Below are 57,671 nucleotides of genomic sequence, written 5' to 3'. Positions count from 1 at the left end.
ACCTTCAGGATGAGGATTTGATAAGACGTGGATCGAAAGCGGTCTGGGCTCAATTCGGTAGTAACGTTGCCATCTGTACTGGCGACCTCATGTTATCCGCCGCTTATGCCGCAATTGCCCAAACGCAATGCTATGCCCTCATTCCTGAATTACTGAAACAAATGCATGCAAAAGTGTCTTATGCCATCAAAGGCCAATGCTCTGATCTCCTGTTGGACTCTAAAACACTCAATTTAAAGACATACGAAGATATTGCCTTCAGTAAATCAGGGGCATTGCTGAGCTTGCCGATCGAGCTAGCCCTGATTGCTGGTGGTAAAAAAGAATGGATAACTCAGGCAAGACAGGCTGCCGATGACTTTGCTGTGGCCTATCAGATTTATGATGACATCGAAGATTTTGAAAAAGATTCTAGTGGTGACTGCATCCACCACGCTAATATTTTGTTGGTATTACAGTCAGACCCAAGCGGTATGAATAGCTATCAAGCAGCATTAGATTTAGGGTTACTTAAGCTAGAGCAGGCTACCAATGCTTGCAATCATTTGCCGATGAATTCAGGTTACTTACTTGCTGAGCTTGCCCAGAAGCTATCCCACCAACTGAAAGCTACCACACCAATTTCCTCAGATATCGCACGGCAATGAAGGCAATCGTAGTGGGTGCTGGATTTGGAGGTATTGCTGCTGCATTGAGACTACGCGCCAAGGGTTATGAGGTAACCCTGATTGATCGGTGTGCTGATATAGGTGGTCGTGCACAGGTTTTTAACCGCAATGGCTTTCGCCATGATGCAGGTCCAACAGTAATCACCGCCCCCTTCCTATTCGAAGAACTTTTTTCTCTGTTTGATGAGAAGCTTGAAGATCATGTCAAGTTAGTCCCACTTACGCCATGGTATCGGTTTGTATTCGCAGATCAAACTACATTTGATTATGGCGGAACCTTAGAGCAGACCTTGGCCGAAATTCGCCGTATTGAGCCTGCAGACTGTGTGGGCTATAAAAAATTATTAGCGCAATCTAAACGAATTTTTGAGGTCGGTTTTGTTGAGCTTTCAGCGCAACCATTTCATCAATTTAAGACAATGCTGGCTCAGATTCCCAGGCTGATTGGTTTAGGTAGCTACAAAACAGTTTGGGGTTTGGTGTGCAGTTATCTTCAAAATCCAAAGCTGAGGCAAGCTTTTTCCATTCAGCCTTTGTTAGTGGGTGGTAATCCTTTTGATACCACTAGCATTTATGGCTTGATTCATTATTTAGAGCGTTCATACGGCGTCTACTTTGCTATGGGTGGTACGGGCGCTATTACTAAGGCATTGTCAGATTTAATGCAACGCCATGGTATCGCTATTAAGCTTGGTACTACGGTTGAGCAGATCCTAATTGAGAATGGGGTTGCTCAAGGGGTATTGCTAGAAGGTGGCCAGGTAATCGATGCCGATGTGATTGTCTCTAACGCAGATCCTGCTTTTTTATACAGCAAGATGATTGAGCCGAAAAAACAAGCAATCATGACCCGCTCAAAATTGAAAGCCGCATCGTATTCAATGGGTCTTTTTGTCTTGTATTTTGGCACGACCCGACAGTATCCTGAAGTAGCTCATCATACAATTTGGATGGGCGAGCGCTATCGCGAACTACTCGAGGATATCTTTGATAAGAAAATACTTACAGAAGATTTTTCACTTTACTTGCATCGTCCCACAGCAACAGATCCCAGTTTTGCTCCAGAAGGATGCGACAGTTTTTACGTACTTTGCCCCGTCCCTAATTTACAGGCAGAGATTGACTGGTCTGTCGAAGGTCCTAAACTTCAATCTCGGATTGTTGCCGCTTTGGATCGAACGATCCTGCCAGGGCTTACAGAAACAATTACGAGTGATTTTTTCATGACGCCCCAAGATTTTAAGACTGACTACTTGAGTCAGTTTGGTGCGGGTTTCTCAATTGCGCCCCTTTTTAGACAATCGGCTTGGTTTCGTTTTCACAATAAAGCTGAAGGTATCAAAAACTTATATCTAGTTGGAGCGGGAACGCATCCTGGAGCTGGTATGCCTGGAGTGCTTTGCTCAGCAAAAGTCATTGATAATTTGATCCCATCAGTAAATCCTATTAAAAGAGCTGGCTCTAAAGAGCCCTCAATACTGAGGCCTCATGTGGTTCAGTCGCCCTCAGAAGCCATATTAGCTGAGGCTGAAAATACTTTGGCTACAAAGGGTAGAAGTTTTTATTGGGCCCGTTTTTTTATGAGCGCACAGCAGGCATCGAACGCTACCCGTTTGTATAGCTTTTGTCGCTATCTAGACGATCTCGTAGATGAGGAGCATTCGGCTGAAAAGGCAGCGCAGGCTATTGAGCTGGCTGAAGCAGAAATTACAGCGGGGCACTCAACGCAGCCAGTAATTCAGGATGGGATTAATTTAATGCGGGAGTGTCATATTGATTTAGTGGTGGTTTTAGATTTGATTAAGGGTATTCAATCTGACATTCGATTAAAGCAAATTGAAAATGATGCAGCACTATTAAAGTATTGCTATCAAGTTGCGGGTACGGTTGGACTGATGATGTGCAAAGTGCTTAATGTAAATGATCCAGCAGCGTTACGACATGCGGTTGACTTAGGCATTGCAATGCAACTTACGAATATCTGTCGTGATGTTGCCGATGATGCGAAAGTAGGGCGCTGCTACTTGCCTATCTCGATGGTGGGTGAAATGAGTATGGCCCAGTTGATGAATCCGGATTTGGAAACACAGGTGCTTGTTATTAACGGCATTGCAAGAATGTTGAAAAAGGCAGATCAGTACTATGCTAGCGGGCACAATGGTTTGTCTTATTTGCCTTTAGGAGCTCGTAGTAGTATTTTGGTGGCAGCGCGTGTCTATCAAACGATTGGTACTCAATTAAAGAAAAATAAATTTAACTATTGGCAGCAAAGGGCAGTGGTCTCTGGTCCTCAAAAAATATTGGTGACCACTACTGCATTTATTCAAGCCATATTCACTCGAAGTTTTTGGCGTCCTCTGGGTTATCTAAATAGCGCTAAACAACGTCCTTTCTCAGATTTTTTTATTTAGCGATATAGTAGTTATGATTAATGGCTGAAAAATATGATCTGATTATTTTGGGAGGAGGCTGTGCAGGCCTTAGCCTAGCCAGAGAGCTTGCGCTATCTAAAGGCAAGAAGTTGAAAGTATTGCTTTTAGAATCCCGCAAAGAATATAAAAATGATCGTACTTGGTGCTTTTGGGAGCCTCCCGAAAAGGCTAAAAAGGGTAAGCAAATTCAGGCTCATGCAGGTGCAACCCATCAATGGAGCATGCTGAGAATCAGCTCCAATTTGGAAAGCATTTTTTTCCCTTGCAAGAATCGCCCCTATCAAATGCTTGCTTCTGATCAATTCTATCAAGCAGCATTAAAAACGATCTATTCCTCCCCTCAAATTGAAGTTGAGTTAGGAGCTGTTGTTGAGGATGCCGTTCATCATTTTCAAGATCATTGGGAGGTCAAGACTAGTGAGGGTGTGTTCCAGAGTTCATTTTTGGTCGATACCCGTCCAGACAGCGTCAACCCCAATACCACCAGCATTCTTTGGCAATCGTTTTATGGCTTTGAAATTGAATGTAGCGATGCGATCTTTGATTCGAGCATAGCCGATCTAATGGATTTCTTGCCGGGCTCTGATCGCATTGCATTTATCTACTTTTTACCCATGTCAGCTACTCGGGCTTTAGTTGAATTTACTGTATTTGCTCCTAGCCCTCTAACAGCAACAGACCTAGCTTCTTACCTTGAGAGTGCTGTTAAAGAGCGTGTAGGGGATACAGCATTCACTATTTTGAGATCCGAAAGTGCATGCTTACCTATGGGATTAGATGTGCCACCAAGAGTTGCTGATGCTAGTTACGCCAAAGTAGGTGTAATGGCAGGGTCTGCTAGAGCTAGCACGGGTTATGCCTTTCAGAGAATTCAGCAATGGGCTCGACTATGTGCGGCTTCATTGGTTCAGTCAGGGGAATTAATTAATCAGCCATCTGATCCTTGGATTGTTCGCAAGATGGATATTTTATTTTTGAAGGTATTACGCTCCGACCCTGCCAAAGCGCCAAGCTTATTTTTATCGCTTTTTAAAAATGTTTCCCCATTGATAGTGATTCGTTTTCTGAGTGGTGAGGCGAGAGCCTTGGATTACCTATCGGTTATGCGCTCTTTACCAGCAACACCATTTATTCGAGAGCTTTTTCGCCCCCTATTGCCCAGAGAAAAAGAAGTTCATCAGAAGGTGAGTCTATGAACCTGAGGCTCCAGGGACAATTATTTTGTACCTTTTCTTTTTTTGTGATTCTGGTCTATTTGTTGGGATTTAGCCTGGATAAAAAGGTGGAGTGGCTAGTACTCATTGCCCTGATTACTTTACTAGGTATTCCGCATGGAGCTCTGGATGCCATTCTTGCTAAGCCCCTCTACAAAATAAACTCTCCAATGCAGTGGCTGATCTTTTTAACGGCCTATCTAGCCTTAGCTGCAGCAGTAGTGCTAATTTGGTGGGCGGCCCCTACTTTTTTCTTGATTGGGTTTTTAATTATTTCTGCCATTCATTTTTCAACGGATATTGAAGGTCATTTTTCTCGTATATATCGCTTCACTTACGGCTCATGTATTTTGGTATTACCGGCACTTTTATATGCTCCTGAGATGCATATTTTATTTGCCTTCGTGGCCGGGGAAGAGGCTGCAAACATGGTCATGGCAGGCTTACGGCCAATAGCAATACCTTGGCTGATTGCATCTATTTTTTTGGCTGTAGCCCATATTCGAAAAGATCGCTTTAGTAGTGTTGAATTTCTGGCGGTAATTGCAGTAGCCAGCTTTTTACCTCCGCTATTAGCGTTCACCATTTTCTTCTGCGGCATGCACGGGCCTCGTCACATCATGCGTGCTTATCGGTTCGCCAATCTAGACTCTGGCACTGCATTGCTCAAAGCAATGATTCTGCCGATGATTTTTGTATTAGGGGCTTTTATCTCGGCCTGGGTACTATTTCCGAGTACTCAGTTGGATGGGCAACTCATCCAGATCCTATTTGTGATCCTGGCGGCTTTGACCGTTCCACATATGTTAGTGATTGACAGACTTTCGCATGCCTCATCTAGCGGATATTGATTCTTAGGGTTTTCCTGATAGTTGTATGAGCGAATATGAACATGAATACGCATAAGATAGTGTATTCATTTTTTTAGGGAATAAGCAATGTCAAACTTTAATAGTGATGCCCTTAGTCGACGCAGTGCAATTAAGCTAGGTGTTGTGTCGCTTTCTACTGTAGGCGTGATGTCTTCAGCTCAGGCGCATAAAGAGAGTGATTCAGTTAAAACGCCGTTTGCTGTTGCGCAAACGTTGATTCCTATTGCAGGTAGTAGCGCTGAATTTCCAGTACGCCGTATTTACTGTATTGGTCGAAATTATGCGGCTCATGCACGCGAGATGGGTTCAGACCCCACGCGTGAGCCACCATTCTTTTTTCAAAAGCCAACGGATGCCATTCAGTTTGTTGCGCCTAATAAAATAGTCGACCATGCATACCCTTCTCTGACCAAAAATTATCACTATGAAGTCGAGCTAGTGGCTGCCTTAAACAAGGGCGGTAAGAATATTCCTATTGATAAAGCCCTTGAGCATGTCTTTGGGTACGCTTTGGGCCTAGATATGACCCGCCGGGATTTGCAGCGTTTTATGGGGGATCAGAAGAAGCCTTGGGAAATAGGTAAATCGTTTGATCACTCTGCACCGATAGGGCCTATTTATCCTTTAGCGCAAGTGGGGCACTTTACTAAAGGGACTATTGCCCTTTCAGTAAATGGGGTAGTAAAGCAAAAGGCGACTTTGGACCAGATGATTTGGTCTGTGGCAGAGCAAATTTCTAAATTATCAGAAGCGAATGAGCTCTTTCCTGGGGATATTATTTACTCTGGAACACCAGAGAATGTAGGGCCGGTAGTTAGGGGAGATATTGTGCGCTGTAGCATCGATAACTTACCGGACTTAGTGATCAAGATTGTTTAACTTGAAGAGATTATATATTTTTTGCTAATGCCCAATTCAAAAGATTCGATTAAGGAGCTTGTTCAGCGCTTAAATTTGCTGCCACATCCCGAGGGTGGGTTTTATAAAGAGATGTATCGCGCACCGCTAGAGTTTGAAGTGCCGATTCTTAATGGTGTACGCCCAGCTTACACGAGCATTTATTTTTTACTGCCAGGAGATTCCTTTTCAGCTTGGCACAAGGTCGCCTCTGATGAAAGCTGGTTTTTTCATACCGGCTGCTCGTTATCAATTTATTTGATGAATGCTCTGGGGAAGCTAGAGGAGCATCGTGTTGGTGTGGATGACCAACTGCAGATGACTGTGCCTGCCAATACTTGGTTTGCCGCTAAAGCACATGAAGCGTCTTCCTTTAGTTTGGTTAGCTGTACCGTCGCACCAGGTTTCGATTTTGCAGACTTTGAATTAGGTCGGCGACAGCAATTATTGGACCAATTTGGCGATAGTGAGGAGAATAAAGTCATCTTTACCCGGTTTACCAGGCAATGAGGCGCTTACCCTAAAGATAGGTCGGTGCAGATCTCACCCCTAATCTGACCAATTTGTTACAATCATTGCTTCGGCGAATTAGCTCAGCTGGTTAGAGCGACGGAATCATAATCCGCAGGTCCGGGGTTCAAATCCCTGATTCGCCACCATGTTTAGAAGGCCATTACCCAGCGGTGATGGCCTTTTTCTTAGGCAGGGTTGCTTGGAGGTGTGCTGATGGCTAAATTTTGGAATTTTGTGATTTTTCAGCTAGGCTGGTTTGCTTGCATCATTGGTGCAGCTAAACAGGAAGTGCTTTGGCCTGCTTTAGGTACTTTGGCCTACATTGCCTGGCATATTTGGCGCTCACCCCAGCCTATTCTTGAGCTGAGGCTGATTATTAAGGCGGTCTTGTTTGGAGTGAGTGCAGACTCACTTATCGCTTATTTTGGTTTTCTTAGGTTCGAGGATGCTTGGCCAAGCGCGAATCTCTCGCCACTATGGATGTGGGCGCTTTGGGCCTTAGTGGCCAGCACCATTAATAGTTCCTTATCTTGGTTAAGAGAGAGGCCTATTTTGGGGGCTATTCTCGGAGGGATCGCAGGCCCACTGTCCTATGAAGCCGGCATCAGGATGGGAGCTGGAGCCTGGGGTATTCATGGACAAATAGGGGGTTTAGTCCTTTTAAGCCTGGTTTGGGCGGTGGCAATTCCCTTATTCTTTTACTGGGATCGAATCGCTGCAGGACCAAGCCTAGCCAAGAATCAGTAATAAGTACGCAAAAGACGCTTGCAAATAGTACTGTTTTTATATACAGTAACTTGCATGACCTTTAAAAACAAAAAATCAGCAGGAAAAAGCCCTCTAAATAGCGAAAAGGAATTTAATATGGCCTTGGATGATAAGAAAAAATCAGCCTCATCAGAGTTTGACGGAATGAGTGGAGATAAGCAAAAAGCATTAAGTGCAGCTTTGGCGCAAATCGAGAAGCAGTTTGGCAAAGGCTCAATCATGAGATTGGGCGATGCAGAAATCAATCAAGATATTCAGGTGGTTTCTAGCGGTTCCTTGGGCCTAGATATCGCTTTAGGAGTTGGTGGCTTAGCGCGCGGTCGTGTCATCGAGATTTATGGTCCTGAGTCTTCAGGCAAAACTACACTAACCCTACATGCAATTGCAGAAATGCAAAAGATAGGTGGTACATGTGCATTTATTGACGCTGAGCATGCCTTGGATGTTCAGTACGCTTCACGCCTCGGTGTAGATGTAAATAATTTATTAATTTCTCAGCCAGATACAGGTGAGCAAGCATTAGAGATTGCAGATGCGCTAGTGCGCTCCGGTTCAATTGACCTCATTGTGATCGACTCAGTTGCTGCTTTGGTTCCAAGAGCTGAGATCGAGGGTGACATGGGCGATTCCTTGCCAGGATTGCAAGCGCGTTTGATGAGTCAGGCCTTACGTAAACTGACTGGTGCAATCAAGCGGACGAATACGACGGTAATCTTTATTAACCAAATTCGGATGAAAATTGGCGTGATGTTTGGCTCCCCAGAGACTACTACAGGCGGTAATGCGCTGAAGTTCTACGCTTCTATGCGTTTAGATATTCGCCGCATTGGTAGCATCAAAAAAGGCGACGAAATTGTTGGCAACGAGACTCGCGTCAAAGTGGTGAAGAATAAGGTATCCCCTCCATTTCGTGAGGCAATTTTTGACATCATGTATGGTGCTGGTATCTCAAGAGAAGGTGAGATTATCGATATGGGCGTTGAGGCTGATATCGTTGAGAAATCTGGTTCTTGGTATAGCTATAACGGAGATCGTATCGGTCAAGGTAAAGATAACGTGCGTGAGTTCTTAAAAGAGAACCCAGCAATCGCGATTGATATTGAAACAAAAATTCGTGCAAAGTTGGGTGTAAAGGCAGGAACGGCAATTATTAGTGACGTTGTGAGCGAAGAAGAGGAAGCGTAGTCGTTCCATGTCAGAGCTAGGTGGTAAAGATAAACAAAGCCCGAGTCTCAAAGCTCGGGCTTTGCGCTTTTTATCAATGCGCGAATATAGCCGCAAGAGCTTAGGGGCAAAGTTAGAAGATTCAGTTGCTAGATCGCTAAAGTTACAGCGTGCTCGAGAAAAATCGGAGGAGTCTAGCTTAGGGAGCCAAGATTCAGGGAATTCTGATTTAGCGAATTCCATTCCAGTTAAACCTTTAAGTATTCAGATAGAAGAAGTATTAAATGACTTCGAGGCAAGAGGGTGGTTGTCAGATCAGCGATTCGCGGAGGCCCTAGTTAGACGACGTAGTGAACGCTTTGGCACTAGAAAAATACAAGATGAGTTACAGCAAGCTGGTGTTGATAGCAGTAAGACGACCGAGCTCTTAAAATCCCTAAAAGAAACAGAGTTTGAACGCGCACATGCACTGTGGCTGCGCAAGTTTGGTGTCATCGCTCAAGAGCAAAAAGAGAAAGCCCGGCAGTACCGTTTTCTGGCTTCAAAAGGATTTAGCTCGGATGTTGTGTCTAGGGTAGTCACCGGACGTTCCAGTTAGGGGAAATACGGGGTTCAAACAGCATATTGCGGCATTGCAGCATGCTAGACTCTTAATCTTGGGTGTTCAGTCGAATTTACTAAATTTTTGTTCAATTAAAAATACTTCGAGCAAAAGTGAAATGAAGGTGAATCTGGCTTTGAAAATCCTTATCGCCCTCTAAAAAGACACTGATTCAGGAGTAATAATGAAAATTCATGAGTACCAAGGTAAAGAGTTGCTGCGCCAATTTAATGTGCCCGTTCCTAATGGCATCCCTGTATTTAGTGTCGATGAGGCAGTCAAAGCTGCTGAAACATTGGGCGGACCAGTATGGGTAGTCAAAGCCCAGATTCATGCGGGTGGTCGAGGTAAAGGCGGCGGTGTAAAGCTAGCCAGAAGTATGGATGAAGTGAAGAAATACGCTTCTGAAATTATGGGCATGCAGTTAAAAACCCATCAAACAGGACCAGAAGGCCAAAAGGTCAATCGCCTCTTAATTGAAGATGGCGCAGATATTAAAAAAGAGTACTACTTCAGTATTGTTACTGATCGCGGCACCCAAAAGAATGTAATCATGGCGTCTAGCGAAGGCGGCATGGATATTGAAGAGGTTGCAGAGTCTCATCCAGAAAAAATTATCAAAGTGTTTGTTGATCCACTGATTGGATTAACCGATGCTGATTGCCAAATCATTGCAAAAGGAATTGGTGTTCCTGATGCCTCAATTCCAATGGCGAGCGAAGTATTTAAAAATCTTTACAAAACGTATTGGGATACCGATGCTTCACTAGTGGAAATCAACCCATTAATCTTAGAAGGCAATGGCAAGATCAAAGCGTTGGATGCTAAATTTAATTTTGATCCAAATGCCCTATACCGTCATCCAGAAATCGTAGCCTATCGCGATATTGATGAAGAAGATGCTGCAGAGATTGAGGCTTCTAAGTTCGATTTGGCTTATATCTCCCTAGACGGCAATATTGGCTGTTTAGTAAATGGCGCGGGCTTAGCAATGGCAACGATGGATACTATTAAATTGTTCGGTGGTGAGCCAGCTAACTTTTTAGATGTGGGCGGTGGCGCTACAGCAGAAAAGGTTACGGAAGCTTTTAAAATCATGCTCAAGAACAAGAGTGTAGAAGCCATTTTGGTTAATATTTTTGGCGGCATCATGCGTTGTGACGTGATCGCTGATGGCGTAGTTACAGCTTGTAAGGCGGTGAACTTAACGGTTCCTTTGGTTGTGCGAATGAAGGGCACCAACGAAGAGCTAGGCAAGAAAATACTTGCAGATTCGGGTTTGCCTATCATTAGCGCCGATTCAATGGCTGAGGCGGCTACAAAAGTAGTTGCTGCCGTTGCTAAAAATAAATAATCAAGGAAATCAATATGTCTATTTTGGTTAACAAAAATACAAGAGTCATTACGCAAGGTATTACTGGAAAAACTGGACAGTTTCATACTGAAAAGTGTCAGGAATACGCAAATGGTAAAAACTGTTTTGTCGCTGGTGTAAATCCTAAGAAAGCAGGCGAGTCTATTTTCAACATTCCAATTTATGGGACAGTGAAAGAAGCTGCTCAACAAACTGGGGCGACTACTTCGGTAATTTATGTTCCTCCCCCTGGTGCTGCTGCTGCAATCTGGGAAGCGGTTGAGGCTGACTTAGATTTCGTGATCTGCATCACAGAGGGTATTCCAGTCAAAGATATGCTGGAGTTACGCAATAAGATGGCAACTAAAGAAGCGGCGGGTGGCAAGAAGACGCTACTGTTGGGTCCTAATTGCCCAGGAATTATTACGCCGGACGAAATTAAAATTGGCATCATGCCAGGCCATATTCATAAGAAGGGCCGCATTGGTGTTGTTAGTCGTTCGGGCACCTTAACTTATGAGGCCGTTGGTCAATTGACATCAATTGGTTTAGGTCAGTCCACAGCGGTAGGTATTGGTGGCGACCCAATCAATGGCTTAAAGCATATTGACATCATGAAGATGTTTAATGAGGACCCAGAAACCGATGCCGTCATCATGATTGGTGAAATCGGCGGACCAGACGAGGCAGAAGCTGCACGCTGGTGTAAGGACAACATGAAGAAGCCAGTAGTAGGCTTTATTGCTGGCGTCACGGCGCCTCCAGGCAAGCGTATGGGCCATGCAGGGGCATTGATCTCTGGTGGCGCAGATACTGCAGATGCCAAGCTTGAAGTGATGGAGGAGTGTGGCTTCAAGGTCACTCGAAATCCTTCAGAAATGGCCGCCTTGCTTAAAGCTATGTTGTAATTGTGGTCTTACGAGTAAATTGACATGCTGATTCGTCAGCATGTCTTTTGTAGCACCCTGTAGTTAAAACTAAAATATTAAGAAATACGGAGACAATATGGATTTTTCAGCATTCTCAGACGCAACATTTTGGGCGGCACTACTCTCAATCATTGTTGCTAATATCCTCTTATCTGGCGACAACGCTGTGGTGATTGCCTTGGCATCACGCAACTTGCCACCTGCACAGCAAAAGAAAGCCATTTTCTGGGGTAGCGCCGCTGCTATTATTTTGCGCGTCGTACTGACGATTACAGCAGTAGCACTCTTGTCATTACCTTATTTAAAAATTGTCGGCGCTTTGTTGTTGCTCTATATCGGCATTCAATTGTTATCCGACAGTGGTGGTGAAGAGGATATGAAAGGTGAGTCCAGTATTTGGGCGGCTATTCGTACGATCTTGATTGCTGACTTAGTAATGAGTTTGGATAACGTTTTAGCGGTTGCTGCTGCAGCTCAAAAAGGCCCTCAAGAAACACAACTTTTGCTGTTGATTATTGGTTTAGGAATGTCTATTCCCTTAATCATCTTTGGTAGTGCTATGTTGCTTAAGGTGATGGATCGCTTTCCAGTCATCATTACTTTAGGTGCTGGTCTACTAGGTTTGTTAGCCGGCGGTATGTTGGTTGACGATCCTGCTATCAAGGATAGTATTCAGGAGGCGCTTGGCGATGCGAAGCTGGCATTTGAGGTTATTGGTGTGGCGATTGTTATTTTGGTTGGAACTTATTTGAAGAAAAAAAATGCTGGCAAACATGCCCATTAATTTTCTGACGCATTAATCCAAAAAAGCCGGCCACTAAAGCCGGCTTTTTTGACATTTAAGCACCTTGAATCCCTTCGGTATAGACTGGATGATGAGGTATTCAACCACCGGAGCTTATGGAAATGTCAGTCCAATTACAGCAGTCAAAACAGCAACCAAAACAGCAACAAAAACAGCAACCACAAGGCCAGTCAGAATCAGGCTTCACCCTAATTGAAGTGATGGTAGTGGTTGCCATCATCGGAATCCTTGTTGCCGTAGCGGTACCCCAGTATCAAGACTACATTGCACGCAGTCGCATTGTGGAAGGGATGAACCTCTCCTCAAGTGCAAAGTTAGCTGTGACAGAAGCTTTTGCGAGTCGTGGAACGGTGTCAATGAGTGAGGCAACAGATGGATCATTTACATTTGTTACCACTCGCAGCGTTAAGCTCATTGAGATTACCCCGTCCGGAGCAATTGCGATCGACTATCAAAGCAATGTTGCCCCAGAAGGAAAAAATACACTTCACCTTATTCCAACAAATGACCCAGATAGTAATATTCCAAGGGCGATTGATTTGTCCAAGCCGGAGGGTGCAACTTGGGCTGGAGGATGGTCGTGCAGATCGACTGAAACAAACTTATTGCCGCAGCTTTTACCGTCAGAATGCCGCATTACCGGCAGCAAGTAAGTGCGTTAAGTAACTCAATTTAGTAAATAAAAGGTCACCTTGGGTGACCTTTGTTTATCGAGGAAGCGCTAGAAACCATGCACTCAAGCTGCTTTCCACTCCCCAGACTTGCCACCACTCTTCTCTAGTAGGTGAACATCACCCATCACCATGCCTCTATCGACGGCTTTGGCCATGTCATAAATTGTGAGGAGGGCAACTTGGACGGCAGTTAGGGCCTCCATTTCCACCCCAGTAGGCCCTGTGGTTTCTGCTCTTACTTGGCAGATGATGCTGCTTTCTACTGCCTGAAGTTCGAACTCGAGACTGACATGGGTTAACGCCAAGGGATGGCATAGGGGAATTAAATCGGAGGTTTTTTTAGATGCCTGAATACCTGCAATCCGAGCAATTCCGAGGACATCTCCCTTTTTATGGGTACCTTCCGCAATCATTTTAAAGGTCTCAGGAAGCATCGTAATCTTGCCGGTAGCGAGGGCAATCCTGTGCGTATGGGGCTTATCGCCAACATTGACCATATGGGCTTGCCCACTGGCGTCAAAATGAGTTAGTTTATTCATGGGATAAGTTTTACCATATAGAGATGCCAGTCATAAAACCTTCACCAAAATCGTCTACTTTTAAGCGCATTGTGGCCTGCCAATTGATGTTGGCCTTAGCATGGCCAAGTGTCGGCGTAGTTTATGCTGCAGGGGCGGCTTCTTCGGCTGTGACAGGGGATGTTTCAGTACAGGGTGAGTCTGCTGCCTTGCAAAATTTAGGCAGAGCTGTTCAGTCTCCGGACGCCCGCTCTGCTAACTTACCAACTCGAAATGCACTTCAGGTTCAAGAGACTTTTATATTGCCCGATATGGGTGATCCTGGAGGCGACTCATTAAGCAGAATGGATGAGAAAAAATATGGCGAGATGATCATGCGCCAAATTCGTCCAGATATGGACTACTCTAATGATTTGCCAATTTATGACTACTTAAATCAAATGGAACGCCGCTTATTACAAGCGGCTAAACGCTTGCAATTGGGGGGTGCTAATGATCAGGGTGGTAGTGCCTATAACTTCGAAGTCTTTGCAGTGAAAGACACCAGCATTAATGCATTTGCTTTACCTGGCGGTTTTATTGGCTTTCATACGGGCTTATTGGTAAGCGCTGAATCGGATTCAGAGGTAGCCTCGGTGATGGGCCATGAAACAGGTCACGTTTTACAGCGTCACTTAGCTCGTCAGATGGATAAGCAGACAACGAACACCATGATTGCCTTAGCAGGCATCTTGCTAGGAGCACTGGCTGCTTCGCGTAATCCAGGAGCAGCATCTGGTCTCATGCAGGGTGGTCAAGCAGTTGCTATCAATAACCAACTATCGTATTCCAGGGATGCGGAGCGTGAAGCAGATCGTATTGGTTTTCAGATTTTGGCCGCCAGTGGATATGACGTCAATGGTGCTCCTGGTTTTTTTCAGCGCCTACAAAAAGCGACGGGGATTATGGATAAGGGGGTGCCATCCTATGTTCGCACTCATCCATTAACCACCGATCGTATTGCTGATATGCAAGATCGAGTGCGTAATATTCCCAGCAGAAATGTACCTACTGCGGTAGAGTTTTACTTAATTAAAGCGCGTGCCCGCATGGAGCAGTCTGGCACCTCAAGTGGTATGTATGACCTTAAAAATGTGTTTGATAGTTTGAGTAAGCAATCCAGTCCAGGAAAGCAAATAGAGGGATTTTATGGACTTGCTCTGATTGCTCAGAAGCAAGGCCGACTGGATCAGGCTACGGGCTATCTACAACAAGCACGTAAGCTAGCCAACAGTGCTAGCGCACCAGGCTCTCCCATTCAGAGCCAAAGCCTTTCTTTAGATATCACCAGCTCAGAGTTGGCCTTAGCCAAGGGAAAGAGCGAAGAGGCCCTGCAGTTAGCCCAGGTAACTTTACGCGCTTACCCACAATCTTATGCTGCGGGCGCAGCTATGATGAATGCCTATCTCAAGCTAGGGCGAACAAATGATGCTATTGCATGGCTTAAAGCGCGCACGAGATTGCAGCCAAATGAGGTGGTGTGGTGGACGATGCTTTCGAATGCCTATGATCAGGCAAGTAATGTCCCTATGCGGCACTACGCTTTAGGAGAAAAATATGCACTTGAAGGTGCTTGGCCATCGGCTATTGAGCAATTAAAAATAGCCAGATCATCTGGTGGCGCTGATTTTTATCAAGGGTCTAGCATTGATGCACGACTTCGAGAAATGCAAAAGCAGTATCGAGAAGAATTAAAGGAACAAGGTAAAAATTTACCCAGCTAGTCCTTAATAGGCGTCTTGATAAAGTGAAAGCGCTGACTCAATTCTGCAGAATGAATGGGTTCAATTGGAAGAGGACAGTCTTGCCAAGTCCAGATACCTCTAAAGCTGCAGGCATCTTCTTGTACCTGGGATTGGCTAGAGAACAAATCTAAATCATGATCATGTAGCAGTGCTACTGCAAGTGATTCTGTTTTGGTAAACAGGCTCTGCATTGAGGTATTGAGCTCAGTTAAGATCATTTGCTCTATTAAGCCGATGATGTAAACGTTGCCAACTTCATCGCAAAGAGCACTCTGGGGGTTTATGGGGGTGTTGCATTGCGTTAGTATTTTTAATTTAGCTGTACTGGGATGGATGCGGGCAATCCATGGTGTTGCATCTAGAGTAACAAACACCCGTTGTGGGCCATTCTGAAAAAAGTGTCTTCCTGCGGTGTCTCGTGCATAGTTTCTGGCAATGTATTCATTTAGCGTGGCGTGCTCAATAACTTTACCTGGTAGTCCATTCGCTTGCGCATATTCATCGCGCATACGCCATTGACCTCGACGATCCAACGCTAACCACCCAAAGCAATCAGCTACTTCTGGCCACTTGATAAGCGACCGGAGTACCTGCTCATCCATTACTAATGAAGTCCATGCGGAGTAGAGGGGGCATCAAAAGTTTCTTCAGTCGAATGGCTTGCGTGAAGGTGGGCAATGCGCCAGCCTTGACTATCCTGCAGCAACACTAAGGTAATATTCAGAAAAAATGCTGCCTCGATTTGATCGGGTCTTAGGTGAACCGCTTCGGTCGTATCGTACACAGCGGCGCCCAGAACTGAGTGACTAATACATGCGATGGGCTCTAAAAAGAGCGCCTGTTTATCGAGTAAGCGCTCTAGTCCTGCCCGAATTTCTGCATGCCCGCTTAAGCGTTGGCCTTCTGGTAATACGCAAGTAATAGAGTCATCGTCGAGCCAAATGGCTAAGGCACCTTTGACGTCACGATTTTTAAGAGCTTCACGCCAAGCATCTACTACTTCATCAGCATTCTGAAAGAGTCTAGCAAGTTTAGACATGGCTAACTTTCTAATGTTTGGATAGCGGTTAATACGGTTTGTGGAGAAATTGCTTTCAAGCATTTGAGATGACCTAATGGGCACACTCTTTGATGACATGGACTGCATGGTAGGTTGAGCCATATTACTTTAGCCCTCTCTGATAAGGGGGGTGTATGGTTTGGATCGCTGGAGCCAAAAATCGCTACCTGTGGCACCTTCAGCGCAGCACCAATGTGCATCAGCCCAGAGTCATTGCTGACGAGGGTTTTACTCATACCGATTAGAGCAATAGCCTCATCCAGTTGTGTTTTGCCACACCAGTTATGAAGTTGAGGGTGATGACTTGCTTGAGCTTGAATATGCTCTGCTAAAGCATGGTCACCCGGACCGCCTAAAAGAATGATTTGGGCTGCTGGCCTGCTGGTGATTAGTTGTTTGGCAAGATTAGCAAAGTGATCCGTTGGCCAGCGCTTGGTGGGGCCATACTCTGCACCGGGACAAAATACGTAAATCAATTTTTGATCAATGCCAGCCTGAGCTAATTTAGCTACAACCGTCTGTTTTGCTTGAGTCGATACATTTAGTATTGGATTCGCTGAATGATTCGAGCGGACTTTGAAGGCATCAAGTGCACCACCTAAGGCGAGGTAGTGCTCTGCCATTGGTGGGCGATTCTGCTTACTGGGATTATCTAAAGCAACGTTGATTAAGCCAAAGCGCATCTCGCCTCGATAGCCAATTCGAAGAGGGATATTTGCTAGCCAGGGAATAAGACTAGACTTCAGACTATTAGGCAATACAAAGCATGCTTCATAGCGCTCTTTTTCTAACTGCTTAGCAAGTTGCTTGCGTAAGCTCCATTGCAGCTTTTTGTGCTCGAGCTTTGCTTCAATGACCTGGTTAACTTCAGTACAAGCTTGATAGATGGGTGCAACCCAGGGACTAGCTAAGACATCCATCTTTGAATCTGGATACCTTGCCTTCAGATCAGCCATCAGGGGCTGGGACATCACGGCATCACCAATCCAATTTGGGGCAATGATCAGAATACGATTCATATAAAGTATCCCGACACAGCGCCCCAAGATTGAGGGGCGCTAATGGGTCTAGTGCCCGTGGGGCTCGGTACCTGGGATGAGCTTGTACTCAGTACCGCAGTAGGGGCATTTCGCATCCCCCGTTTTCGCTACATCTAAAAATACCCGTGGATGCGAATTCCAGCTTGGGGTTTGGTTAGTAGGGCAATGCAGAGGAAGATCCTTACCATCGATCATGACTACAGGTGATTGACTCATACTCTTATTCCCTATTTCACTATTACTTAACGTAGGTCAGCCAAGATTGATATTGCGCACTTCTACCATAAACCGCATCAAAGTAAATTGCCTGAATTTTCTCGGTAATTGGTCCGCGTTTGCCATCACCAATCGTACGATCATCCAACTCGCGAATCGGCGTCACTTCAGCAGCAGTACCAGTAAAGAATGCTTCGTCAGCAGAATAAACTTCATCACGCGTAATGCGCTTTTCACGCAACTCCAGGCCCAGATCTTTGACAATCTGAATGATGGAAGCACGGGTAATGCCATCTAGGCAAGAGGCTAGGTCCGGTGTGTAGACAATGCCATCACGCACCATGAATATATTTTCGCCAGAGCCTTCAGAGACGTAGCCTTCAGTATCTAGCAAGAGTGCCTCATCATAGCCATTGGCAGTAACTTCTTGATTGGCCAAAATAGAGTTGATGTAATAGCCGGAGGCTTTGGCGCGCACCAATGAAGAATTTACAAAGTGACGGGTAAAGGATGACGTTTTCACGCGGATGCCTTTATTAAGACCATCTTCACCTAAATAAGCGCCCCATTCCCAGGCAGCAATCGCTGTATGAATGGTGTTCCCTTTTGGTGAAATGCCTAATTTTTCAGAGCCGATAAAAATAATGGGGCGGATGTAGCAAGATTTCAACTCATTGCTATTAACGACGTCGATGATGCCGCTGGTAATTTGCTCAGGTGTGTAAGGCATATTCATCTGGAAAATCTTCGTTCCGTTGAATAAGCGCTTTACATGCTCAGGTAGACGAAAAATAGCGGTACCTTTAGGGGTGTTGTAGGCACGAATACCCTCGAAAACACCCATTCCGTAGTGGAGACTATGGGTTAGCACATGAACGTTGGCCTCACGCCAAGGAACAAGCTTCCCATCGGACCAAATAAAACCATCGCGGTCGGACATCGACATGTTTTCTACCTTTTGTTTCTAATAAATAGGGTTAATCGAGGTATTTAGCCGGCGGGGTTTTGGCCCCAGAGCCATAAATACGTCCAAGGCCTTATTGTAGAGCAGATGAAGCACTTTCTTTGGTCTGGCTTTGGGGTTCAACAGTCCGGACGATTTAGAATGGGGAAATCCTGATAAATCAGCAAATTCACCTAAATTACCTACTCTCATGCTGGAATTCTCTTTTAAAGTAAAACGACTCAATGAATTAGCAGAGGCAGGCCTGTTGAAGGGGAAGCGGGTCTTTATCCGTGCCGATCTCAATGTTCCCCAGGATGATATGGGTAACATCACTGAAGACACCCGAATTCGGGCATCCATGCCTGCGGTACAAATGTGTCTGGATGCAGGTGCTGCCGTAATGGTGACTTCCCACTTAGGGCGTCCAATAGAGGGCCAATTTAAGCCTGAGGATAGCCTGGCTCCCGTAGCCGATCGGATTGCCTCGATCTTGAATCGTAAAGTACCGCTTATTAGCGATTGGGTAGGGGGCGGTTTTGAAGTCAAGCCAGGTGAACTGGTTTTATTAGAGAACTGTCGCCTCAATGAAGGCGAAAAAAAGAATAGTGATGCGCTGGCAAAGAAGATTGCTGCTCTATGCGATATTTACGTCAACGATGCGTTTGGTACTGCACACCGTGCAGAGGCAACAACCTATGGCGTTGCTAAATTTGCAGCCATTGCTTGCGCAGGCCCATTAATGGCGGCAGAGTTAGATGCCTTGAGTCGTGCATTGGCCAATCCAAAGCGCCCTCTTGTGGCGATTGTTGCTGGCTCAAAGGTGTCTTCTAAGTTGACGATTCTTAAAGCGCTCGCTGACAAAGTGGATGAATTAATTGTGGGTGGTGGTATTGCTAATACCTTTATGTTGGCCAAGGGGCTGCAAATTGGTAAATCCTTAGCTGAGCCAGATTTAGTGGAAGAGGCTAAAGAGATTATGGCGATTATGGAAAAGCGGGGTGCGCATGTCCCTATTCCAGAAGATGTCGTTGTTGCTAATGAGCTCTCGCCTTTGGCTCGTGCGAACCGAGTGCCCGCTGATCAAGTGGCTGATGACGATATGATTTTGGATATTGGGCCTAAAACAGCTGCGCGTTTATCAACGATGCTAGCCCATGCAGGTACGATTGTTTGGAATGGCCCATTAGGTGTATTTGAGATTGACCAATTTGGTGGTGGCACCAAAATGTTGGCAGCAGCTATTGCCCACTCCCCTGCATTCTCCATTGCAGGTGGCGGCGATACTTTAGCGGCAATTGCTAAGTATGGTATTGAGAATCAAGTGGATTACATTTCTACTGGAGGGGGCGCTTTCTTGGAATTTTTAGAAGGCAAAACCTTGCCAGCTGTTGCGGTATTAGTTGAGCGAGCGAAAGAATAACGATGTTACGAGCAACAAAAATTATTGCCACCTTAGGGCCAGCATCTGAAAAACCAGAAGTACTGCGCGACATGATTCTTGCAGGTGTAGACGTAGTGCGTATGAACTTTTCTCATGGCACTGTGGCAGATCACAAGGCGCGACATGATTTAGTGCGGAGTATTTCTGCTCAAGTAGGCAAAGAAGTCGGCATCATGGCTGACCTACAAGGCCCTAAAATTCGCGTTGGTAAATTTGTTGATAACAAAATCCTGCTTAAAGAGGGCGATCAATTTATTTTAGATGTCGCTTGTCAAATGGGCAATCAAGAGCGCGTAGGACTTGACTACAAAGAGTTGCCCAGGGATGTCAAATCAGGCGACCGTCTTTTATTGAATGATGGTTTAGTAGTCTTACAAGTGCAGAGTGTTCAGGGTGGTGAGATATTTACATGCGTAGAGCAGGGCGGACCACTTTCTAATAACAAGGGTATTAATCGTGCTGGCGGTGGCTTAACAGCCCCAGCCCTGACTGAAAAAGATATTGCAGACTTAGATGCGGCTATTGCTATGGGGGTTGATTTTTTAGCGATTAGCTTTCCTAAGGACGGTGCTGATATGGCATATGCTCGCAAGTTAGCAGATGCTGCTAGCCAGAAGTATGGTGTTGGTAAAGTCAGAACGATTGCTAAAGTAGAGCGTGCAGAAGCGATTGAGTCAAATGCATTAAAAAGTATCATTGCTGAGAGCGACGGCATTATGGTGGCTCGAGGTGACTTGGCTATTGAGGTTGGCAATGCGGCGGTACCTGCCTTGCAAAAGCGAATGATTGCTTGGGCGCTAGAGGCAGATAAATTTACTATTACGGCTACGCAAATGATGGAGTCCATGATCAATGCACCTGTGCCTACACGTGCTGAAGTTAGTGATGTAGCTAATGCGGTATTGGATGGTACAGATGCCGTGATGCTGTCAGCAGAATCTGCTGCAGGTATGTACCCAGTGCAGACTATTAAGGCGATGGCAGAAATTTGTGTTGAAGCAGAAAAGTCTGATCGCGTGAAGTTGGATACGGATTTCTTGGATCAAACCTTTAGCCGCATTGATCAGACAATTGCATTAGGTGCTTTATTTACAGCACACCACTTAAATGCCAATGCTATTGCTGCTTTAACGGACTCTGGTTCGACTGCCGTATGGATGAGTCGGCACAACATTCATGTCCCTATTTTTGCGTTGACCTCCAAGATTTCAACGCAGCGAGCACTCAGTACGTACCGTAATGTCTTTCCGATTGGTCTGGATTACACCAAGGATCGAGACGTGGCTTTGCAAGAAGTAGAAGATTGCCTGAAAAAACTTGGTGTAGTGAAGAAAGATGATGTTGTAGTTCTCACTTCTGGAGAGCCCATGGGCGAACCAGGGGGCACCAATTCCCTCAAAATTATTCAGGTGAAGTAATTTAGCCCAAGCTAGTTATTTACCCATTCATTACTTATTTAATTTAATAAAGAGATCATCATGGCATTAGTATCTTTACGACAACTTTTAGATCATGCGGCAGAACATGGTTATGGACTACCTGCATTTAACGTGAATAATTTGGAGCAAGTCACGGCCATTATGGAAGCTGCTGACGAAGCAGATTCTCCGGTAATTATGCAGGCCTCTGCTGGGGCGCGTAAGTATGCAGGTGAGCCATTCTTACGCCATCTTATTTCAGCAGCAGTAGAGGCTTACCCCCATATTCCCGTCGTAATGCACCAAGATCATGGTCAAAGCCCAGCCGTATGTATGGCCGCAATTAAGAGCGGCTTTACTAGCGTGATGATGGACGGCTCTTTAGAGGCAGATGGTAAATCCGTTGCTAGTTACGAATATAACGTCGATGTATCCAGAGAGGTCGTCAAATTCTCACATTCTATTGGAGTCACTGTCGAAGCTGAGTTAGGTGTTCTTGGTTCACTCGAGACTATGCAGGGTGATAAAGAGGATGGTCATGGTGCTGATGGCAAGATGACGCGTGAGCAGTTGTTGACGGATGTAGAGCAGGCAGCTGATTTTGTTAAAGCGACGCAATGCGATGCTTTGGCAATTGCGATTGGTACTAGCCATGGTGCTTATAAGTTTACGAAGAAGCCTACCGGTGATATTTTGGCGATTGAGCGCATTAAAGAAATTCATGCGCGTATTCCTAATACGCACTTAGTGATGCATGGCTCCTCCAGTGTTCCCCAAGAATTACTCGCAGAAATCCGCCAGTTCGGTGGCGATATGAAAGAAACCTATGGCGTGCCTGTTGAAGAAATTCAAGAAGGTATTAAGCATGGAGTACGTAAGATCAATATCGATACGGATATTCGCTTGGCAATGACGGGTGCGATTCGTCGTTACTTTATTGAGAACCCAAGTAAGTTTGATCCACGTGATTATTTGAAGCCAGCACGAGAAGCAGCAAAAAAAGTCTGTATTGCCCGCTTTCAAGCCTTTGGGTCAGCTGGTCAAGCATCAAAAATTAAGCCGATTCCATTGGAGAAGATGGCTGAGTTATACAAGAGCGGCAAATTAGCCCAGATCGTTAAGTGAACTAAGGAAGTTTGATATGCCTGCTTTATTTACCACCTCTATACAGTCCCTTCCTTTGTTATCAAAGGGGAAAGTGCGCGATGTCTATGCGCTGGATGATGACAAGTTATTGATGATCACTACCGATCGTTTATCTGCTTTTGATGTCGTGATGGGTCAGCCGATTCCGGAGAAGGGCATTGTGCTCAATCAAATGGCTAATTTTTGGTTTGATAAATTAGCCCACGTTATTCCAAATCACTTAACCGGGATTGATCCAGCAAGTGTTGTTTCTGCTAATGAAATCGACCAGGTACAAGGTCGAGCGGTGGTTGCCAGGCGTCTTAAACCCATCATGGTTGAGGCAGTAGTTCGTGGCTATCTTGCAGGTAGTGGCTGGAAAGATTATCAAGAGACGGGTAAGGTCTGCGGGATTGCATTACCAGAGGGCTTGGAGAATGCTCAAAAATTACCCGAGCCGATTTTTACACCCGCTGCAAAAGCAGAGGCTGGTGAACATGATGAAAATATCTCTTTTGAGAAGGTGGTTGAGTTGATTGGTGAGAGCTTGGCCACTCAAATTCGTGAGGTGAGCATTCGTTTGTACAAGGAGGCCTCTGAATATGCAGCAACTCGGGGCATCATCATCGCCGATACCAAGTTCGAATTTGGATTGGATGCTGGCGGGCATTTAGTTCTGATGGATGAGATTTTGACGGCGGACTCTTCCCGCTTTTGGCCTTCTGAAACCTATTATGTGGGCGCTAACCCGCCTTCCTACGACAAGCAATTTGTCCGGGATTGGCTTGAAATAGCATTAGTGGATGGCAAACCTTGGCCCAAAACCGCCCCAGCCCCAGCTTTGCCGGCCGAAGTCATTGATAAAACAGCAGAGAAGTACCGCGAAGCGCTTGCGCGTTTAACCAAGGCTTAATTTCCTCCAGCCTGAAAAGGCTGGGATAATAGACGGCTACTAAAGATTTCAGGGTATTCGGAGAGCTGAATGGGTCAAAATTCGAGCAATAAGCCAATCGTCGGGATCGTCATGGGTTCCAATTCTGATTGGGACACGATGCAACATGCCGCACAGATGCTGAAGCACTTCGGTATTGCTCATGAAGCTAAAGTGCTTTCTGCCCATCGCATGCCAGATGATATGTTTCAGTACGCCGAGCTTGCGAGTGCCAATGGCCTAAAAGCGATCATCGCTGGTGCGGGTGGCGCTGCACATTTGCCGGGTATGTTGGCCTCCAAAACGATTGTTCCAATTTACGGAGTTCCTGTTGCCAGTAAATATTTACGTGGTGAAGACTCTCTTTACTCTATCGTTCAAATGCCTAAGGGTATTCCGGTTGCGACGTTTGCAATTGGTGAGGCCGGCGCAGCTAATGCTGCTTTGCATGTGGTCGCAAATCTGGCTGTGAATAATCCAGCCTTGGCCAAGCTATTGGCAGACTTTCGTGACAAGCAAACAGATGCTGCACGCAACATGAATTTGCCAGGATATTAAACAGATGGTGAAACGTTTGGAACCCATCTTGCCGGGTTCATATTTAGGAATTTTAGGTGGCGGTCAATTAGGGCGGATGTTTACTCAGGCTGCACAAGCTATGGGATATAAAGTCTGCGTCTTAGATCCTAGTGCCGATAGTCCTGCCGGCTCGATTGCCGAGCAATTTATCCAGGCTGATTACATCGACTCCGCTGCTTTAAAAAAGATGGCAAATTTGTGTAAGTCAGTGAGTACTGAATTTGAGAATGTTCCAGCTCAAGCGCTTGATGAGTTGGAGGCTTTGGGCGTATTTGTCGCTCCACGTAGCAACGGTGTCTCTATTGCCCAAGATCGCGTTGCAGAGAAAAAATTTTTAGCGACCTGGAAAGAAGAAACCAATATTGGGCCAGCACCATACTGCGTAATTGAACATGATGCTGATATTGCCCTAATTGCCGCTGATCTGTTTCCCGGCATTCTTAAAACTGCTCGGATGGGTTATGACGGCAAGGGTCAGATTACCGTGCATGAATCTTCAGCCTTAGTAGCTGCTTGGGCCGAACTAGGAAAGGTGCCTTGCGTTCTTGAAAAACGAATGGAGTTAGATTTTGAGGTGTCTGTACTAGTAGTTCGCGGGTACGATGATGAGGTAGTGGCTTATCCCGTCTCTCAGAATATCCATCGCGATGGTATTTTGTTTACCTCGACCGTACCAGCCCCATCTCTTAAGTCTGGGCAAGAGAAGAAAATGATTGAGGCAGCAAAAGCGCTTATTCGTAAGATTGACTACGTTGGGGTACTTTGCGTTGAATTTTTTGTTCTTAAGAATGGTGATGTTGTGGTGAATGAAATTGCACCACGCCCACATAATTCTGGGCACTACACTATGAACGCCTGTGTGACGAGTCAGTTTGAGCAACAAGTGAGAAGTATGGCGCGCCTACCATTGGGTGATACGCGCTTACTAGCCCCCGTTTCCATGCTGAATCTTTTAGGGGACCTGTGGTTTGATGGCGCTATCGATAAAGTAATCGAGCCTGCTTGGAATAAAGTATTAGCCCATCCCGATACGAAATTACATTTATATGGAAAATCGGATCCAAGAATGGGGCGCAAAATGGGTCATATCAATTGTCTTGGTGAGTCGCTCAATCAAGCACGTCAAAATTGTGCAGCGGTCGCTGCTGAACTCGGGATCGAGCCCTAAGCTAATGATTCCCAATGGTGGTACCGAAATCAATCAAGCAGTACAAACTTTACGAGATGGTGGTTTAGTCGCCTTTCCTACTGAGACAGTCTATGGCTTAGGTGCAGATGCCAGCAATCCCGAGGCAATTAAAAAGATTTTTACGGCCAAGGGCCGACCCTCTAACCACCCCTTGATTGTGCATATCGCTACCCCCGATCACGATGATGTTGGCCAGGCTGACTGGACCGCTCAGCTTGCCCATTGGGCACGTGATATTTCGGAAGACGCGCTCAAGCTCATAAATGCCTTTTGGCCAGGCCCGCTCACACTTGTGTTTAAAAAAGATAAACGCGTTTTGACTGAGTTAACGGGCGGTCAAGATACGGTAGCTATTCGTGCGCCAGCACATCCCTTGGCACAAGGGTTGTTGCGTCAATTTAAGGGGGGTGTCGTTGCACCTTCGGCAAATCGTTTTGGTAAGGTGTCACCTACTAGCGCTGCAGATGTACGTAGTGAGTTTGAGGGCATGTCAGATTTGATGGTGTTAGATGGTGGTGACTGCAAGGTTGGTATTGAATCGACCATTATTGATTTATCTTCAGGTGATCATGCGGTCCTATTAAGACCGGGCATGATTACTCCTAGTGATATTTTGACTAGGACGGGTATTCAAGTTCGACTTCCTGGTGAGTTGGCTATGAGTACTGTTGCAAATAATCTCCCCAAAGTATCTGGTAGTTTGCGCGCACACTATGCGCCTGCGACTCCATTGCGTTTGTATCAGTCTGGCAGAGTCTTGGATGCTTTGTGTGAATTTCCCGACACCAAGTCTCGGGTGGCGGTAGGCGTTTGGGAGTCTGAATCTCCAATAGGTGAAGATGGTCATCCGTCAGTACATTTTGAAGAAATACCACTACCTAGCGATAGCACTGCATTTGCAAGTCTGCTCTATCGATCCCTGCGTGACTTAGATCAGCAGGACTGGGACCTTATTCTATTTCCAGAGCCTCCTGCTGGCGAGGAATGGGATGGCGTGAGAGACCGTCTTCAGCGCGCAAGCTTTGGCTCGGGCCCATCCTCTAATAACCACGCTAGTAATTGATCATGTGCCTCTAGACCTCTCCAGGCATTGGGGTGGTTAATGAAGGAAGTCACGGCATACATCTTTCCAGATTTAGTCATTACGTAGCCAGAGATTGCCCTGACATCAGCAAGCGACCCTGTTTTTATTCTCACCTCAGGTTTTTTCTTCAGGTGCAAAAACTTTCTCAGCTGGGTAATTAAGCGATTTTTCATCGTGCCATCTACACCTGCTGCAGGAAGGCTCTGATAGAAAAGGTCTGCTGTAGGCAGCTTACGCGCCATGACTAATAACTGTGTGAGATGCTCTGCAGATATTGCTTCGTTACGAGATAAGCCGGAGCCATTTTCAATAACGAGCTCTGGAAAATCTAAGCCAGACTCTTTTAACCATGCCTGAATCACCAGTTGCCCATTTTGCGTGGTGGCAGGCTTGCCTATTTTTTCAAGTGCCAGGGTCAATAAGAGCTGCCGAGCCATGACATTATTTGAGTATTTATTAATATCATGCACGTCATCTGCAAGCGAGATACCTTCAAATTGCAACAATGATCGAGCTGACATGGGAACAGTGCCAGATTTCCCAATAGGCGTTTGTGCCCAACGGCCGCCTGATAGTTCCCATGCAGCAACAAAGCCCTGAGTGAGGAAGGTGTTGGCATCTAAAGCTACAACGTTATAGTTCACATCTTTGCACCCATTAGGAAAGCTACCCGAGAATTGGGCAGTGAGTAATTGATCCTGATTAGCCGCTACGCTGTCAGTCTCTAAATTAAATCGAATATTACTTTTCCAGTTTTCACAGGCCCGATCCACTAATTGCATTTGATTTATTACTTTGAGTTGGGATAGTGGCGGGCTAAAGTTGATATCAATAAAATCGGCTGTCCGTGATTTACCTAACTGAAAAGAGAGCGTTCTAAAAGCATAGAGGAGCGGATCTGGCGGTACGTTGTAAGACCGAAGCGATTCGCCGTCAATGGTGTTGTGTTCCATGACGCTTGGTGCGTAAGCGCTCCTATCAAAAATTAAATTACCATCAATCTTTTGAATGCCTAAATTTTGTAATGCTTTCATCATCTTGGCGAATTCTTCAGGAATTAATTTAGGATCCCCTGTTCCCTGTAAGTAGATATTGCCTTTAAGAATCCCCTGCCGAATAAGGCCATCAGTAAATAACGCAGTGCGCCAGCGATATTTCGGTCCCAGAAGATCTAAGCCTGCAAGAGTGGTTAGGAGCTTCATTGTCGAAGCAGGATTCATGGCTTGAGTAGAGCGCCAATCCAGCTCTGGTTTAGCGGTCATTTTGCCGTGACGATCTTGCTCAATCTCGATTACCGAGATACTGATAGCTTCTTTAGGGATTTGATTTTTTTCAAGGCTAGCTGCAACCGCACTCGGAATCTGTTGTAGTGCAGCTCCTGAGGCAGTACTTTGGCCCGGATGGGCTGGGGTAGAGATGAAGAGGCAAGCCCAGAGGACTAGTATGGCCTTAGGCTGTAATGGTGAGAATGATGATGCGTGCATGCTCCTGATTTTATGGCATATATTGCACTTTATAGGTTTGAATAATACGGTTTTGCTCTTCCAGGAGGGCAATGAACTCCGCAATACACTTAGCTAGTAGGTCATTCTGAGGCTCGGAAGCTTCTAGCCTGATACAGGCGTCGATAAATTGGGAGGCCTGCAATAACTGAGCCCCACCTTTTACTTTATGCACCCAGCTTAGAAAATCTGCTTTATCTATTAAATAACCCTCTTGTGCCGATTGGAGTTTGGTCAGCACCTCATCATGGACTTTTTGAATCTCTTCAAGGACGATTAATATTTTCTGGGGGTCATCTCCAATCAGATTAGAAAAGATCTCAAAAGAATAGGGCTCCTCAGTAATTTCTGTGGAAGTGTTTGAGTCAAAATAGCGTAGCAATTCATTTTCTAGAGCCCCCAAACTGAGGGGCTTAATAAGGATACTATTCATGCCAGCAGATAAAAATTGATGACGCGAATCTAATGCATAAATATCAGCAGTGACGCCAATGATGATGAGTGAAGTATTGCCAGTAGATCGAATATCTCTTGCTAAGTCAGAGCCCTGCATGCCGGGCATAGATTGATCGGTTAATAGAAGATCAAAAGAATGATTGCCCAGCAGCTCAAGTGCCAAGAGTGCATTTTCACAAACCTGAGTTTGTATGCCTAGCACCTCTAATTGAAGTGACAAAATTTGCCTACTAGCAGGGTGATCCTCTACTACTAATGCTTGTATGGGGTTGCTTCGCCCACCTTTTCTTTTGGCAATGATTCTTCTTGGGTGCTCTGCCAATGCATCAAAAAAAGAGACCTTAGAGGCAGCGATGCTGGTTCTTGGGAATGCGACTGAAAAGTGAACGTTACTCCCAAAGCCTGGCGCACTCTCAAAGTAGAGATGGCTATTCATAGAGTTGACTAGGTGATTTGTAATAGTTAGGCCCAGACCTGTACCCCGCGTTTGCTCACATAGGCCAGACTCTTGTGAAGAGGGCACTTGTTCAAAAGCCTGAAGGGCAAGTTCAATCTGAGCGCTACCCATACCAACCCCGGTATCAATCACTCTGAATTCAATCAGTTGGCCAGCATGATCGTCTGCTAATACTGTGATTGAGAAATAGATCTCACCTTGACTGGTAAATTTAATCGCGTTACTCAGTAAATTTTGTAGCACTTGTCGTAAACGCAAACTATCAATCATGAGCACTTCAGCCATTCTTGGATCAATAGTAGTGTGCAATAGTAAGTTCTGTTTTTGTGCCACTGTCGTGAATGCGGAATGAATATCTATGAGAAGCTGATGTAAGTTACTAGGTTCTAGGTTCAGAGTAAGCTTTCCTGCTTCAATCTTAGAAATATCCAATACTTGGTTGAGCATACCCAGCAAGGATTCTGCTGATGCTTGTGCACTTTTAAGCAGGGGCTTATCTTTTTTAGGAAAATCAGCGCTGCCCAGCAGAAGCTCCTGAACGCCCAGGATGGCATTCATCGGCGTCCGAATCTCGTGGCTCATCGTAGCTAAGAACGCAGACTTGGCTGCATTGGCTTTTTCAGCAAGGTCTTTAGAGTGCATCAGGGCTATCGCGGCTTGTTTTTGGAGGAAGTACTTTCTTTGGAGTTGGTAAAACACAATGCCGCCAATCATTAATAGCAACACAGTGCTAAGCCAAGGTAAGGCACGATGATGTCCGCTACGGGACTCTGAAACAAGCTGCGTTTCGTTTAAGGTAAATAGACGGCGTGACTCGAGTGGATCTAAGTCATCTAGAAAATGCTTCAAGATACTTTGTAGAGGGCTGTTATGAAAAGAAATTAACCAGCGATATGCAAAGGGTTCTCTCCCGTATATTCCATCTATCTTGAGATCGAGTTCTTGGGTAGTGTGGATTAATTGTTTCGCTAAGCGAATGGGCATGATGAGGGCCTCAATGTCATTTCTAATGAGTGCTTGCAGCAGTTCATTTGACGAGCTCAGATCGGAATCGGATTGACTAGATGAGGCAGGGGGACTCTCAAAACCACGTTTAAAGTAAGCAATTCTTGAGTGATCAGTGAGTCTCAACAATGATTGATCTATTTTGGTAACAACGGCATCATGCCCCCAAAAAATCGACTCAGAGAGTGTGCCAAATTGTAAAACACGACTGCTCACTTCTGGTGGATCGATGATGAAGTCTACTTGCCCATTTACCAATTGCTCTAGCCCATCTTGATCTGATTTTCTCCAGATGGGCGTGTATTGCTGTCGTGTGCATTCCCCTAATTTCAGCAGAAGGGATTGAAAGACACCATCATGCTGAAGGTAGGGCGCATATTTTTCATGAATACTAAATCTCACTATAGGGTGAGCATCGATCCATGCTTTCTCTGAGGCGCTGAAAGGCCCAGCATGGGCTAGTCTTGTAGCAATGCAGAGGATTACATAAGTGAACTTAAGGATGAATCGATGCATGCTACAGATTAGCTTTCGATAATTTGATTCATACGACAAAATAAAATAAGATCAGCAATATTGTTGATACCCAGCTTGTCAAAGACCCTTGTTTTATAGGTAGCCACCGTCTTATTGCTGATATGTAGTAAATCTGAAATCTGCTGATTGGTGTTGCCCTTGCCGAGATACTTCATCACTTGGAGCTCACGATCTGAAATAAGGGCTAATTTATCGTCATCACTTAAAGAGGTGTTGCCATTTTTTCCATGCGTGAAAAAGGTATACCCCTGAGAGATGGCAACACATGCTGCTAGGATGACATCTGCCCCAGCAGTTTTGTTGACAAAACCATGGGCACCGAGGGATCGCACTCGACCCCCGTAGACTGCCTCAGCCAAACTGGACAATACAAGGATGCGCACCTCGGGATGCATCAGTCCAATACGCCTAATGATGTCAAACCCGTCAGTCTTAGGCATATCTAGATCTAGAATCACCATATTGGGATTGACTTCCTTGATGGAGCGTAAACATTCTTCTCCATTTTGAGCCTGCCCTGCTATTTCAAACAACAGCTGATCTTGCAACATACTCTTTAAAGCCATCAACATGGCAGGATGATCATCTACCAACATCACGCGTTTTCTCATTACTTGTCTCCGTTTAGGTTTTGATGAGGGTGCAGCGAAAAAATGGCCTTAGCGATACGACTATCGTTAATGTGTAATATTTGATGGCGGCTGACTGAGGGCATCATTAGTCCCCCATAGCAGTGCTGAGCTCCAATGGCGATCGCATTTTCTATATCTTTGACAAGAGTGATATTGCTGGCATAAATCTGACTTTTGAATCTCTTGCCATGAGAAAAGATTTCAGCTGGGGCGGTTGAAGTTCGAAACTGAGTAATATCGAGATGAATCCCTTCGGGTTGTATTTCTTCGGCCCAGCGCATTTGCGAGAGTGTCCCGGAGTAATTGAGCATATGAATTAATACCCCTAAACGACGCATGCGAAGCAAGCCGTTTTTGCCATCAGTAGATAAGTGTGGCTTTTCCAGTTGATGCACGCCCAGGCTGATTAAACCTACTGGTAATCTGGAATTTAGAATGAGGTCGCTTAGCCCATCAATAAAATCATTAGATTCAAAGACATGCTCTGGTAGGGGCAATATTCCAGGGATAAACCGGCCACTGCGATACCAATAGCTAATCGTATCTAAGCCTTCCATGAATAGTCTGAGGACTTGACTATCGCTGGCAGTAAGTAATGGTCTAAATAGTGAACTAGTCAGCTTGGTTCCCTGCGTGTTAAAGATGGGTTCGTGACCAATCGTCTGTCGCTGGGACCACGATTGGTGCTCTTTCAGTGCTTCACTGTTAAGGCCCAGCCAAGGCTGACCACAAGCGTCGCGTACTTCTTGGAAGGGTTTGTTCTTCCAGGCTTTTACAAGCGTGTACAGCCGGGATTTCGGGCTCATCAGCAATCTCCAATCATTGACTAGTCAGTCTAGGCACGACAGATTGGAGCGGTAATGGCTATAAGCTTATTTATTCGTAGGAATCTACCTACTAATCCCCCTCAATTATAGGAAATAGAGAGTCCGCATGAAATTTAAGGCAATTCACTCTTGAAATCCCCAGTTTCAGACCTATATAATCAGCACTCCCTACACGAGAGTGCTAAAACAGCTTGTTTTCGAACTATCTGCCTTAGTTTTCAAGTGAAGAGATTACAAACCATTGATTTATATAAGAATTTTAACTAGTTAACACTTACTAACATAGGAGAAGGAATGAATCTGCGTCCTTTACATGATCGCGTAATTATCAAACGTTTAGATCAAGAATCAAAAACTGCCTCAGGAATCATCATTCCGGATGCTGCTGCTGAAAAGCCAGATCAAGGTGAAGTTTTAGCCGTTGGTCCAGGCAAGCGTGATGACAGCGGTAAGTTAAATGCACCAGACGTCAAAGTTGGCGATCGGGTGTTATTCGGCAAATATGCTGGCCAAACAGTTAAGGTCGATGGCGACGAGCTTCTCGTAATGCGCGAAGAAGACATCATGGCTGTTGTACAGAAGTAATCAGTATCCACGAAAGGAATTTAATCATGGCAGCAAAAGACGTAATTTTTGGAGATAACGCCCGTACCAAGATGGTAGAGGGTGTCAATATTCTAGCTAATGCAGTAAAAACTACTTTAGGCCCAAAGGGTCGTAACGTAGTTATGGAGCGCTCATTCGGTGGCCCTATCATCACTAAAGATGGCGTGTCCGTAGCAAAAGAAATCGAACTCAAAGACAAGCTCCAAAACATGGGTGCGCAGATGGTGAAAGAGGTTGCCTCTAAAACTGCTGACATCGCTGGTGATGGCACAACAACTGCAACCGTTTTAGCTCAATCTATCGTTCGTGAAGGCATGAAGTATGTAGTGTCAGGCCACAATCCAATGGACTTGAAGCGCGGTATTGATAAGGCAGTTTCTGCTGCAATCGAAGAACTCAAGAAGATTAGTAAGCCTTGTACAACGACAAAAGAAATCGCTCAAGTGGGTTCAATCTCCGCAAACAGCGACTACAGCATTGGTCAGCGTATTGCTGAAGCTATGGAAAAAGTAGGTAAAGAAGGTGTGATTACCGTTGAAGATGGTAAGTCATTGGAAGATGAGTTGGAAGTGGTTGAAGGGATGCAATTTGACCGTGGTTACCTTTCTCCTTACTTTATCAACCAACCAGAAAAGCAAGTTGCGATTTTAGAAACACCATATGTACTCTTGTTCGACAAAAAAGTAAGCAACATCCGTGACCTGCTGCCAGTGCTTGAGCAAGTAGCAAAGTCTGGCCGTCCATTGTTGATTATTGCGGAAGATGTTGAAGGCGAAGCCTTGGCAACTTTAGTAGTAAATAACATTCGCGGCATTATTAAAACTTGCGCTGTGAAAGCTCCTGGTTTTGGTGATCGTCGTAAAGCCATGCTAGAAGACATCGCGATTTTGACTGGCGGCACTGTGATTGCTGAAGAAATTGGCCTCACTCTCGAGAAAACAACCCTTGAGCATTTAGGTCAAGCTAAGCGTATTGAAGTTGGCAAAGAAAACACCATCATTATTGATGGTGCTGGCGATGCTAAAGCAATTGAAGCGCGTGTGAAGAATGTACGTGTTCAGATCGAAGAAGCTACTAGTGACTACGACAAAGAAAAATTACAAGAGCGCGTTGCCAAATTGGCAGGCGGTGTTGCAGTGATTCGTGTTGGTGCTGCTACTGAAGTTGAAATGAAAGAAAAGAAAGCACGCGTTGATGATGCATTACACGCTACTCGTGCTGCTGTTGAAGAAGGTATTGTTCCTGGCGGTGGCGTTGCTTTGATTCGTGCAATGCAGGGTATCAAAGGTCTTAAAGGCGATAACGCTGATCAAGACGCTGGTATCAGTATCGTATTGCGTGCAATGGAAGAGCCACTGCGCATCATCGTTTCTAATGCAGGCGATGAAGCTAGCGTAGTAGTGAATGCAGTGTTAGCAAGCAAAGGCAACAATGGTTACAACGCAGCCACTGGTGAGTACGGTGACATGGTAGCTCAGGGTGTGATTGATCCAACTAAAGTAACTAAGACTGCTTTAGTGAACGCAGCTTCTGTTGCAGCATTGCTGTTAACAACGGATTGCGCAATCTGCGAAGCGCCAAAGGATGACTCGGCTGGCGGTGGTATGCCAGATATGGGTGGCATGGGTGGTATGGGTGGTATGGGCGGCATGATGTAATAGCTGTCCATTTCCTCAGCTACTTAGCTGTAGAAATTAAAATGCCTGGTTCACGAGACCAGGCATTTTTTTTACTTATTTTTTACCGCATGACTAGGTAAAAATCAATCTGGCTGAATGCCGCCGTCCTTAATTACTTTCTTCATTCTAGTTAGACCTTGAGCGATCATCATTTTTAAATGGTCTTGGCCTAATGGAACAAATTCAAAGCCTTGCTGAATGAGTTGCTCTCGTAATTTAGGATCCTTAAGGGCTGCTGCAAGAGATTCATTTAACTTATCAATCATGGCTGGTGGCGTTCCCTTTGGCGCAAGGAGCGCACCCCAGGTTGAGAAGTCATAACCTTTGATACTTTCATTTACGGTGGGCACATTAGGTAGTAGTGGTGAGCGCGTCTTACTAGTTACCCCCAACACCTTTAGCTTGCCTGCGCGTATATGTGGAAGAGCAACTGATAGAGCGCTTATCATCACCGGCACTTGACCCCCTATGACATCAGTTACTGCAGCTGCGGCACCGCGATAGGGAATATGGACCAAAGGAGCGCCAGTATATTGACGAAAGATCTCCATACCAATATGTTGAGGTGAGCCATTGCCACCTGAGGCGTAATCAATCTTCCCTGGATTTTCTCTGGCGATGCGTACTAGGTCAGCGGCAGTATTGCCGGGAAAGTTTGGGTTGGCAACCATCACAAAAGTAATGGCAGCTACTTCAGAGATGGGTGCAAAGCTAGTTACTGGGTCGTAATCTACCTTCTTGTAAAGATTGGGAAGCATGGTGAGAATGCTGTCATTGAAAGCGCCTAAGGTGTAGCCATCGGGCGCGCTTTGAGCAACCTTAGTCGCACCAATTAGTCCGGCACCACCAGGAATATTTTCAATAGTGATGGCTTGACCTAAGTTCTCTCCCATTTTTTGAACAATCGGTCTCATTAAGATATCAACGCCACTACCTGCTTGCAGTGGCATGATCGTTTGAATAGATCGACCGGGATAGATCACTTGCGCATGGGCGATAGTGGCGCAAAGTAAGCTAGCGATCGATATCAGCAAAACTTTCATGATGATTTGTCCTTGAGGTACATATTTTTATACTAAAAGCACTATTTCTCTTATATTAACGCAATAAAAAACCGCCCTTAGGCGGTCATTTATCAATGCGGCAAAGTATCAGCTGACTGCCTTGACCATGTCTTCCACAACCTTCTTCGCATCCCCGAAGACCATCATCGTTTTGTCCATGTAAAAGAGCTCGTTATCTAAGCCTGCATAACCAGCTGCCATTGAACGTTTGTTCACAATGATGGTTTTAGCTTTGAATGCCTCCAAAATTGGCATACCGAAAATAGCGCTTCCTGGTGTACGTGCTGCTGGATTAACAACGTCATTTGCACCCAGGACAAGTACTACGTCAGCCTGACCAAAGTCACTATTAATATCTTCCATTTCAAATACCTGATCGTATGGAACTTCAGCTTCCGCTAGTAATACGTTCATATGACCAGGCATCCGTCCGGCAACTGGATGAATCGCATATTTGACGGTAACGCCGTGGTGGGTTAATTTTTCTGTTAACTCTTTGAGGGAGTGCTGGGCACGAGCAACTGCAAGGCCATAACCAGGAACAATAATGACAGTGTCTGCATTCTCCATTAAGAAAGCAGCATCTTCAGGTGAGCCAGTTTTGTAGTTTTTTGGCGCACCATCATCACCACCAGCGGAGGCTGCTTCAGCACCAAATCCGCCGAGTAGGACGGCTAAGATGGAGCGGTTCATCGCCTTACACATAATGTAAGAAAGGATAGCGCCAGAGGAGCCTACGCAAGCACCAGCAATAATCAACACGGGATTATTCAAAGTAAAACCGATACCTGCTGCAGCCCAACCAGAGTAGCTATTAAGCATAGACACTACAACCGGCATATCAGCACCGCCAATAGGGATGATGAGCGTTACGCCCAATACCAAAGCGATTGCGCACATCACCAGGAAGGCCTCGTGACTACCGGACATAAAGTACATGACCCCACCACTAACCATGCCAATAGCAAGAATTAGGTTCAATAGGTGTTGACCAGCAAAAGTGACTGGCTTACCGCTGACCTTGCCAGAGAGTTTGCCAAAAGCAATCACAGAGGCTGTAAATGTAATGGCGCCAATAAATGCACCAATGAAGAGTTCAATTTTCTGGGCGCCAGTATGGTCGTGTGCTGGATTAAAAACCGCTGCGATTGCAATTAATACTGCGGATAAACCAACGAAAGAGTGCATGAGCGCAACGAGCTCTGGCATCTTTGTCATCTGTACACGCTTAGCAGCCACCATTCCAATGATTGCGCCTGCAACAATCGCACCAATGATTAATGAGAAGACGGGCTTAAAGTCCGGAATTAAGAAGGTGGTAATTACGGCAAGCAACATGCCGATCATGCCGAAAGTATTCCCTTGTCTGGAAGTTGTGGGTGAAGATAATCCACGCAAGGCGAGGATAAACAGCACCGAAGAAATAAGATAGGAAATTGCTGTGATGTTTAACATGATTTAGTTTTCTTTATTTGGTTTCTGCCGCGTTTGCTTTAGGAGCTTTTTTCTTAAACATCTCCAGCATGCGACGCGTGACCATAAAGCCACCAAAAATATTGATTGAAGCCAAAAACACGGCAACCGCACCAATGATGCTGGTCAGCGTGATCTCATCGCCACCAATCACTTCGGTCTGCAAGAGTGCGCCAACAATAATGATTCCAGAAATAGCATTAGTAACCGCCATTAAAGGTGTGTGTAACGCTGGAGTGACATTCCAGACAACGTGGTAGCCAACAAAAATTGCCAGTACGAATACCGTAATGTTTTGAACAGTGAGGATGCTTTGAAAGGCAGCGAGATCCATGATGTTTCCTTAAAAGAATATTTCGATTAGTTTTTGCGGATGGCTTGGCCATCACGACACATTAAGCAAGCGGTAACTATGTCGTCATCCGTTGGAATGACCAACTTTGCTTGCGCATCAACAATCAACTTCATGAAATCGAGTAAGTTGCGTGAGTACAGGGCTGAAGCATCAGCTGCCACCATACTAGCAAGATTGGTGTAGCCAATAATCTTGACGCCATTCTTTTGCACGATCTTATCTGCTTCAGTTAGCGGACAGTTACCGGAACCATTGTCACCACGACCAGCAGCAAGGTCGATCACGATAGAGCCAGGCTTCATTTTTGCTACTGTGTCGCTATGTAATAAGACTGGAGGTTTGCGCCCTGGAATGAGAGCGGTTGTAATGACGATGTCAGCCTGCTGTGCTTTTTCAGCAACTAGTGCCGCCTGACGCTTCATCCAGGCTTCTGGCATTGGACGAGCATAGCCACCAACCCCTTTAGCAATCTCACGCTCTTCATCAGTCTCGTAAGGAACGTCAACAAATTTAGCGCCTAAAGATTCAATTTGCTCTTTAGCAGCAGGGCGAACATCGGAGGCCTCAATGACGGCGCCTAAGCGTTTTGCAGTGGCGATTGCTTGCAAGCCGGCAACCCCAGCGCCCAAGATTAAAACGCGTGCAGCTTTAACAGTGCCAGCGGCAGTCATCAGCATTGGCATGAAGCGCTGATATTCATTGGTAGCAACCATAACTGCTTTGTATCCAGCAATATTGGCTTGTGAAGAAAGTACATCCATGCTTTGGGCACGGGTAGTTCTAGGGGCAGCTTCTAAGGAAAACGCAGTAATACCTTGGGCAGCCATTGCAGCGATATTGTCATTATCAAACGGATCGAGCATGCCGATTAGCACGCTGCCAGAGTGAATTTGTTGTAGTTCGGCGGCTTCAGGTGCGCGCACCTTAAAGACGATTTCCGCACCCAATGCATCGCTAGCGCTTCCAATCGTAGCGCCCACTGCTTCATAAGCAGAATCGGGCTGACTGGCTCTAACGCCTGCATCCTTTTGAACTACAACAGTGTGTCCTTGAGCAATCAACTTTTTGATTGTTTCTGGTGTGGCGGCTACTCGAGTTTCCCCGGGTCTGATTTCCAGTGGTACCCCTATGCGCATGGCATGTCTCCAAATACAAATTTTTAAAAAAACTATTTTAGTTAACTCGGTAAAACAATGTCTGACGTCGATCCTGACCGTTAATGACCTGTTTTCGTCTAAATTTCGTGGATTTAGGCGAAGACTTTTACAATGGTGTTTTTAGTGCTGCCCAATTTTCGCATTTTTTGATGATCCAGTTCAATTCTTCTGTAATACCTGCTTCAATTCCATCCAAAAAACCGTCCAAAGTCGTTATTGGGATGTCAGGAGGGGTAGATTCGTCTGTAGCTGCCTGGATGCTCAAGCAACAGGGTTATGAAGTTATTGGTTTATTCATGAAGAACTGGGAGGATGACGATAGCGATGATTACTGCTCGGCGCGTCAGGACTGGCTTGATGTCGTCTCTGTTGCCGATTTGATCGGTATTGATGTTGAGGCTGTGAATTTTGCTGCTGAATATCGAGAGCGGGTATTTGCTGAATTTTTGCGAGAATACGCCGCAGGCAGAACCCCCAACCCCGATGTGCTTTGCAATGCAGAAATCAAATTTAAAGCCTTTTTAGATCACGCTATCAGCTTGGGTGCGGATGCTATCGCCACTGGCCACTATGCCCGAGTTCGTCATGAGGGTGGTCAAAGTAGCCTATTGAAGGCCGTAGATGCCAGCAAAGACCAAAGCTACTTTTTGCATCGTCTCACGCAAAGTCAGTTAGCCAATGTCATGTTTCCTTTAGGTGAGATTGCAAAAATAGAAGTACGCCAGCTTGCCGAGCATATTGGCCTTCACAATGCACGCAAGAAAGACTCTACAGGCATTTGTTTTATTGGAGAGCGCCCCTTCCAAGAATTTCTTAGTCGCTATCTGCCTCGTACTCCCGGCCCCATCAAAACGCCCGAAGGGAAAACAGTGGGAGAGCATATGGGGCTCGCTTTCTTTACCCTGGGGCAACGCAAAGGCATTGGCTTAGGCGGTAGTCAAGATGGTAATGGCGATGCTTGGTATGTCGCTCGCAAGGACGTTACTAGCAACACGCTATATGTGGTTCAGGGTCACGAACACCCCTGGCTGCAAGCCCATCAGCTTTCTGCAATTGATGCCAGTTGGATTGCTGGAACTGCGCCCATGCCGGGCCAATATGCTGCGAAGACACGCTATCGTCAGACTGATTCAGCTTGCGCGCTAGAGGCCGGCTTGGACGGCAATCTGAGTTTTCAGCTCGGTTTCACGCAAGCTCAATGGGCTGTTACTCCGGGTCAATCTGCTGTTTTGTACGCTGGTGATGTCTGTTTAGGCGGCGGAATCATCTCCGCCTCAAATAGTTAAGCCTTTGGCGGCTCAGTTTCCATAAAAGAAGGGCGCTGGAGTAGCTTCTGATAAAGGCGATCAAGATTGGGATATTGGGTTTGCCATTGCACTTGAGGGAATCGAAGTAGTAAATACCCAACTGCACACCCAACAGCAACATCGGCTAAGGTCATTTGATTGCCATGGCACCATGCATTTCCACCCAATTGCTCAGACAGCACCCGCAGTGCGTTATTAATTTTGCCCATTTGGCGGTCTACCCAATCTTGGCTTTGCTGCTCAGCAGGGCGTAAGGTACGCTCAAGACGTGCCAGAATGCCGGCGTCCATGATCCCGTCAGCCAAGGTTTCCCAAGTTTTGACAGTTGCACGCTCACGGTTATCGCTTGGAATCAGCTTAGAAACAGGGCTCAAAGCATCTGCATACTCGGCGATCACTCGGGAGTCGTAGATCGCATCCCCATCTTCTAAAATCAGGCAAGGCACCTTCCCTAGCGGGTTAAATGAGGGCATTTGCGTGTCTGCAGCCCATACATTCTCTAATTGAAGGTCAATATCGACTTTCTTTTCCAAGAAAACAATGCGTACTTTGCGTACGTAGGGGCTAGTGAGTGATCCGATGAGTTTCATGGGGTGGATTATAGCCATCCTATGAGGGGATCGTCTCCGGCTTGGTATCCCTTGCAGAACGCATTAAAATCAGACTTTATCGACATACTTTAGTAAAGGCAATATCTGTGAGCCAGCCGCTTTCTACCCTCAGTGCACTTTCCCCCTTAGATGGTCGCTATGCCGTAAAGCTCGATGCCTTACGACCTTGGTTGTCTGAGGCTGCCTTTATGCGTCAGCGGGTTTTTGTAGAGATTCATTGGTTATTAGCGTTGGCTGCTGCAGGATTGCCAGATGTACCTAACATTAGTGCGGCGGATGAAGCTTTTTTATTAGCTCTGCCAGAAAACTTCTCTGATGCAGATGCACAGCGCATTAAAGATATTGAGGCTGTGACCAACCATGATGTCAAAGCAGTGGAATACTTTTTGAAAGAAAAAGTTTCTGGTCGACCTGATTTATTAAAAGCCAGTGAGTTTATTCACTTTGCTTGTACATCTGAGGATATCAACAACACTTCCCATGGCTTGATGTTACGTGGGGCGCGTGATGAAGTGCTGTTGCCACAACTACGCAAGGTACTTGGTGTGCTTACAGATTTAGCTTTAGAAAATGCTAAGGTACCTTTGTTATCCCGTACACATGGTCAACCAGCCTCCCCAAGCACTTTGGGCAAAGAGTTAGCTAATATTGCTAAACGGTTAGAGCGGGCTATTGCTGTTATTGCGTCAGTTCCCTTGCTAGCAAAAATGAATGGTGCTGTGGGTAACTACAACGCCCACTTATCGGCCTATCCCGATTTTGATTGGGAAAATTTTTCTAAAAATGTAATCGAAAAGCGCTTGGGTTTAACCTTCAATCCATATACGATTCAGATCGAGCCACATGATGGAATGGCTGAATTATTTGATGCTATTGCCCGAGCTAATACGATCTTGTTGGATATGGACCGCGATTTCTGGGCATATATTTCGATTGGTTATTTTAAGCAACGCACTAAAGCCGGGGAGATTGGTTCCTCAACGATGCCGCATAAGGTGAACCCGATTGATTTTGAAAACTCTGAGGGCAACCTCGGTGTGGCCAATGCACTATTGCGCCATTTGGCTGAGAAGTTACCAATCTCACGTTGGCAGCGCGATTTAACAGACTCCACTGTTTTGCGTAATTTAGGGCCAGCATTTGGCCATAGCGTATTGGCATATGACAGCGCCTTACGCGGACTGAGTAAATTAGAAGTGAACCATGCAGCTATCGCGGCTGACTTAGATGCTTGCTGGGAAGTGCTAGCGGAACCGGTACAAACCGTCATGCGCCGCTATGGAATTGAAAATCCATATGAGCAGCTTAAAGAGTTAACGCGTGGAAAAGGGATTAATCAGGCGGATCTACAAACTTTTATTCGTGGCCTGAAAATTCCGGATGATGCAAAACAGTTATTGCTAGAGATGACGCCATCTACCTATTTAGGTAAGGCGGTCGAATTGACTGAACGTTTAAAAAAGTGAGCCTGACACCTAGCCTGGGTCAAGCACCATTAGATTCACAATACGGTGCTCGTCCCAAGATCTGGTTTACTTTTTACCAATTGCTTTGGCACCTCCTACTGCCATTCGCTTTTATCCGCCTTGCTTGGCGAACCCGTCATTCCATTGCGTACTTAAAGCATTTCTCTGAGCGACTGGGTTTTGCTAATGCACAACCAGGTATTCAGGGATCCATCTGGATTCATGCGGTATCTGTAGGCGAGACAAGGGCAGCTCAACCACTGATTGATGATTATCTTGCTCGCGGTGAAACGATTCTACTCACACACATGACACTTAATGGCCGTCTTACGGGCGCTACTGTATTCGCAAAAGCGATTGAGTCTGGTCAGCTACAGCAAGTATATTTACCGTATGACGTATGCTGGGCTGTTGCGCATTTCATTCGCACCTTCAGACCAAGAATGGGTTTGTTAATGGAAACGGAAGCTTGGCCAACAATCGTGTTTTATTGTGCCCAGATACATCTGCCATTATTTTTAGTCAATGCCCGTTTATCAGAGCGTAGCGCACGTCGTGTGCGGCTGTTTGGTAAAGCAGGTAGAGCACTATTTCAAGCTTTTACTGGTATTTTGGCGCAAACCGAATTGGATACCCAGCGCTACCGAAGTCTAGGGGTGCGTAATGCAGATACCGTGGGCAATCTAAAGTTCGATGTGCCGCTAGATCCGCATTTAGTTCAGCAAGGTAGGGTATGGCAACGTGCGCTCAACGCTCAGGGACGCATGATGGTTTGCGCAGCTAGCACGCGCGATGGCGAAGAGGCATTGATTCTAAAAGCATGGAAAGAGATATTGCTAGGTCATCATTTTGAGGTGATGCCTTTACTGTGTTTAGTGCCGCGCCATCCCGAGCGATTTGCCGAAGTAGCTAAACAAATGCATGAGGCAGAATTTGTCTATTGCCGTCGTACAGAGTGGTCAGGTATTCCGAATGTGGATGCAAATTTACAAGTGATTTTGGGCGACTCTATGGGTGAAATGCCACTGTATTACAGCGCTGCAAACCTGGTGATTATGGGAGGCAGCCTACTTCCTTTTGGGGGGCAGAATTTAATCGAGGCTTGCGCTGCCGGTTGCCCAGTATTGCTGGGTGAGCATACTTATAATTTTCAGCAAGCGACTTTGGATGCCTTGGAAATAGGTGCAGCAAAGCGGATCCCAGGAAATGCTGCGTTAGCCAATTCTGTAGAAGAATTACTATTGAATTCAGCTGAGCTAGTGAGGATGAGTCATGCTGCAAAAGATTACTCAACCGAACATCAAGGGGCAACTACAAAAATAGTAGCCGCCCTTGAAAATCAACATTTCAGACTCAATTAAACTTGGGCGCCAAAATTTGGGTCATCATTACGGTTAGCATCATCGGGCTTGCGATCACCTTTGACTAAGTCTTCTCGTGTCACGCCGAGCCACATTGCAAGTGCCGCCGCTACGAATACAGAAGAGTAAATACCAAACAGAATGCCGATGGTTAGGGCAAGGGCAAAGTAAAAGAGGGTAGGGCCACCGAAAATAAGCATCGCCAAGACCATCATCTCAGTACTACCGTGAGTGATCACGGTGCGACTGATGGTGCTGGTGATGGCGTTATCAATAATTTCCTGGGTATTCATCTTGCGGTATTTGCGGAAGTTTTCGCGAATACGATCAAAGATCACGACAGATTCATTCACGGAGTAGCCCAATACCGCCAGCACAGCAGCTAATACAGAAAGGGAGAATTCCCATTGGAAGAAGGCGAAGAAGCCTAGGATGATGACGATGTCATGCAGGTTCGCAATAATGCCGGCAAGTGCAAATTTCCACTCAAAACGGAAAGATAGATAAATAACAATGCCAATGATCACAAAGATCAGGGCTTTTAAACCATCCAAGGCAAGCTCTTGACCAACTTGCGGCCCAACAAATTCAACCCGCTGTAGTTTTGCGCCAGAAGCCTCAGGATTAAGTGCTTGCATGACTGCAATGCTTTGATCCGCTGAAGAAATCACCTTCCCTGCAGCATCTTTTTGTACGGGCAAACGAATCATGACATCACGTGAGCTGCCAAAATTTTGAATCTGGGTGTCTGCATATCCCAACTGTTCTACTTTGGTTCGAATGGAGTCGAGTGGCGCAGTCTGCGGGTAGCTGACCTCCATGACAGTGCCACCAGTAAATTCAATAGACAGGTGAAGACCGTTGTGCCAGAGAAAGAAAACAGCTGCTAAAAAGGTAATGAAAGAAATTGCATTGAGCACCAACGCATGGCGCATAAAAGGAATATCTTTTTTGATTCGGAAAAATTCCATAGCTTATTTCTCCTGTGGACGCCAAACTTGGCCGATAGCGAGTTTTTGAACCTTCTTATTTTTACCGTACCAAAGATTAACAATGCCACGTGAAAAGAAGACAGCGGAGAACATCGAAGTCAGGATACCTAGGCAATGAACTACTGCAAAGCCTTTGATGGGGCCTGAGCCAAATGCCAGCAGTGCCAATCCAGCAATTAAGGTGGTGACATTGGAGTCTAGGATGGTTGCCCATGCCTTATCAAAACCAACCGCAATGGCTGTTTGAGGGGCAGCCCCATTACGTAGCTCTTCACGAATACGTTCGTTAATCAGTACGTTAGAGTCAATCGCCATGCCGAGTGCAAGCGCCATCGCAGCGATGCCCGGAAGGGTGAGGGTTGCTTGCAGCATGGATAGGACAGAGATGAGTAGCAGTAAGTTCACCGCTAGCGCGATGACTGAAAAGGTTCCAAATAGCAGGTAATACGCCATCATAAAGAGGGAGATCGCTGCAAAACCAATGATCAGTGATTTAAAGCCTTTCTCAATATTTTCAGCGCCTAGACTTGGTCCGATGGTGCGCTCTTCGATAATTTCCATTGGGGCAGCTAAAGAGCCTGCGCGCAATAAGAGGGCTAAGTCATTGGCACTTTCAGTAGTCGGTTGCCCGGTAATTTGAAACTTGGAGCCAAATTCACTTTGAATGGTGGCAATGGTAAGAACTTCGCCTTTGCCTTTCTCAAACAAGATCATGCCCATCGGTTTACCAATATTTTCTCGGGTGACCTCTTGCATCACGCGTCCGCCAGCAGCATCCAAGGCAATATTCACAGCAGGACGCTGATTTTGGTCAAATCCAGCGCTGGCATCGGTAATGCGATCACCACTAAAAATAACGGATTTCTTGAAGACACCCTGGCGGTTTTCACCAAAGCGAAATACATCCATACCGGGAGGTGCTGTTTCGCCAATGGCAATCGTAGACACAATGGGATCAGCAAGCCTAGACTCTAAGGTCGCAGTGCGCCCGATAATATCTTTTGCTCGCGCAGTATCTTGAACACCTGGCAGTTGCACCACAATGCGCTCAGCACCTTGTTGCTGAATGACGGGTTCTTTAACTGCTAACTCATTGACCCGTTTGTTCAGGGTAACGATATTTTGTTTTACTGCATTATCTTGAACTTCTTTTAGTGCCACTGGCTTAAATTCTCCAATGAGTTTTGGAGAAAGCCCCGCGGGCTTTACTTGCCATATTAATTCTGGTTGGCTGGTCATTAAAACTGCCCGCGCTTTTTCTGCATCTTCGGTACTGCCAAAAGTAATAGTGAGATTATCTTGGCCACGCTCGATACCTTGTTGGCGGATCGATTTATCCCGCAACTGGCTTCGAACATCGGCCGCTAAAGAAGTAATCTTCTTTTGAACGGCCCCCTTCATATCTACCTGTAGCAGGAAGTAGACGCCGCCACGTAAGTCCAGACCAAGAGGCATAGGCAGTGCATTAATTGCATTGAGCCATCCTGGTGTGTTGGAAAGCAGGTTTAGTGCAACTGTAAAGTTGGGATCATTTTGATCAATATTGAGCTTTTGCTGCAATAAGTCACGCGCTTGTAACTGCGTATCAGTGTTATTGAATCGAATCTTGATTGAGCCTACGTTGCCGACAGATTCAAAGAAGACTCCAGTGCTGACCATGTTTTGGTCAGCCAGAATTTTTTCAACTCGAGACTGTGTCGCCAAATCAACCTTAGTGGTTGGTTTGGCAGACGAGACTTGAACCGCTGGAGCCTCTCCGTAAAAATTGGGTAGTGAATACAATCCCCCAATTAATAAGGCAACCAGGATGACAATGTATTTCCAGAGAGGGTAGCGGTTCATATTGAAAGACTTTTAAGCAAACAGATTAAGCGGACTTTAGTGAACCCTTTGGCAGTACCGTAGTGATAGCACCTTTTTGCATCTGCACTTCGGTACCAGCAGAAATTTCTACTGTAACTACTTGGTCTTTTAAGGCGGTTACTTTGCCGATAATGCCGCCAACGGTGACCACTTCATCGCCGACTGATAAAGATTCCAACATGGCTTTGGTTTCTTTTTGACGCTTCATTTGTGGGCGGATCATGATGAAGTACAAGACTGCGAACATCAACACTAGGGGAAGAAAGCTCATTAAGCCATTGGAATCTGCTCCCGCGGCTGGAGCCTGGGCAAACGCGTTACTAATCCACATATAAAACCTCCGTTAATCACTGATGGAAAACTGCTTTAGATTTAGGCTGATACAACACAGCCGTAAAGCCGCAATTCTAAACTGTATGGGGCTCTGAAGGCTGATTTAAGGTCAATTGAAGGTGCTTGTGTTGCCTAGGGGCCATTAATCCTGGCCAGGCTCAACGCCACGCTGGCGATTTCGATGAAATTCTTCGCGGTAGGCGCTAAAACGATCTTTGGCTAGTGACTCACGAATCTCTTCCATCAGCTGCAGGTAGTAGGAGAGGTTATGGATGGTGTTGAGCTGAGAGCCCAGGATCTCATTGGCCTTTTGCAGGTGATTTAGATATGATCTAGTGAAATTTTGGCAGGTGTAGCAGGCGCAAGTGGGGTCAACTGGGCGATCATCCTCTTTATAACCCGCATTTCTTAATTTCAGGTCGCCAAAGCGGGTAAAAAGCCAGCCATTACGTGCGTTGCGAGTAGGCATTACGCAGTCAAACATATCAATTCCCAGGCTAACGCCTAGCATTAAATCCTCAGGCGTCCCGACACCCATTAAGTAATGAGGCATATGCTCGGGTAACTTTGGAGCCGTGAAGTGAAGGATGCGCTCAAATTCTGGTTTGGGTTCACCAACCGACAGTCCGCCAATGGCAATGCCATCAAAGCCTTGTTGGCTTACGGCATCTAGGGAAAACTCACGCAGGCTCTCAAACATACCGCCTTGAACAATGCCAAATAACCCATTGCCAGTTTCTAGCTCCCGAAAGCGCTTTAAAGAACGGTCACCCCAACGCAGCGACATTTCTAGTGAGGCTCGAGCCGTTTTTTCCGAGGTAGCCTGGCCTTTAACCTCATAAGGAGTGCACTCATCAAACTGCATCGCGATATCACTGTTAAGTACCGCCTGAATCTCCATCGAGACCTCGGGGGACATAAATAACTTGTCACCATTGATGGGGGATGAAAAAGTCACCCCTTCCTCAGAGATTTTTCTCAATGCCCCTAAACTAAATACCTGAAAGCCACCTGAGTCAGTCAGGATGGGCTTATCCCAGCCCATAAAGCGATGTAAGCCGCCATGCTTTTTGATGACATCTAAACCCGGACGAAGCCATAGGTGAAAGGTATTTCCCAAAATGATCTGCGCTTTAGCTTCATTCAGGTCACGCGGAGTCATAGCCTTCACAGTGCCATAGGTACCTACAGGCATAAAGATAGGGGTTTGTACGCTACCGTGCGGAAGATCCAGTTGACCCAAGCGAGCTGGGCTCGCTGAGTCGCGGGCCAAAATATTAAAGTGAACGGGTTTGGTCATGTGTAGGTGTGGTTAAGGCGACTTAAGAACATGGCATCGCCATAGCTGAAAAAACGATACTCTTGAGAAATGGCATGTTGATAGGCATTGCGAATATTATCCACGCCAGCAAATGCGCTAACCAGCATGAGTAAGGTCGATTTTGGTAAGTGAAAGTTCGTTAATAAACAATCAACGGCTTTAAAGGTGAAGCCGGGAGTGATAAATAGATTGGTTTCACCGCTACTCTGTTGATTAAGTGCCCAGCTCTCTAAGGCTCTCAAGCTGGTGGTGCCAACCGCAATGACTCTTCCGCCTTGGCGACGGGTCTCTTGGACGGTGACTAAGGTTTCCGGTGAAATAGAAAACCACTCGTAATGCATCTGATGTTTGCTAAGGTCTTCCTCTCGAACCGGGGTAAACGTACCGGCTCCTACATGAAGGGTGACAGTGGCGACTTGGACGCCAAGCTTACTAAGCTCTAGTAAAATTGCCTGATCAAAATGAAGTCCAGCAGTGGGGGCAGCTACTGCACCTGGGTTCTTGGCGATAACTGTCTGATAGCGACTAGCGTCCTCATCATTTGGCTGATGTTCAATATAGGGAGGCAGGGGAAGTTCGCCAAACTGCTCCAGCAAGGAAAAAATATTTTTTGGAAAGCGCACTTCATAAAATCGCCCATCATAAGCAATCATTTCGACAGGAAAGGTTTCTCCGGCGGCATTATGAATATGTACCATCGAACCCATTTTCGGAGCCTTAGAGGCTCTTACTTGAACCCAGGCTTGCTGATCACCAGTAATGCGTTCAATGAGAAGCTCAACATTGCCCCCAGTCTCCTTTTTGCCGTGCAGACGAGCTGGGATGACTTTAGTATCGTTGAATACCAGTAAATCCCCAGGCTTAACTAGATCCAAAATATCCCGAAATTGCCGATTTACTAATTGAGCGGCATTTGCCCCATCTAGCTTTACTTCTAGGAGGCGGCTGTCAGTTCTGTTTGCCAGAGGATGCTGGGCAATGAGATGGGGTGGAAGGTTGTAATTGAAGTCGGAAAGTTGCATAGCATTAACATCAGGTATTGGATTTTAAAGATGACGAATAAGCGACCGCCAACTGCACTCGAAAAAATGGGTTTAAACAGCCCAATGGCTCTTGCTCTGCACCTCCCATCCCGTTACGAGGATGAGACTGAACTTTTCACTATTGAGGAAGCCTTGGGACTAGGCCAGTTTAATGCGATTCAGACCCAAGGGGTCGTTATTCGCAGTCAAGTCCTTTTTCGGCCTAGAAGACAGTTACTAGTCACGATTGAGGACGATACGGGCGCACTTGGGCTCCGCTTTCTCAATTTTTATCCTAGCCAACAAAAACAAATGGCAGTTGGAAGTCATATTCGTGTGCGCGGAGAGGTGCGCGATGGGTTCTTGGGTGCAGAGATGGTTCATCCTATTGTGCGTGCTGTGACTGCCGATGCACCCCTGTCTGCGAGTTTGACGCCGGTCTATCCGGCTAGTGCCGGCTTATCCCAAACGATTATTCGAAAGGCGGTACTCAAGGCGTTACAGGATCCCAGTCTGAAAGAGAGCTTAGCTGAATTTTTACCCGCTAGCCTGACATCAGAAATTCTGCCGACTCAGGATTGGCCTCCTTTGCAAGAGGCGATTGCATACCTCCATCAGCCACCCGCAGATGCGAATACCCAGTCATTGTTAGAGCGCACGCACCCCGCTTGGCGTCGTGTGCAGTTTGAAGAGTTACTGGCGCAACAAATTTCATTAAAGCGGGCGCACGCGATTCGTAGAGAAAGACGTGCACCTTGTTTCAAAAAGTTAGTCGCGATATGCAATGACGAAAAAAATAATGACGAAGCAAGCGCGCCGACAAGTATTGAAGAGGGCTTATTGAAGGTGTTGCCGTTTGAGCTGACGGGTGCTCAAACACGCGTATGGCGAGAGATAGGGGATGATCTCTCAAATACTTTCCCAATGAATAGATTGCTACAGGGCGATGTGGGTAGTGGCAAGACAGTGATTGCTGCTTTAGCAGCGGCACGCGCCATCGATCATGGATATCAAGCAGCCATTATGGCCCCCACAGAAATCTTGGCAGAGCAGCATTATCTTAAGATGCAAGAATGGTTCGAGCCATTAGGTGTAAAGGTTGCCTGGCTCTCCGGAAGCTTGAAGGCAAAAGAAAAAAGATTGGCACAGGAAATGATTGAGAATGGTGTTGCGCAATTAATTATTGGCACACATGCCCTCATTCAGGACAAGGTGAGCTTTTCAAGGCTGGGTTTGGCTGTCATTGATGAGCAGCATCGTTTTGGGGTTCGGCAGCGTTTAGAAATTCAGCAACGGGTAGGTTCAGAGTTATTTTATTGCCATCAATTGATGATGTCGGCAACGCCTATTCCGAGGACACTTGCGATGACATATTATGCTGATCTTGATGTTTCAGTAATTGATGAGTTGCCACCGGGCCGTAAGCCAATTACAACGAAGGTTGTCAAAGCTGCCCGTCGCGATGAGGTGATTGGGGGCTTGCATGCTTGGTTAGCTAAAGGGCTACAGGCATATTGGGTATGTCCATTAATTGAGGAGTCAGAGGTCCTTCAATTGCAAACTGCTGTAGAGAGTTTTGAGCAGCTCACTCAGGCCTTACCGCATTTTAAAGTGGGCTTGGTACACGGCAGATTAAAAAGTGAGGAGAAGGCTGCTGTGATGGCGTCATTTAAGACGAATGAAATTCAGCTATTAGTAGCCACTACAGTGATTGAAGTTGGTGTTGATGTTCCCAATGCAGCGCTGATGGTGATCGAACATGCAGAGCGCTTTGGCTATGCCCAGATACATCAATTAAGGGGGCGCGTAGGCCGCGGCTCGGCAGACTCCGTGTGTATTTTGATGTACGCAGAGCCACTTTCGATGGCAGCAAAAGAGCGCCTACAAACCCTAAGAGAAACTACTGATGGCTTTGTCATTGCAGAGCGAGACTTATCACTTCGTGGTCCAGGAGAGTTATTGGGAGCCAAGCAGTCCGGTGATGCGATGTTGCGTTTTGTAGACCTTCAGCGAGACGCTTGGTTAATTGAGTTAGCGCAAACAGCCGCTGATCGATTGTTGAGTGAGCATGCAGATTTAGTAGGAAGACATCTAGAGCGTTGGCTCGGGTCTCGCACAGAATTTCTGAAAGCCTGATAATTCTTTGATGAATCATTTCCGCTTACGACTAGTTGCTTATGCTCATTTACTGCGCCTGAACAAGCCTATTGGAACCTTGCTTTTACTGTGGCCTACTTTGTGGGCGCTGTGGTTAGCTAGTGGGGGTCCGCCGGATTTAGAGGTACTGATCATATTTATCCTAGGTACATTTTTTATGCGTAGTGCTGGTTGCGCAATGAATGACTTCGCTGACCGTGACTTTGATCGCCACGTCTTGAGAACGAAAGATCGCCCCCTTACTACTGGCAAGATTTCTGGAAAAGAGGCGTTGACGATTGCCGCTACATTGGCGCTCCTTTCTTTTCTACTGATACAAGCCCTCAATACGCTGACCAAAGTACTCTCTATTGGTGCCTTAGCAGTTACCATTATTTACCCCTTTACTAAGCGTTTTTTAGCTGTTCCACAGGCAGTTTTAGGAATCGCATTTGGGTTTGGCATTCCAATGGCTTATGCAGCCGTACTGGGATTTATTCCGCTAGAGGCTTGGGTTTTATTTGTCGGAAATATTTTCTGGGCCATTGCGTATGACACAGCTTATGCCATGGTCGACCGAGATGATGATCTGCGCTTAGGACTGAGAACCTCTGCTATTACCTTTGGTCGATTTGATGTTTTAGCGATTGCGATTAGCTATGGGATCTTACTGATTAGCCAAATAGTCGTCGCGCAATTGGCTCACTTAAATCATTACTTCTGGTTGGGGTGGATTTTGGCGCTAGTTTGTGCCCTGTATCACCTTAGACTCGTCTCATCCAGAAATCGCGCAGACTGCTTTAAGGCGTTTCGCCATAACAACTGGTTAGGCGGATTTTTGTTTCTGGGAATCGTACTGGGATTTGCTCTTAACTAACCCCGACCGAATTCATTACCCATTGCTTGACTACGTTGATCTGCCGCATGAATTGCTTTTTCAAGAGTACCTTGCCAGTCCAATTGCTTGAGTACGTCTAGTGCTGCAGCGGTGGTGCCGCCTTTTGAGGTGACGCGCTCCCGCAGTATGCTAGCGGGCTCATCGGAGTTGTGCGCTAGCTCGCTAGCACCTTCTAATGTGGCATAAGCTAGTTTGCGGGCGGTTATTGCATCAAGCCCAAGTTTTTCACCGCTAGCTTGCAGGGCTTCCAAGAAAGCGAAAACATAAGCAGGGCCACTTCCAGAAACAGCAGTAACTGCATCAATGAGTCTCTCTTCTTTGACCCACACGGCTTGACCCACTGCATTGCAAATGGTTTCTGCGAGGGCGTGGTTAGTGGCGCCTACAGAGGCATCCGCAAATAAACCGGTTATTCCTTTTCCAATTAAAGCTGGGGTATTAGGCATGGCACGGACACAGCAGTCGTGGTCAAGCCAGCGACGCATATCTTGAAGTTGGATACCGGCGGCAATGCTCAAAACAAGGGGTGCTATTACTGGTGTGACTAGAGACGTAGGCGATGGTTTTAGTTTTGCTCTCAATGTTTTCGCCACCAATGAAAAATCTTGTGGCTTGACGGCCATTACGACAACATTATTTTTAGAGAAATCAAATGCGATCTGATCCAAAGTATTCATCACTTGAATCCCAAAGTCTTGCTGTAATTTTTGGTTTGTGACGGCATTTGCTTCGACTACCGAAAACTGACCAATCCTAAATCCACTCGCCAATAACCCACTAATGAGAGCGCGACCCATATTGCCACCGCCAATAAAAGTGATGTGGGCATTTTGATTCATTGATGTAGTGTTCATATTCAGACCTTATCGCGCTTCCCAAAAATAGCACTTCCGACGCGCACGATTGTGCTGCCTTCAGTAATAGCGACCTCTAAATCATCTGACATGCCCATTGAGAGGGTATCAAAAAAGTCATAACCAAAATCTGCTATGTGCATTGTTTTGATTCCAATAAAGCACTCCCTGACAGCTGCTAGCGCTTGACGTTGTTGGACAATATCTTTGCTGGGAGCTGGAATTGCCATGAGCCCCCTCAGCACTAAATGGGGAAGTTTAGTAATTGCAGTACACAGGGCCTCTACTTCTTCTATGGGTAGACCGCTTTTGCTATTTTCCTCGCTGATATTTATTTGAACGCAAACTTGCAATGGTCCAAGGTTGGGGAACTCACCACGCTGCGCGGACAGACGTTCTGCAATTTTGAGGCGATCAATGCTGTGAACCCAATCAAAGTGTTCGGCAACCTCTCTTGTCTTATTGCTTTGGAGCGGGCCAATAAAGTGCCATTCAAGCCAAGGGCGTAGTTTAGCCAGTTGCTGAATTTTCTCAACCCCTTCTTGAACATAGTTTTCTCCAAAAGCACTATGTCCGGCGTGCATTGCCTCTTCAATTGCCCTTGCAGGAAACGTCTTGCTAACTGCTAGTAGCTGGATATCTTCCGGCTCCCTTTTTGCGGCTAATGCTGCGAGTTCTAACCTTTGCTTTACCAGCATTAAATTGTTGGTAATGTTATTCATGATGTAGGGGTAGATTTTCGGGTGATCAACTGATCAATGATTTCTATCCAGTGCAACACTGGAGTGTCATCTTGCTGCAGGTGAGAGATGCAGCCGACGTTGCCAGAAACAATGACTTGGGCACCAGATTCTTCACAGGCAGCCTGTAAGTGTGCCAGCTTATTCTTACGCAGCTGATCGGAGAGCTCGGGCTGGGTCACTGAGTAAGTGCCAGCGGAACCACAACATAGGTGGCTATCTGCACATAGGCGTGCACCGATACCAATACTGGCTAATAGACCCTCTACTTTTCCTCGAATTTGTTGACCATGTTGCAAGGTGCAGGGAGGATGGTATACGACGCCTGGCTTTGGATCAGCTCCGACGAGTGCTAGTAGCTCAGTCTGTAAAAGGGGAAGAATTTCAGAAATATCTTTGGTGAGATCGGAAACCTTTTTTGCTTTAGCTGCATATGTGGTGTCGCTAGCCAGAAGGTGTCCATAGTCCTTAGCCATAACGCCGCAGCCAGAGGCTGTCATCACAATTGCCTCCGCACCCTTTTCTATCAGTGGCCACCAGGCATCGATATTTTGCCTGGCATTATCTAGGCCGCCTGCTTGATCATTTAGGTGATAACGCAATGCTCCACAACAAGTAGCATTCGGCGCGCTAATAAGTTCAATTTTTAGTGCATCTAATACGCGTGCAGTAGCAGAGTTAATATTGGGTAGCATACCCGGTTGCACGCAACCCTCTAGCAATAACATTTTGCGAGCATGCTGGGTGGTTGGTCTTGCATATGGATCTGTATCGCTGGCTAAGGCCTTATTTTTAATTTCAGGTACCTTGCGCTTAATACTACTTGGCATTAGGGGGCGCACTAAGCGACCAAGCGTCATCGCTGAGTTGAATAAAAGCGGGCTAGTCAAACCCTCTTTAAGGGCCCAACGAGTCAGTCGTTGCGATAGAGGGCGTGGAGCGGTTTTCTCTTCTGCCCACTTACGACCGATATCAATCAGATTGCCGTACTGCACGCCACTAGGACAGGTACTTTCACAGTTACGGCAAGTCAAGCAGCGGTCAAGGTGCAGACGGGTTTTTTCGGTAGGTGCCTGACCTTCAGCCATTTGTTTGATTAAATAGATACGACCGCGTGGGCCATCTAATTCATCACCCAGAATTTGGTAGGTAGGGCAGGTCGCAGTGCAGAAACCGCAGTGAACACATTTACCAAGAATTCGGGCGGCTTCAATACCATCAGTAGTATTGGCAAATTGGGGGGCGAGTTGAGTTTGCATGTAAAGGCTTATGGAAGGCGGTGAGAGGCAAATACACCTGCTGGATCGAATGCATTGCGCAAGCGCGCTTGAACAGCCTCTAGTGCGGCTGAATGGGCTTGTTCGCTTAAGAGGGTAAAGCGTTGATAGCTTGGGTCCACGTTGGCACCCTGCTTGAAGCGGCTAGCATGTCCCCCGTGAGTATTTGCAAGTATCTTGATGGAGGCAAAGGTAGATTCATCACCTGACGCTTTTAACCAGCGCTGTTGGCCATGCCACTCCAGCACAATCTCATCTTGCATACCTGGCAGGGTGAGTGAGCCACAGGCTGCTGGTAGGGATAAACGATACAGTGTTTCATCTGGGCTCAGATTGGTAAAACTGGGCAATTGTTGTTCGCGCAGATCACGCCAGAACGATTTGGCAACTTCTGGATCTAGTTCAACAGCATTTACAGCGGCACTCATCAGGGGAATCGCTGCTTTCACAGCGGCGGCTGCGCCCGATAAACGAATCGTCAGCTCACCCTCCTTGTTTGACTTGGCTGAGCCAATCCAGCAACTTGCTGCAAGGGGTAAAGGCTGGCCAGCCCATTGATTAGTGAGTTGTAAGGCATGTGCTTGTGTGACTGCGCACCGAAGAGTAGTTGTTGCTGCGGGTTTCGGTAATACCTTCACTGATGCTTCTAGTAGGAGGGATAAGGTGCCCATAGAGCCTGGCAGTAAGCGTGACACGTCATACCCAGCAACATTCTTCATTACTTGGCCACCAAAAGATAAGTCCTGGCCTTTGCCATCCATGATGCGCGCACCCAATACAAAATCTCGCAGATTGCCAGCGCTAATTCTGCCGGGCCCTGCAAGCCCTGCAGCAATTGCCCCGCCAAAAGTAGCATTTTCACCAAAGTGTGGCGGCTCAAAAGGGAGCATTTGATTCTTATCCGTTAGAGCGGCCTCAATCTCTTTTAAGGGTGTACCAGCGCAGGCAGTGATCACTAATTCTTCGGGTTGGTATTCCAGAATGCCGGAGTAGGGGCGCGTATCTAGCTTGGTAAATTGGTTATTATTTCCATACCAAGACTTGGTACCACCACCTTGAATTGAGAGAGGCGTCTGCGTTTTAGCAGCGGCTAAAATTTGCTCACGAAATAATTCAATTTGCTTGATAGCAGCAGGATTAGAATTTTTACGTGGCATTAAAAGCGCTCCAACTCTGGATGGGGTAAATTACCGCCACTGATCCGCATGCGACCATATTCAGCGCAACGATTGAGGGTTGGGATGGCTTTGTCAGGGTTCAATAAATGTTCAGGATCGAAAGCACTCTTGACCCCCCAAAATGATTCCCTTTCACCTTCACCAAACTGAACACACATGGAATTAATTTTTTCAATACCCACACCATGTTCCCCAGTAATCGTGCCATCCAATTCAACACAAGCTTCCAAAATTTCAGTGCCAAATTCTTCTGCACGATGCCACTCATCTTGATCTGCACCGTTGAATAAAATAAGGGGATGCATATTGCCATCACCCGCATGAAATACATTTAGGCAGGCAAGGCCATATTTTTTTTCCATACCTTGAATACGCTTAAGTAGGGTAGCGATGTGGCGACGAGGTATGGTGCCATCCATACAGTAGTAATCGGCTGCTAATCGACCAGCAGCAGGGAAGGCATTTTTTCGACCACTCCAGAACTTCAAACGCTCAGCTTCATCTTGAGAAATCTGAATACCACTTGCACCGGCTTGCTCCAGCACACTGGTCATGCGCTCTATTTCTTCGGCAACTTCTTCGGGAGTGCCATCCGATTCGCAAAGCAAAATGGCTTCCGCATTGAGATCGTAACCGGCGTGTACAAATTCTTCTACTGCTCTTGTAGTTGCTTTGTCCATCATTTCGAGACCAGCAGGAATAATGCCCGCTGCAATAATGGCAGCGACAGCATTGCCACCTTTTTCAATGTCGTCAAAACTCGCCATAATGACGCGTGCTAATTTTGGCTTAGCTACCAGCTTTACTGTCACCTCGGTAACCACAGCAAGCATGCCTTCGCTACCAATGACGACGGACAATAAGTCTAGGCCTGGAGCGTCTGGTGCAAGACTACCAAATTCCACAGCTTCGCCATTCATTAAAAGACCGCGAACACGTAAGATGTTATGAAGCGTTAATCCATATTTAAGGCAGTGCACCCCACCAGAGTTTTCATTGACGTTGCCACCAATGGAGCAGGCAATCTGAGAAGAGGGATCGGGTGCGTAATATAGGCCTAGATGCGCAACAGCCTCAGAAATAGCTAGATTACGCACCCCAGGCTGAACTACAGCCGTACGAGTAAATGGATCAACCTGAATGATTTTTTTGAGTTTAGCTAATGACAGAACTAAACCTTGGGATATGGGCATTGCCCCGCCTGATAGGCCAGTCCCGGATCCACGGGGTACTACAGGGATGGCCATGGCGTAGCAAATCTTCAAAATTTGGGCAACTTGAGCCTCTGTTTCTGGCAGGGCAACTGCTAAAGGCATGCGCCTATAGGCTGCCAAACCATCGCATTCATAGGGAATCGTATCTTCAGGCTCCCAAAGCAGAGCATGCTCAGGAAGAATAGGTCGCAACGCTGCAACCAATTTGGATTGAAGGAGCGCAATGGCTGCGATGTCTGGGGGTGGGGTAACCATGTTCATAAGAATCATTTTAGCCATTTACTTATAATTAGTTCTATGGGAAATCGACTTTCAAAAATAGCCACCAGAACTGGCGATGCGGGTATGACCGGTCTTGGCGATGGCAGTCGCGTTGAAAAGGACCATTTGCGCGTCTGCGCTATGGGTGATGTTGACGAATTGAACTCTGAAATTGGGGTTTTAATGACCGAATCGATCCCTGAGGCCATTTCAGAGGAGTTTCACACCCTGTTTTTCCAGGTTCAGCATGACTTATTTGACTTGGGCGGAGAGCTTTGTATTCCCAACTACACATTGCTCAAGCCAGAGCAGGTAGCCCAACTTGATATCTGGTTGGAAAAATACAATGCCACATTGCCACCTTTGACAGAATTCATCTTGCCGGGAGGTTCTCGGGCAGCCGCACAGGCACACGTTTGTAGGACGGTATGCAGGCGTGCCGAGCGATCGATAGTGCGCTTAGGGCGGGAAGAGCCTTTGCATGATTCACCGCGACAATACGTCAATCGTTTATCCGACCTGTTATTTGTATTGGCGCGGGTACTCAATCGCACTGCTGGTGGTGATGATGTACTTTGGAAGCACGAAAAAAAAGAGACTAAATAAACTAGCCCCTTTTATATATTTCTAATCTGTAAGACGTAATTTTTCAACTGCCTTATTTTTTTATATTTCTACGATTCTTCACTGACAAGGCAAGTCGCTGTAATACATTGACTGAATCTTCCCAGTTAATGCAGGCATCAGTGATGCTTTGACCATACTCAAGCTTGCTAGGATCATCTTTTCCTGGTGAGAATTTTTGAGCACCGTCTTTTAAGTGACTCTCAATCATCACACCAAAAATCTGATGTGAACCAGATTC

The 57,671-nt window shown here is 46.1% G+C and carries 55 protein-coding genes and 1 tRNA gene (2 of these 56 cut by a window edge); 30 read left to right on the top strand and 26 right to left on the bottom strand.

Going from position 1 to position 57,671, the window contains the following annotated elements; all coding sequences use genetic code 11:
* From B0G85_RS06920 to B0G85_RS06855, 14 genes are all read left to right on the top strand, one after another.
* A protein-coding gene (locus B0G85_RS06920) for a polyprenyl synthetase family protein (RefSeq protein WP_100379721.1) crosses the window boundary here: on the top strand, positions 1–647 show its 3' portion. The gene continues 292 nt to the left of window position 1, outside the view; only the last 647 of its 939 coding nucleotides appear in the window; its start codon lies off the left edge, out of view; it ends in the stop codon at positions 645–647.
* Positions 644–3,079, top strand: a complete 2,436-nt coding sequence (gene crtI / locus B0G85_RS06915) for a phytoene desaturase family protein (RefSeq protein WP_100379720.1) — start codon at positions 644–646, stop codon at positions 3,077–3,079. The genes B0G85_RS06920 and crtI overlap by 4 nt, the downstream gene beginning before the upstream one ends.
* A gap of 20 nt (positions 3,080–3,099) precedes the next feature.
* Positions 3,100–4,296, top strand: a complete 1,197-nt coding sequence (locus B0G85_RS06910; RefSeq protein WP_100379719.1) for a lycopene cyclase family protein — start codon at positions 3,100–3,102, stop codon at positions 4,294–4,296.
* Positions 4,293–5,165 carry a Brp/Blh family beta-carotene 15,15'-dioxygenase gene (locus tag B0G85_RS06905; RefSeq protein WP_100379718.1) on the top strand — a complete coding sequence of 291 codons (873 nt, stop codon included), beginning with the start codon at positions 4,293–4,295 and terminating at the stop codon, positions 5,163–5,165. Before B0G85_RS06910 ends, B0G85_RS06905 begins: the two co-directional genes overlap by 4 nt.
* Positions 5,166–5,333: 168 nt before the next feature.
* Complete coding sequence (locus tag B0G85_RS06900; protein WP_232725996.1) at positions 5,334–6,065, top strand: fumarylacetoacetate hydrolase family protein; 732 nt, start codon at positions 5,334–5,336, stop codon at positions 6,063–6,065.
* A gap of 27 nt (positions 6,066–6,092) precedes the next feature.
* Positions 6,093–6,593, top strand: coding sequence for a cupin domain-containing protein (locus B0G85_RS06895; RefSeq protein ID WP_100379716.1), 501 nt, complete (start codon positions 6,093–6,095; stop codon positions 6,591–6,593).
* Between the two features lie 72 nt (positions 6,594–6,665).
* Positions 6,666–6,742, top strand: a tRNA-Met gene (locus B0G85_RS06890).
* 67 nt (positions 6,743–6,809) lie between these two features.
* The gene (locus B0G85_RS06885) at positions 6,810–7,343 is read left to right on the top strand and encodes a DUF2878 domain-containing protein (RefSeq protein WP_100379715.1); all 534 of its coding nucleotides are present in this window, start codon (positions 6,810–6,812) and stop codon (positions 7,341–7,343) included.
* Positions 7,344–7,466: 123 nt separating this feature from the next.
* Entirely contained in the window at positions 7,467–8,549 is a 1,083-nt protein-coding gene (recA, locus tag B0G85_RS06880; RefSeq protein WP_415836302.1) for a recombinase RecA, read from the top strand.
* A 7-nt stretch (positions 8,550–8,556) separates the two neighbouring features.
* The gene (locus tag B0G85_RS06875) at positions 8,557–9,126 is read left to right on the top strand and encodes a regulatory protein RecX (protein WP_100379714.1); all 570 of its coding nucleotides are present in this window, start codon (positions 8,557–8,559) and stop codon (positions 9,124–9,126) included.
* A gap of 187 nt (positions 9,127–9,313) precedes the next feature.
* Positions 9,314–10,483 carry an ADP-forming succinate--CoA ligase subunit beta gene (sucC, locus tag B0G85_RS06870; protein WP_100379713.1) on the top strand — a complete coding sequence of 390 codons (1,170 nt, stop codon included), beginning with the start codon at positions 9,314–9,316 and terminating at the stop codon, positions 10,481–10,483.
* A gap of 14 nt (positions 10,484–10,497) precedes the next feature.
* The gene (gene sucD / locus B0G85_RS06865; RefSeq protein ID WP_100379712.1) at positions 10,498–11,391 is read left to right on the top strand and encodes a succinate--CoA ligase subunit alpha; all 894 of its coding nucleotides are present in this window, start codon (positions 10,498–10,500) and stop codon (positions 11,389–11,391) included.
* Positions 11,392–11,488: 97 nt separating this feature from the next.
* Entirely contained in the window at positions 11,489–12,196 is a 708-nt protein-coding gene (locus tag B0G85_RS06860; protein ID WP_100379711.1) for a TerC family protein, read from the top strand.
* 122 nt (positions 12,197–12,318) lie between these two features.
* A complete protein-coding gene (locus B0G85_RS06855; RefSeq protein ID WP_198508749.1) occupies positions 12,319–12,870 on the top strand; it encodes a pilin in 552 nt (183 codons plus the stop codon).
* A gap of 83 nt (positions 12,871–12,953) precedes the next feature.
* Here the strand turns inward: B0G85_RS06855 and moaC are convergent, their stop codons facing one another.
* Positions 12,954–13,430 (bottom strand): cyclic pyranopterin monophosphate synthase MoaC, encoded by a 477-nt coding sequence (gene moaC, locus B0G85_RS06850; protein ID WP_100379710.1) that lies wholly within the window; start codon positions 13,428–13,430, stop codon positions 12,954–12,956.
* Positions 13,431–13,453: 23 nt separating this feature from the next.
* Between moaC and B0G85_RS06845 the strand changes: the two genes are divergently transcribed.
* A complete protein-coding gene (locus B0G85_RS06845; protein WP_100379709.1) occupies positions 13,454–15,172 on the top strand; it encodes a M48 family metalloprotease in 1,719 nt (572 codons plus the stop codon).
* On the opposite strand, the gene B0G85_RS06840 is transcribed toward B0G85_RS06845, so the two are convergent.
* Genes B0G85_RS06840 through B0G85_RS06820 form a run of 5 tightly spaced genes read right to left on the bottom strand, consistent with a single transcriptional unit; the run spans position 15,169 to position 18,455 of the window.
* Positions 15,169–15,795, bottom strand: a complete 627-nt coding sequence (locus B0G85_RS06840) for a DUF2946 family protein (protein ID WP_100379708.1) — start codon at positions 15,793–15,795, stop codon at positions 15,169–15,171. The two genes, B0G85_RS06845 and B0G85_RS06840, sit on opposite strands and share 4 nt — an antisense overlap.
* Before the next feature lie 2 nt (positions 15,796–15,797).
* Positions 15,798–16,232: a YybH family protein gene (locus tag B0G85_RS06835; protein ID WP_100379707.1), complete on the bottom strand. Its 435-nt coding sequence runs from the start codon at positions 16,230–16,232 to the stop codon at positions 15,798–15,800.
* A gap of 2 nt (positions 16,233–16,234) precedes the next feature.
* Positions 16,235–17,272, bottom strand: a complete 1,038-nt coding sequence (gene waaF, locus B0G85_RS06830; RefSeq protein WP_100379706.1) for a lipopolysaccharide heptosyltransferase II — start codon at positions 17,270–17,272, stop codon at positions 16,235–16,237.
* Between the two features lie 48 nt (positions 17,273–17,320).
* The gene (locus B0G85_RS06825; RefSeq protein ID WP_100379705.1) at positions 17,321–17,509 is read right to left on the bottom strand and encodes a zinc-finger domain-containing protein; all 189 of its coding nucleotides are present in this window, start codon (positions 17,507–17,509) and stop codon (positions 17,321–17,323) included.
* Positions 17,510–17,531: 22 nt separating this feature from the next.
* On the bottom strand, positions 17,532–18,455 hold the full coding sequence (locus B0G85_RS06820) for a branched-chain amino acid transaminase (protein WP_100379704.1): 924 nt from the start codon (positions 18,453–18,455) through the stop codon (positions 17,532–17,534).
* Between the two features lie 208 nt (positions 18,456–18,663).
* Here B0G85_RS06820 and B0G85_RS06815 point away from each other — a divergent pair, with 208 nt between their 5' ends.
* The 7 genes from B0G85_RS06815 (at position 18,664) to B0G85_RS06785 (ending at position 26,201) form a co-directional block, all read left to right on the top strand.
* A complete protein-coding gene (locus B0G85_RS06815) occupies positions 18,664–19,875 on the top strand; it encodes a phosphoglycerate kinase (RefSeq protein ID WP_100379938.1) in 1,212 nt (403 codons plus the stop codon).
* A gap of 2 nt (positions 19,876–19,877) precedes the next feature.
* Positions 19,878–21,314, top strand: a complete 1,437-nt coding sequence (gene pyk, locus B0G85_RS06810) for a pyruvate kinase (protein WP_100379703.1) — start codon at positions 19,878–19,880, stop codon at positions 21,312–21,314.
* Positions 21,315–21,374: 60 nt separating this feature from the next.
* Entirely contained in the window at positions 21,375–22,439 is a 1,065-nt protein-coding gene (fba, locus tag B0G85_RS06805; RefSeq protein ID WP_100379702.1) for a class II fructose-bisphosphate aldolase, read from the top strand.
* Between the two features lie 16 nt (positions 22,440–22,455).
* On the top strand, positions 22,456–23,352 hold the full coding sequence (locus B0G85_RS06800; protein WP_100379701.1) for a phosphoribosylaminoimidazolesuccinocarboxamide synthase: 897 nt from the start codon (positions 22,456–22,458) through the stop codon (positions 23,350–23,352).
* A gap of 69 nt (positions 23,353–23,421) precedes the next feature.
* On the top strand, positions 23,422–23,928 hold the full coding sequence (purE, locus tag B0G85_RS06795; protein WP_100379700.1) for a 5-(carboxyamino)imidazole ribonucleotide mutase: 507 nt from the start codon (positions 23,422–23,424) through the stop codon (positions 23,926–23,928).
* 4 nt (positions 23,929–23,932) lie between these two features.
* A complete protein-coding gene (locus tag B0G85_RS06790; protein WP_100379699.1) occupies positions 23,933–25,117 on the top strand; it encodes a 5-(carboxyamino)imidazole ribonucleotide synthase in 1,185 nt (394 codons plus the stop codon).
* Positions 25,050–26,201, top strand: a complete 1,152-nt coding sequence (locus B0G85_RS06785; protein ID WP_232725978.1) for an L-threonylcarbamoyladenylate synthase — start codon at positions 25,050–25,052, stop codon at positions 26,199–26,201. The genes B0G85_RS06790 and B0G85_RS06785 overlap by 68 nt, the downstream gene beginning before the upstream one ends.
* Here the strand turns inward: B0G85_RS06785 and dacB are convergent.
* The 4 genes from dacB to B0G85_RS06765 are packed head-to-tail and all read right to left on the bottom strand — an operon-like array spanning position 26,147 to position 31,617.
* Complete coding sequence (gene dacB, locus B0G85_RS06780; protein ID WP_100379697.1) at positions 26,147–27,706, bottom strand: D-alanyl-D-alanine carboxypeptidase/D-alanyl-D-alanine endopeptidase; 1,560 nt, start codon at positions 27,704–27,706, stop codon at positions 26,147–26,149. The genes B0G85_RS06785 and dacB overlap by 55 nt on opposite strands.
* A gap of 10 nt (positions 27,707–27,716) precedes the next feature.
* Positions 27,717–30,158 carry an ATP-binding protein gene (locus tag B0G85_RS06775; protein WP_100379696.1) on the bottom strand — a complete coding sequence of 814 codons (2,442 nt, stop codon included), beginning with the start codon at positions 30,156–30,158 and terminating at the stop codon, positions 27,717–27,719.
* 8 nt (positions 30,159–30,166) lie between these two features.
* On the bottom strand, positions 30,167–30,790 hold the full coding sequence (locus B0G85_RS06770; protein ID WP_100379695.1) for a response regulator transcription factor: 624 nt from the start codon (positions 30,788–30,790) through the stop codon (positions 30,167–30,169).
* Positions 30,790–31,617, bottom strand: a complete 828-nt coding sequence (locus B0G85_RS06765; protein WP_100379694.1) for a diguanylate phosphodiesterase — start codon at positions 31,615–31,617, stop codon at positions 30,790–30,792. The genes B0G85_RS06770 and B0G85_RS06765 overlap by 1 nt, the downstream gene beginning before the upstream one ends.
* Before the next feature lie 315 nt (positions 31,618–31,932).
* Here B0G85_RS06765 and B0G85_RS06760 point away from each other — a divergent pair, with 315 nt between their 5' ends.
* Both B0G85_RS06760 and groL read left to right on the top strand, forming a co-directional pair.
* Positions 31,933–32,223, top strand: a complete 291-nt coding sequence (locus tag B0G85_RS06760; protein WP_087909492.1) for a co-chaperone GroES — start codon at positions 31,933–31,935, stop codon at positions 32,221–32,223.
* 26 nt (positions 32,224–32,249) lie between these two features.
* A complete protein-coding gene (gene groL / locus B0G85_RS06755) occupies positions 32,250–33,902 on the top strand; it encodes a chaperonin GroEL (protein WP_100379693.1) in 1,653 nt (550 codons plus the stop codon).
* A 104-nt stretch (positions 33,903–34,006) separates the two neighbouring features.
* On the opposite strand, the gene B0G85_RS06750 is transcribed toward groL, so the two are convergent.
* The 4 genes from B0G85_RS06750 to B0G85_RS06735 form a co-directional block, all read right to left on the bottom strand.
* A complete protein-coding gene (locus B0G85_RS06750) occupies positions 34,007–34,966 on the bottom strand; it encodes a Bug family tripartite tricarboxylate transporter substrate binding protein (RefSeq protein ID WP_100379692.1) in 960 nt (319 codons plus the stop codon).
* Positions 34,967–35,074: 108 nt separating this feature from the next.
* Positions 35,075–36,442, bottom strand: coding sequence for an NAD(P)(+) transhydrogenase (Re/Si-specific) subunit beta (locus tag B0G85_RS06745; RefSeq protein ID WP_100379691.1), 1,368 nt, complete (start codon positions 36,440–36,442; stop codon positions 35,075–35,077).
* Between the two features lie 13 nt (positions 36,443–36,455).
* Positions 36,456–36,794 carry a proton-translocating transhydrogenase family protein gene (locus B0G85_RS06740; protein ID WP_100379690.1) on the bottom strand — a complete coding sequence of 113 codons (339 nt, stop codon included), beginning with the start codon at positions 36,792–36,794 and terminating at the stop codon, positions 36,456–36,458.
* Positions 36,795–36,820: 26 nt separating this feature from the next.
* Positions 36,821–37,951, bottom strand: coding sequence for a Re/Si-specific NAD(P)(+) transhydrogenase subunit alpha (locus B0G85_RS06735; RefSeq protein WP_100379689.1), 1,131 nt, complete (start codon positions 37,949–37,951; stop codon positions 36,821–36,823).
* 170 nt (positions 37,952–38,121) lie between these two features.
* On the opposite strand from B0G85_RS06735, the gene mnmA reads away from it, so the two are divergent.
* Complete coding sequence (gene mnmA / locus B0G85_RS06730; protein ID WP_100379937.1) at positions 38,122–39,258, top strand: tRNA 2-thiouridine(34) synthase MnmA; 1,137 nt, start codon at positions 38,122–38,124, stop codon at positions 39,256–39,258.
* Here mnmA and B0G85_RS06725 read toward each other — a convergent pair.
* Positions 39,255–39,869, bottom strand: coding sequence for a glutathione S-transferase (locus B0G85_RS06725; RefSeq protein ID WP_100379688.1), 615 nt, complete (start codon positions 39,867–39,869; stop codon positions 39,255–39,257). The two genes, mnmA and B0G85_RS06725, sit on opposite strands and share 4 nt — an antisense overlap.
* Positions 39,870–39,976: 107 nt before the next feature.
* Between B0G85_RS06725 and purB the strand changes: the two genes are divergently transcribed.
* Entirely contained in the window at positions 39,977–41,356 is a 1,380-nt protein-coding gene (purB, locus tag B0G85_RS06720) for an adenylosuccinate lyase (protein ID WP_100379687.1), read from the top strand.
* Positions 41,353–42,717 carry a 3-deoxy-D-manno-octulosonic acid transferase gene (locus B0G85_RS06715; protein WP_100379686.1) on the top strand — a complete coding sequence of 455 codons (1,365 nt, stop codon included), beginning with the start codon at positions 41,353–41,355 and terminating at the stop codon, positions 42,715–42,717. Before purB ends, B0G85_RS06715 begins: the two co-directional genes overlap by 4 nt.
* Here B0G85_RS06715 and secF read toward each other — a convergent pair.
* From secF to queA, 5 genes are all read right to left on the bottom strand, one after another.
* Positions 42,714–43,688 carry a protein translocase subunit SecF gene (secF, locus tag B0G85_RS06710; protein ID WP_100379685.1) on the bottom strand — a complete coding sequence of 325 codons (975 nt, stop codon included), beginning with the start codon at positions 43,686–43,688 and terminating at the stop codon, positions 42,714–42,716. The genes B0G85_RS06715 and secF overlap by 4 nt on opposite strands.
* 3 nt (positions 43,689–43,691) lie before the next feature.
* Positions 43,692–45,551 carry a protein translocase subunit SecD gene (secD, locus tag B0G85_RS06705; protein WP_100379684.1) on the bottom strand — a complete coding sequence of 620 codons (1,860 nt, stop codon included), beginning with the start codon at positions 45,549–45,551 and terminating at the stop codon, positions 43,692–43,694.
* Between the two features lie 25 nt (positions 45,552–45,576).
* Positions 45,577–45,903: a preprotein translocase subunit YajC gene (gene yajC / locus B0G85_RS06700; protein ID WP_100379683.1), complete on the bottom strand. Its 327-nt coding sequence runs from the start codon at positions 45,901–45,903 to the stop codon at positions 45,577–45,579.
* A gap of 144 nt (positions 45,904–46,047) precedes the next feature.
* A complete protein-coding gene (tgt, locus tag B0G85_RS06695; RefSeq protein WP_100379682.1) occupies positions 46,048–47,205 on the bottom strand; it encodes a tRNA guanosine(34) transglycosylase Tgt in 1,158 nt (385 codons plus the stop codon).
* On the bottom strand, positions 47,202–48,248 hold the full coding sequence (gene queA, locus B0G85_RS06690) for a tRNA preQ1(34) S-adenosylmethionine ribosyltransferase-isomerase QueA (RefSeq protein WP_100379681.1): 1,047 nt from the start codon (positions 48,246–48,248) through the stop codon (positions 47,202–47,204). Before queA ends, tgt begins: the two co-directional genes overlap by 4 nt.
* Before the next feature lie 30 nt (positions 48,249–48,278).
* Here queA and recG point away from each other — a divergent pair, with 30 nt between their 5' ends.
* Together recG and ubiA are read left to right on the top strand one after the other, a co-directional pair.
* Entirely contained in the window at positions 48,279–50,384 is a 2,106-nt protein-coding gene (recG, locus tag B0G85_RS06685; RefSeq protein WP_100379680.1) for an ATP-dependent DNA helicase RecG, read from the top strand.
* Between the two features lie 10 nt (positions 50,385–50,394).
* Positions 50,395–51,261: a 4-hydroxybenzoate octaprenyltransferase gene (gene ubiA / locus B0G85_RS06680; RefSeq protein ID WP_100379679.1), complete on the top strand. Its 867-nt coding sequence runs from the start codon at positions 50,395–50,397 to the stop codon at positions 51,259–51,261.
* On the opposite strand, the gene proC is transcribed toward ubiA, so the two are convergent.
* From proC to B0G85_RS06655, 5 genes are read right to left on the bottom strand one after another with little or no spacing between them, the layout of a single operon-like run.
* Positions 51,258–52,136, bottom strand: coding sequence for a pyrroline-5-carboxylate reductase (proC, locus tag B0G85_RS06675; protein ID WP_100379678.1), 879 nt, complete (start codon positions 52,134–52,136; stop codon positions 51,258–51,260). The genes ubiA and proC overlap by 4 nt on opposite strands.
* A gap of 2 nt (positions 52,137–52,138) precedes the next feature.
* Positions 52,139–52,858 (bottom strand): YggS family pyridoxal phosphate-dependent enzyme, encoded by a 720-nt coding sequence (locus tag B0G85_RS06670; protein WP_100379677.1) that lies wholly within the window; start codon positions 52,856–52,858, stop codon positions 52,139–52,141.
* Positions 52,855–54,135: a glycolate oxidase subunit GlcF gene (glcF, locus tag B0G85_RS06665; RefSeq protein WP_100379676.1), complete on the bottom strand. Its 1,281-nt coding sequence runs from the start codon at positions 54,133–54,135 to the stop codon at positions 52,855–52,857. The genes B0G85_RS06670 and glcF overlap by 4 nt, the downstream gene beginning before the upstream one ends.
* Before the next feature lie 8 nt (positions 54,136–54,143).
* Positions 54,144–55,310, bottom strand: a complete 1,167-nt coding sequence (glcE, locus tag B0G85_RS06660; protein WP_100379675.1) for a glycolate oxidase subunit GlcE — start codon at positions 55,308–55,310, stop codon at positions 54,144–54,146.
* Positions 55,310–56,806, bottom strand: coding sequence for an FAD-linked oxidase C-terminal domain-containing protein (locus B0G85_RS06655; protein WP_415836303.1), 1,497 nt, complete (start codon positions 56,804–56,806; stop codon positions 55,310–55,312). Before B0G85_RS06655 ends, glcE begins: the two co-directional genes overlap by 1 nt.
* A 36-nt stretch (positions 56,807–56,842) precedes the next feature.
* Here B0G85_RS06655 and B0G85_RS06650 point away from each other — a divergent pair, with 36 nt between their 5' ends.
* The gene (locus B0G85_RS06650) at positions 56,843–57,412 is read left to right on the top strand and encodes a cob(I)yrinic acid a,c-diamide adenosyltransferase (RefSeq protein ID WP_100379674.1); all 570 of its coding nucleotides are present in this window, start codon (positions 56,843–56,845) and stop codon (positions 57,410–57,412) included.
* A 52-nt stretch (positions 57,413–57,464) separates the two neighbouring features.
* On the opposite strand, the gene B0G85_RS06645 is transcribed toward B0G85_RS06650, so the two are convergent.
* Positions 57,465–57,671 carry the final stretch of a 3-deoxy-7-phosphoheptulonate synthase gene (locus tag B0G85_RS06645; protein ID WP_100379673.1) on the bottom strand. It continues 918 nt past the right edge of the window, so the window shows 207 of its 1,125 coding nt (coding positions 919–1,125); the start codon falls outside the window, past its right edge; it ends in the stop codon at positions 57,465–57,467.

Source organism: Polynucleobacter brandtiae (assembly GCF_002797575.1).
Lineage (GTDB): Bacteria > Pseudomonadota > Gammaproteobacteria > Burkholderiales > Burkholderiaceae > Polynucleobacter > Polynucleobacter brandtiae.
The sequence above is the reverse complement of the archived record's forward strand: the minus strand, read 5'-3'. Positions and strand labels throughout refer to the sequence as shown.

Excerpts from the sequence above, each read along its gene's own strand:
- crtI (WP_100379720.1), top strand. The coding sequence starts at position 644 with ATGAAGGCAATCGTAGTGGGTGCTGGATTTGGAGGTATTGCTGCTGCA.
- B0G85_RS06910 (WP_100379719.1), top strand. The coding sequence starts at position 3,100 with ATGGCTGAAAAATATGATCTGATTATTTTGGGAGGAGGCTGTGCAGGC.
- B0G85_RS06905 (WP_100379718.1), top strand. The coding sequence starts at position 4,293 with ATGAACCTGAGGCTCCAGGGACAATTATTTTGTACCTTTTCTTTTTTT.
- B0G85_RS06900 (WP_232725996.1), top strand. The coding sequence starts at position 5,334 with ATGTCTTCAGCTCAGGCGCATAAAGAGAGTGATTCAGTTAAAACGCCG.
- B0G85_RS06895 (WP_100379716.1), top strand. The coding sequence starts at position 6,093 with ATGCCCAATTCAAAAGATTCGATTAAGGAGCTTGTTCAGCGCTTAAAT.
- B0G85_RS06885 (WP_100379715.1), top strand. The coding sequence starts at position 6,810 with ATGGCTAAATTTTGGAATTTTGTGATTTTTCAGCTAGGCTGGTTTGCT.
- B0G85_RS06875 (WP_100379714.1), top strand. The coding sequence starts at position 8,557 with ATGTCAGAGCTAGGTGGTAAAGATAAACAAAGCCCGAGTCTCAAAGCT.
- sucC (WP_100379713.1), top strand. The coding sequence starts at position 9,314 with ATGAAAATTCATGAGTACCAAGGTAAAGAGTTGCTGCGCCAATTTAAT.
- sucD (WP_100379712.1), top strand. The coding sequence starts at position 10,498 with ATGTCTATTTTGGTTAACAAAAATACAAGAGTCATTACGCAAGGTATT.
- B0G85_RS06860 (WP_100379711.1), top strand. The coding sequence starts at position 11,489 with ATGGATTTTTCAGCATTCTCAGACGCAACATTTTGGGCGGCACTACTC.
- B0G85_RS06855 (WP_198508749.1), top strand. The coding sequence starts at position 12,319 with ATGTCAGTCCAATTACAGCAGTCAAAACAGCAACCAAAACAGCAACAA.
- moaC (WP_100379710.1), bottom strand. The coding sequence starts at position 13,430 with ATGAATAAACTAACTCATTTTGACGCCAGTGGGCAAGCCCATATGGTC.
- B0G85_RS06845 (WP_100379709.1), top strand. The coding sequence starts at position 13,454 with ATGCCAGTCATAAAACCTTCACCAAAATCGTCTACTTTTAAGCGCATT.
- B0G85_RS06840 (WP_100379708.1), bottom strand. The coding sequence starts at position 15,795 with ATGGATGAGCAGGTACTCCGGTCGCTTATCAAGTGGCCAGAAGTAGCT.
- B0G85_RS06835 (WP_100379707.1), bottom strand. The coding sequence starts at position 16,232 with ATGTCTAAACTTGCTAGACTCTTTCAGAATGCTGATGAAGTAGTAGAT.
- waaF (WP_100379706.1), bottom strand. The coding sequence starts at position 17,272 with ATGAATCGTATTCTGATCATTGCCCCAAATTGGATTGGTGATGCCGTG.
- B0G85_RS06825 (WP_100379705.1), bottom strand. The coding sequence starts at position 17,509 with ATGAGTCAATCACCTGTAGTCATGATCGATGGTAAGGATCTTCCTCTG.
- B0G85_RS06820 (WP_100379704.1), bottom strand. The coding sequence starts at position 18,455 with ATGTCGATGTCCGACCGCGATGGTTTTATTTGGTCCGATGGGAAGCTT.
- B0G85_RS06815 (WP_100379938.1), top strand. The coding sequence starts at position 18,664 with ATGCTGGAATTCTCTTTTAAAGTAAAACGACTCAATGAATTAGCAGAG.
- pyk (WP_100379703.1), top strand. The coding sequence starts at position 19,878 with ATGTTACGAGCAACAAAAATTATTGCCACCTTAGGGCCAGCATCTGAA.
- fba (WP_100379702.1), top strand. The coding sequence starts at position 21,375 with ATGGCATTAGTATCTTTACGACAACTTTTAGATCATGCGGCAGAACAT.
- B0G85_RS06800 (WP_100379701.1), top strand. The coding sequence starts at position 22,456 with ATGCCTGCTTTATTTACCACCTCTATACAGTCCCTTCCTTTGTTATCA.
- purE (WP_100379700.1), top strand. The coding sequence starts at position 23,422 with ATGGGTCAAAATTCGAGCAATAAGCCAATCGTCGGGATCGTCATGGGT.
- B0G85_RS06790 (WP_100379699.1), top strand. The coding sequence starts at position 23,933 with ATGGTGAAACGTTTGGAACCCATCTTGCCGGGTTCATATTTAGGAATT.
- dacB (WP_100379697.1), bottom strand. The coding sequence starts at position 27,706 with ATGCACGCATCATCATTCTCACCATTACAGCCTAAGGCCATACTAGTC.
- B0G85_RS06775 (WP_100379696.1), bottom strand. The coding sequence starts at position 30,158 with ATGCATCGATTCATCCTTAAGTTCACTTATGTAATCCTCTGCATTGCT.
- B0G85_RS06770 (WP_100379695.1), bottom strand. The coding sequence starts at position 30,790 with ATGAGAAAACGCGTGATGTTGGTAGATGATCATCCTGCCATGTTGATG.
- B0G85_RS06765 (WP_100379694.1), bottom strand. The coding sequence starts at position 31,617 with ATGAGCCCGAAATCCCGGCTGTACACGCTTGTAAAAGCCTGGAAGAAC.
- B0G85_RS06760 (WP_087909492.1), top strand. The coding sequence starts at position 31,933 with ATGAATCTGCGTCCTTTACATGATCGCGTAATTATCAAACGTTTAGAT.
- groL (WP_100379693.1), top strand. The coding sequence starts at position 32,250 with ATGGCAGCAAAAGACGTAATTTTTGGAGATAACGCCCGTACCAAGATG.
- B0G85_RS06750 (WP_100379692.1), bottom strand. The coding sequence starts at position 34,966 with ATGAAAGTTTTGCTGATATCGATCGCTAGCTTACTTTGCGCCACTATC.
- B0G85_RS06745 (WP_100379691.1), bottom strand. The coding sequence starts at position 36,442 with ATGTTAAACATCACAGCAATTTCCTATCTTATTTCTTCGGTGCTGTTT.
- B0G85_RS06740 (WP_100379690.1), bottom strand. The coding sequence starts at position 36,794 with ATGGATCTCGCTGCCTTTCAAAGCATCCTCACTGTTCAAAACATTACG.
- B0G85_RS06735 (WP_100379689.1), bottom strand. The coding sequence starts at position 37,951 with ATGCGCATAGGGGTACCACTGGAAATCAGACCCGGGGAAACTCGAGTA.
- mnmA (WP_100379937.1), top strand. The coding sequence starts at position 38,122 with ATGATCCAGTTCAATTCTTCTGTAATACCTGCTTCAATTCCATCCAAA.
- B0G85_RS06725 (WP_100379688.1), bottom strand. The coding sequence starts at position 39,869 with ATGAAACTCATCGGATCACTCACTAGCCCCTACGTACGCAAAGTACGC.
- secF (WP_100379685.1), bottom strand. The coding sequence starts at position 43,688 with ATGGAATTTTTCCGAATCAAAAAAGATATTCCTTTTATGCGCCATGCG.
- secD (WP_100379684.1), bottom strand. The coding sequence starts at position 45,551 with ATGAACCGCTACCCTCTCTGGAAATACATTGTCATCCTGGTTGCCTTA.
- yajC (WP_100379683.1), bottom strand. The coding sequence starts at position 45,903 with ATGTGGATTAGTAACGCGTTTGCCCAGGCTCCAGCCGCGGGAGCAGAT.
- tgt (WP_100379682.1), bottom strand. The coding sequence starts at position 47,205 with ATGACCAAACCCGTTCACTTTAATATTTTGGCCCGCGACTCAGCGAGC.
- queA (WP_100379681.1), bottom strand. The coding sequence starts at position 48,248 with ATGCAACTTTCCGACTTCAATTACAACCTTCCACCCCATCTCATTGCC.
- recG (WP_100379680.1), top strand. The coding sequence starts at position 48,279 with ATGACGAATAAGCGACCGCCAACTGCACTCGAAAAAATGGGTTTAAAC.
- ubiA (WP_100379679.1), top strand. The coding sequence starts at position 50,395 with ATGAATCATTTCCGCTTACGACTAGTTGCTTATGCTCATTTACTGCGC.
- proC (WP_100379678.1), bottom strand. The coding sequence starts at position 52,136 with ATGAACACTACATCAATGAATCAAAATGCCCACATCACTTTTATTGGC.
- B0G85_RS06670 (WP_100379677.1), bottom strand. The coding sequence starts at position 52,858 with ATGAATAACATTACCAACAATTTAATGCTGGTAAAGCAAAGGTTAGAA.
- glcF (WP_100379676.1), bottom strand. The coding sequence starts at position 54,135 with ATGCAAACTCAACTCGCCCCCCAATTTGCCAATACTACTGATGGTATT.
- glcE (WP_100379675.1), bottom strand. The coding sequence starts at position 55,310 with ATGCCACGTAAAAATTCTAATCCTGCTGCTATCAAGCAAATTGAATTA.
- B0G85_RS06655 (WP_415836303.1), bottom strand. The coding sequence starts at position 56,806 with ATGAACATGGTTACCCCACCCCCAGACATCGCAGCCATTGCGCTCCTT.
- B0G85_RS06650 (WP_100379674.1), top strand. The coding sequence starts at position 56,843 with ATGGGAAATCGACTTTCAAAAATAGCCACCAGAACTGGCGATGCGGGT.